Below are 53,469 nucleotides of genomic sequence, written 5' to 3' on the forward strand. Positions count from 1 at the left end.
ATCCGGTGCCGTGGCTCAGCCGCGAGGGACCAATTCAACAGGCAGCCTTCCATCTCATCATTCGGGCCGCACCTCGGCGCCTTGGCATCGGGCAACAGAGTTTTGGACTGGCCGCCTGAAACTCCGGCACCGCCTCGGCGCGAAACGGATCCTCCCGGTTGTAGGGTCGAACTCGCGCTTTGGGCGTAATACGTGCGAAGAAATGCAATTTATGCTATTATCGTGGCAGATATTTTCGAACAGGAGTGCGATTGTGGCCCTGGATCGATTTAAGCAGATTAGAGATTTCGCAAATGCATTCACGCTGTTGACGGCACTCATGGCGACGGCCGTGACGGGCCAGGACATGGATGCTCCGCCAGATTCGGGCATCTCGGAAACGATGATGCGCGTCCAACCGCTGGACAATGCGGCACCCGCGAATTTCATGGGAACCTGGGAGCCGTATCTCGACGGCAACTGGTTGAATTTCGATCTCGATTTCACCAGCGACAGTCAAGCCCTGGAACTGCTCGAAGCGCGCGTGACCTACCGGGATGCGGATGGCGCGGAGGTCGCTGCCGCGACGGTCGGACAGCGCGACCTGTCCTTCGCCGTACTCAGCCGAACGGACTCGGCCGGAGCGGATCTGCCGCCGGCATTTGCCGAGACCGGCGGGCGGCTTGATGATTTCGGCTCGCTGGGAGATCAGTGCATCGCGGATATCGAGATCGACTCGAATGGCGTCCTGCACGCCGGCGGTTCGGGCACCAACTCCACCTTGTTCGTCGATGACGGCGGCGATCCGCTCATCCCGTTTCTGTCGCCCAGCGCGTTGCCGAACGGCTCGCTACTGGCGCGGTATTCCGAGGATGGGGACAATGACGACGCCTTTTCGGGCAACGGGCTCGAAGCGGTGTCGATCGCGAACCCGATCGTTGAAGACGGGACGATCCGCCATGGCATCAATGCCATCGAAGTCGATGCGCTCGGCAATATCTGGGCCGGCGGCGAGGCATGGTTGCTGGACGTTCCGTCCGAGGACGACCTGCTGTCCTGGTGGTCGATCATGCGGATCGACGCGAATGGCATCGTGGATCCGTTTTTCGGCACGCAGATCCTGTTTCCGGAAACGGACAACGGCGCAATAGCGGATATCGCGATCCTGTCCGGCAGCGCCGTCGCCGTGGGCTATGTCGAGGTGGACGACATTCCGCGCGCGACGCTCGGCATCGTCGGTTCAAATGACGCGGAAATCAGCGTCGAGACCTTCCTGCCCGATGACATGGTGTCGACCTATACGGCGGTCGAGCTGGACGACGCCGACCGCATCTACGTCGCGGGATGGTTCGGCCCGCCCCAGGAACTGATCGTCACCGAAGACGACGACCTCGAGGACCGGACCTGGTTCGTCGCGCGGTTCCTGTCGGATGGGACGCTGGACGACGGATTCGGCACCGCCGGACGTGTCGATGTCGCCTTTGCGGGTGTCGATCGGGCGTGGCCTTCTGCGCTGGTGCTCGATGGCGACGGCCGGGTCGTGACCGTGGGCACCGTGGCGCCGGGCGCGGGCATTTCGGCGCAGGCCGCCATCGTCCGAATGCTGCCCTCCGGCGATTTCGACGACACCCTGGCGCCCGCCGAACCCGGCACCGGCATCATGGTGCGGGATTTCGGTTTCGCCGGTCTGGTGAGCGCCAACGATGTCGCGGTCGATGCCGATGGCAGAACCGTCGTATCGGTTTCGACCTCGGATCTGTTCGCGGCGGTCCGGCTTCTTGACAACGGCGCGCTGGACCAGAGTTTCGGTCAGGACGGTGTGGTGGCGTTGGAACACCCGGACACCCCGGACCAGACGGGCACGCGGTCGACTTCGGTCGACATCGCGTCGGGCAACCGGGTCATTCTTGGCGGATGCGCCACAAGTGCCGAAGGTGAAGGCAATTTCGCCCTGGTGCGGTTGCGCGAGGACGGCCTTCTGGATGCGAACGCCACCCAGATACCGCCGAATACCCGTGTCATTCTGGCGTTTCCCGACGAGGCGCTGGCCGACGATGACCGTCTGATGCCGTTTGCGGGCGATCCGCCCGCCAGCGTCGATGTCGCCCTGGACATCCGCGAAGTCGATACCGATGCCGAGTGGACGCTGTCCTTCGACAATATCCCGATACCGACCTTCATGCCGGTCCCCTTCAACGACGATTCGACCTATGTCTTCCCGCATCCACCGCCGGACCTGCTGGTGTCACTGCCCGACGACGCCGCGTGTGCCGCGCTGGACGATGATGACGACGGCGATGACGAGACCGCCCCCGACCCGCCCGTCCTGACCTACCGGATCAATGTCGCGCACGAACTGCGTTTCGGCAGCGTCGAGACCCACCATCGGCATTTCGTGAACAGCCTGAACGTTCCGAGTGCGTCCAACAACCAGCGATACTCCTACGACATCGGCGTGACGGACGAGGACGGAAATCTGTCACGGGTCCGCAACGATGAATGCGAGATCATCGAAGACCGGGAAAACGCCGACAGCTATGTCTGGGGCCAGCCGGTCATCGCCATCGCCGATGGCGACATCGTCGCCCTCGACAACAGTCAGCCGGACAATCCGCGTCCCGGTCCGCGGCTGGCCAGCGTGCCCGCGCCGGGCAACTTTGTCTCGATCCAGCATTCGAACGGAACGGTTTCGAATTACTACCACCTGCAGCAGGGCTCCATTCCGGACAGTTTCGGAGTGATCACGTCATGCGGTGTCGGACAGGTCTGCAGCGTCGAACAGGGTGACGTGATCGGACGGGTCGGCAATTCCGGCAACAGCAGCGGGCCGCATCTGCATTTCCAGCTCATGGATGGGCCGAGCCTGTCCAACGATGACGGGCTGCCGATCGGGTTCAGCAATGTGATGGTCGATGGCATGCTGCAAACCAACGTCATATTCCACAGCCGGCAAGTTCTCGGAGACATCCTGCCACTGCCGGAAACCATCGAACTCAACCCGCCGTCCCCCTCGGGTCTGGTCGGCGAGGTGGAACCCAATGACGGCCTGGCAGAGCACCATGCCGTAACACCGCCGACGACCATCGTCGGAACGGTCTCGGAAACCGAGGCGCCCATGGTCGCGGTGCGCGGCGATCCGATCGAGGATTTCTACCGCTTCGAGACCCAGACACGGGCCCAGGTATTCTTGCGGCTCACGGCTGCCCAGGCATCCGACGATCTGGATGTCTACCTGTTGAACGAAGGACTGCAGATGCTCAACCCCGACCGTCAAGGCTGGGGGCCGGGCGGCGTCGAGGAAATGATCGTCACCATTCCGCCAGGCCTGTTCTATGCCGCGGTCACGGACTTGAACGCCGGTTCGGGCGCGGAATATGAGCTCGAGATCGATATCCGGCCCTTTGCCTGGCAGTATTCGGCAAAGGTCGTGTGCGGCTCGCAGCCGGACCCCGAGGACGGCCGCCTGGTGCCCGGGCGATATGCTACGACCGTCAACATCCACAATCCCGGCGGCAACGAGGCGCTTGTGTTCAAGAAGCTGGCGCTCGCCTATCCCCCGGCCGAGCAACGCCCGGGACGGATCCATGAGATCGGCGAGGATAAGCTGGGCTACGATCAGGCGGTCAAGACCGACTGCGCCGATATTGAGCTGAATGCGCTGGGCGGGGCGCTGCCCGAAGGCAGCAGCTATTACGAGGGGTGGGTCGTCGTGCAGAGCACCGAACGGCTGGACGTCACCACTGTCTATTCGGTCGCGACGTTGGATCCGAATGGTGCAGTGACCGGCGCGAATTCGATCGATGTCGAGCAGATAACCGAACGTGGTCTCGGCGTTGATCTATCCGTCACCAAGTCCGCCGAGCGCTTCGCGCTGGGGTTCGGCGACCGTCTGCTTCATTTCATCCTCTACACGGTCGATGTCGCCAATGCCGGGCCGGCAGTTGCCGGCAATGTCAGGGTCAGCGACGCGATGAGCCTGAACCTGCTGAACGCGGAAGGCGGGGCGACGCTTCTGCCGTTCCCTCTGGACTTGCCCCCGACCGGTTCGCTCGTCTCGATCGAAACCCTTTCGCTCACCGACTCCGTGGCCGAATTCGACATCGGCGACATCGCGCCGGGGTCGTCGCGCCAGATCCGGTTCTGGGGCCTTGCCGTCGCCGTTCCGACCGGGAACCCGGCCTTCGCAGTGGTCGAAAACGCCGCGTCGATCCGCGCGGGTGAGGCGGAACTGCTCGAGGACGACAACAGCGACAGCACCGACACGGTGATCCTGCCATGACCCAGACGACACGCATAGCCACGGCCGGGCTGACGGCCTTTTGGATGTTCACCTTGAATGCCGCCGCGCAGAGCACCGACTCCGCGTCCTTGCAACGGGAGATGCGGCCGGAAGTGCGCGCGTGCCTGCAACTGGCCCAGCGTGAATCGCTTGCGCTCGTGGAGCGGCGGATCGAGCAACTGAACTCGTCCGAAGGCCGCGCGGATTACCGAACTACGGAACTTCCACCGGATTTGCAGGCCATGTTGACCTGCCTGATGGCGCGGACAGACGGCAAGGAGTAAGGCGCAAGTCCCGTGTCGTGCAGCGAAGCCCGAGACCAGTGCCCGGTGTCCAGACCCATCGTCGGAGGCCGGCCGGCGCGCGCCGGGAGAGGCAAGAAACGGGCAATCAGAACAACCTTCTGAGAAACCACAGAGTGTTCCGCTCATGACGCTTCTCGGCCATCGGGAGGCTCCGGGCGGAAACCGTCCGGTCCGGCGACCGTGCGACAGGCTGCTTTGTGCGTTGGCCGGCAAAAGGTGGATGCCCGGGCTTGGACGTTCCGTTTCTGCTAACCCGCCCTGTTCACTCACCTAGCGGGAATGGAACGGCACCTGCGCCGAAACTGCCTCAAACCCGTCGGTGCGCGGTTCCGCGACGCGCGCCCAGGGTGAGCGCCAGCTGCTTTTCCAGTTCGAGCACCACGAACAGCCCGACGCCCAGTCCGACGATGATGAGCCCGTCCCTGACGGATACCGCGGCGGTTCCGAAGACGTTTTGCAGGGCTGGCACATAAGTGACCGCGAATTGCGCGGCGGTGACGGCGATAACGCAGGTCCAGACCATGGCCGTGCCCCGGACCGCCTTCCAGGTCAGCGAGGTACCGTAGATGTTGCGCACGAAGAAGAGGTGAAAGATTTCCAGAACCACAAGCGTGTTCAGCGCCAGGGTCTGCGCGAGGGCAAGCGGATAACCCTGCTTCGTGGCGTAGGTGAAGATGCCAAAAACCCCGGCCAGGAAAAGCCCCGAGACGAGAACGATATGCCAGACCAGCTCACCGCCCAGGATCGGATCATCCCGCGAACGCGGCGGACGGTGCATGGTGTTTTCTTCCGTCGGTTCGAAAGCCAGGGCGATGCCGAGCGTGACGGCCGTGATCAGATTGATCCACAGGATCTGGATCGGCGTGATCGGCAGGGTCAGTCCGAGAAGCAGGGCAACGATGATCACCAGGGCCTCGCCGCCGCTGGTGGGCAGAAGCCAGCTGATCACCTTTTTGATATTGTCGAACACCGTGCGCCCTTCGCGCACCGCCGCGGCGATGGTGGCAAAGTTGTCGTCAGCCAGCACGATGTCGGCAGCTTCCTTGGCCGCTTCGGACCCTTTCTGGCCCATTGCGATACCGACATCCGCGCGTTTCAATGCAGGCGCATCGTTGACGCCGTCTCCGGTCATGGCGACGGACAGGCCATGGGATTGCAGAGCATGCACCAGCCGCAGCTTGTGCGCGGGGCTGGTGCGGGCGAAGATGTCGGTTTCCAGAACCGCGGCCGCCAGGGCCGCGTCATCCATCTGGTCGATCTGGACCCCGGTGATCACCGTGCCAGTCCGGGCCAGACCGATGTCGCGGCCGATTGCGGCCGCCGTCACCGCATGGTCTCCGGTGATCATCTTGACCGCGATTCCCGCGCCCTGGCACTCGGCGACGGCGTCGATCGCCTCGGTGCGCGGCGGATCGATGAGGCCGACGAGCCCAAGGAATGCGAGGCCGTCGGACAGACCTTCTTCGGACAGGCGCGCCTCATCCGCGCGCGCCGGGCGGCAGGCAAAGGCCAAAACGCGGCGACCGGCGGTGGCAAACGCGTTCTCTACGGCTTGCCAGGCATCGATCCGAATTGGTTCCGTGGCTCCGTTGGCGTCCGTCTGCACCCTGCACAGCGACAAGAGTTTCTCCGGAGCCCCTTTGACGAAAACCATGCGCGCGCCCGATTCGCGCTCGTCCAGAGTCGCCATGAACCGCTTCTGCGAGTCGAACGGCAGCACATCGCAACGTTTCCAAGGGGTCCGCGCCGCGCCGAGCGAGCCATGAACCTTGGCCGCCAGGGCCAGCAACGCCCCTTCCATCGGATCGCCGTTCACGTGCCAGAGTCCGGACTCTTCTTCCAGTGCCGCATCGTTGCAGCGCGCGGCGACCGTGGCCAGCTCCAGCAGCGCCGGCGGTGGCGGCCCCGTGATCTCGGCACCCTCGGCGGTTAGCGCGCCCTTCGGTGCATAGCCTTCCGCTTCGACATCATAGAGGACGCCGCCCGCCGCCACGCTGGTGACGGCCATCTCGTTCCGGGTGAGCGTACCGGTCTTGTCGGTGCAGATCACGGAAACCGATCCGACGGTTTCGATGGCCGGCAGGCGCCGCACGATGGCCTGGCGCCGCGCCATGGCCTGCACCCCGATGGCCAGTGTGATGGTGAGCACCGCCGGCAGCCCCTCAGGGATTGCGGCCACCGACAGGCCGACCACGGCCATGAACAGCCCGAAGAAATCGTACCCCGCCACGAAATAGCCGAAAATCAGGAGGATGCCGGCAACGGCGAGGATGAACAGCGTCAGCCAGCGCGCGAATTCGTCCATCTGCCGCACCAGTGGCGTCGTGAGCTTCTCGACTTCCGAGAGCATCCCGCTGATGCGCCCGATTTCGGTCAGACTGCCGGTGGCCGTCGCGACGCCGCGCCCCTGGCCCGCGGTGATCAACGTCCCGCCAAAGGCCATGCAGCGCCGGTCACCCAGGGGAACGTCGGCTGGCACGGACGCAACATCCTTTTCGACGGCAACGGATTCGCCGGTCAGCACCGCTTCTTGCGCCTGCAAACCGTGGGCCTCGATCAGGCGCAGGTCGGCGGGCGGTCTGTCGCCGGCTTCCAGCAGTACGATGTCGCCGGGCACCACCTCGGCTCCGTCGATCGACATCCGCCGCCCGTCGCGCAGCACGGCGGCCCGGGGCGCGAGCATTTGGTGGATCGCTTCCATCGCCTTTTCCGCCCGGCCCTCCTGGGCAAAACCGATCACGGCATTGGCAAGCACGACCGCAAGGATGACCGCGGTATCGACCGGGTGCCCCAGAAGAAACGTCACCGCAGCCGCACCGATGAGCACATAGATCAGCACATGGTTGAAATGCGCCAGAAAGCGGAGGATCACGGGCGGCCGGGCTGTCCTCGGCGGTTCATTGCGCCCATACTGCACGAGCCGGCGCGCTGCCTCGCGGGCCGAGAGCCCACCGTCACTGGTGTCAAGCGCGGCCAGCGCCTCGGCACTGTCCTGCGCATGGGGCGGCACATCCTGCGTCGCGGGCCGCACCGGGGCGTCATCCGGCATGTCTCGCTCCATTTCTTTGCATCTGGCACACGCGCAACCGGCATGTCGAGACCGCGACCCGCGGTGATCGCGCGGCGCCGGACCCGCACAGGAAGACGGACAATGGCATGTTTCAGCCCACCGTTGAGGGACGCATACTGACTTGCGACGACCATAGAGGCGCGTCCCTGCAACGTGTTTGACACGGGTCAAATCGCCTGATCGCCCATGGTGCTAAACAAGGGCTTGGGGATATCTCGCCGGTCTGGGAGAATGCTTTTGGAGACGGCAAGACGCAAGCGGCGATGAGGGTCCGCGCCCGTCGCCGCGCGAAACGGAAGGTTGGCATTGCGTTGCACGTTTGACGCACCAAGTCGGCAGTATGTGCAGAAACGCATCGGCGTTGGACCGTCGTAGCCCGATCGGAGAAGCCAGATGAACCAGTTGACACCGAAGCCGCAAACCGAGAACCGGCCAGCCGACACGACACAGGAGTCGCAACCGGCGCGTCACCCTTATGAAAAACTGGATCGTGCCACGCGGGCGATGATGGCGCGTGCGACGGCGGGCGTGTCGCCCCATTCGATCATGGCCACATGGATGGACTGGGCCCTGCATCTGAGCCGCTCGCCGGGGCGTCAACTCGAACTGGCGGAACGTGCGGCACAGAACACGGCAAAACTCTGGGAACATGCCGGAAAGCTCGCGGCCGGAGCCAAGCCGGAACCGCCGTTCCGCCCACATGCCCGGGACCATCGTTTTGCCGCGCCCGGCTGGGACAAGGCGCCATTCGCGCTGTGGCAACAGGCGTTTCTGGCGACCCAGGACTGGTGGCAGGCGGCAACGGACGAGATGCCCGGAATCGCCCCGCGCGATGCCGAGCGGGCCCAGTTTCAGGTGCGCCAGGCGCTGGACCTGGTCTCTCCGTCCAATTTTCCCTGGTCGAATCCCGAGATCATCGACCGCACGCGGCAAACGGGTGGGCGCAACCTGATCGAAGGCGGCGCGCATTTCGTTGAAGATCTGGTCCATACCGTCACGCAGCGGCATGAACCCGCGCCGGCCGGCTACGAGATCGGCAAGGATCTGGCCGCCACCCCCGGCAAGGTCGTGTTCCGCAACGCGCTGTTCGAGCTGATCCAGTACACGCCCACCACCGACCGCGTTCAGGCCGAGCCGATTCTGTTCGTTCCGGCCTGGATCATGAAATATTACGTACTGGACCTCTCACCGGAAAACTCGATGGTGCGCTACCTGGTCGAGCAGGGCTTCACGGTCTTTATGATCTCGTGGATCAATCCGAGCGCGGATCAGGCCGATCTCAGCCTCGAAGACTATCGAAAGCAAGGCATCATGGCCGCGATCGACGCGGTGAACCGGATCCTGCCCGGCAAGAAGATCCACGCCAACGGCTACTGCCTGGGCGGCACGTTGCTGGCGATCGCCGCGGCGGTGATGAGCCGCGACGGCGACGATCGTCTGGCCAGCGTCACTCTGATGGCGGCGCAGGTCGATTTCGCGGAGGCGGGCGAGCTGCTGTTGTTCATCGACGACAGCCAGGTCGCCTTTGTCGAAGACCTGATGTGGCTGCAGGGCTACCTCGACCGGCCGCAGATGACCCGCACCTTCACGACCATACGCGCCGAAGACCTCATCTATGCCCGCGCGGTGCGCCGGTATTTTCTGGGTGAGGACGACTTGCCGACGGATTTGACCGTCTGGAACAACGACACGACGCGCATGCCGGCGCGGATGCATTCGGAGTATCTGCGTGGCCTGTTTCTGGAAAACCGGCTGAGCGCCGGTCGCTTTGCCGTCGAAGGCCGGGTGGTGGCGCTGAAGGACATCCGTGTTCCGCTGTTCGTGGTGGGGACGGAAACCGACCATATCGCGCCCTGGCGCTCCGTCTACAAGATCCGGCTGTTCACCAACGGCGATCTGACCTTCGTTCTGACCAATGGCGGGCACAATGGCGGCATCCTGAGCGAGCCCGGCCACAAGCGCCGGCACTATCGGCTGGACCATCGTCCGGCGGACGCGCTGTATGTTTCGCCCGACGACTGGCTGGCCAAAAGCAAGGTGAACGAAGGGTCGTGGTGGCCGGCCATGGCCGGTTGGCTCAAGGCCCATTCGACGGGCGAGGTCGCCCCGCCGCACATGGGCGGCGGGCAAAAGAACGCCCGCAACCTGCCGCCGGCGCCCGGCAGCTATGTGCACCAGACCTGAGGCAAGCATCGGACAACGCGCCACGATGCCGGGGCGGTCTCTCGTGGGCAGCATAACGGGAGGAGAGTGGCTGGGGTGGTAGGATTCGAACCTACGGTACGCGGTACCAAAAACCGTTGCCTTACCACTTGGCTACACCCCAACGGTGAGCGGCTATCTACGACTCTTGCGCAGCGGGTTCAAGGCCCCAGATGGCAAAAAAATCCGGTCCCGGCGCGGGAAAAATCCGGCCCCGGTCACGAAGCGGTTCTGACCAGCACGGCACCGGTCCGGTTGCCGGCTTCCACCGCCGCGTGAGCGGCGGCGCAGTCGGCCAGATCGTGGATTTCCTGGATCGGGCATTCGAGCGCCTTCTGGTCGAGCGCGCGGGTCAGTCGTTCGATCGCCTTCGCACGCTGGTCGCCCGGCAGCAGGTAGATCAGCGCCATCTCCAGCGTCACCGCCTTGAACATCAGCGGGTAGAAGGGCAGGGTCGGGGCCATCGCCTTGGCCGAGCCGTAGGCATTGATGCGACCGTTCTCGGCGATGACCTCGGTGTCGGTCGCGGCATTGAGGCCGAATTCCACCTCGACGATGCGGTCCACCGGGCGGCCGCCATTGGCGGCGAGGATCTGCCGGGCCAGATCTGGTGCCGCATAGTCCAGAACCCTATCCGCTCCCGCGTCGCGCACCCGCTCGAAGCTCTCGGGAGAAGCCGTCGCGATCACTGTTGCGCCGCCCCATTTCGCAAGCTGGACGGCGAGAAAGCCGACCGTGCCGGCGCCGCCCTGAACCAGAACCGTCAGGCCCGCCACATCGCCGCCGGAAAACACCGTGTGACAGGCCGTCAGGCCGGGGATTCCCAGCACGGCGCCCGTTTCCAGGGACACCGACTCCGGCAGCCGAACGGCCTGCGCCGCGGGCAGAACGATCTGCTCGGCCGCGGTGCCGAAGGCGCGGCGCCACTGCCCGTTCCAGACCCAGACCCGTTCGCCGATCCGGTCGCGGGCCACGCCCTCGCCCACGCCCGAAATCACGCCCGATCCATCGCTATGCGGCACGATGACCGGGTAGGGCGGCTTGGTGACGCCGGGCCGCGCCCCGGCGCGCGCCTTGACGTCGGACGGATTGACGCCGGAATAGGCAAGATCGACGATCACTTCCCCCGGCCCCGGCTCGGGGCGTTCCAGCTGGGCGAGGGTCAGAACATCCGCCGCCGGTCCGAAGGCGGTGTAGGTGATGGCTTTCATCCTGTGCTCCCGTTCTGCCGCGACGTTTACCCTAGCGATGCGGGCGGTCAATGCTAGGCTGGATGTCCAGGTAAGGGGAGGAATCGCGTGAAGATCCTGCGGACACCGGACGAACGATTCGAAGGCCTCAGGGACTATGCCTTTGCGCCGAATTACCTCGACATCGACGATACCGAAGGGGGTGCGCTGCGCGTGCACTATCTGGACGAGGGACCGGGCGACGCGCCGCCGGTCCTGGCGATGCATGGCGAGCCGACCTGGAGCTATCTTTACCGTCACATGATACCGCGTTTCACGGCGGCGGGGAATCGCGTGGTGGCGCCGGATCTGGTGGGGTTCGGCCGGTCGGACAAGCCGGCGGAACGGGGCGATTACACCTATCAGCGCCACGTGTTCTGGATGGGCGAAGTGCTGCGCAAGCTCGACCTCACGGGGATCACGCTCCTATGCCAGGATTGGGGCGGGCTGATCGGGTTGCGGCTCTGGGCCGAGATGCCCGAGCGTTTTGCCGGCATCGTCGTGGCCAACACCGCCTTGCCGACCGGCGACCAGCCCCTGGGCGACGCCTTTGCATCCTGGCGGGCCTACAGCCAGGACGCGCCCGAATTCCGGGCCGGGCGGATCGTCCATGGCGGGACCGTTTCGAAACTGACCGATGAGGAGGTCGCGGCCTATGACGCGCCGTTCCCCGACGAAAGCTACAAGGCCGGGGCACGGCAGTTTCCGATGCTGGTGCCGGACCGCCCGGATGACCCGGCATCCGCACCGAACCGGCAGGCGTGGCAGGTGATCCGCGGGCTCGACACGCCGGTGCTGACCGCCTTCGGGGCCGAGGACAGGATCATGGCGGGGATCGACAAGGTCTTTCAGAAACTCTGCCCCGGTGCCGCCGGCCAGCCGCACAGGGTTCTGCCCGGCGCCGGTCACTTTCTGCAGGAAGACGTGGGGGCCGAACTGGCCGATCTGACCATCTCGTTCATCGAACGGACGCGCTGACCGCCGACGTTCAGTCGCGAACCTCGTCAGGGTCCACGCCCCAGAGGTTCGCTTTCTGCGCCCAGCCCCGATAGCCGCCGGCCGAGATCCGGCACCAGTCGATCGTGCAGCTGCCGAGGCGGGCAACGACCCCGATTTCAAAATGCGCGTTGACGGGCGAATTCGGATCCGGGCGCGCGTGAACCGGGATCATGTCCTGCTCCACCAGCACCGTGCGCACCCCCGACAGCAAGGCGTAATGCACCCAGCCTCCGGCCCCGTCGCGGTCCCGCACCCTGCGCCAATTGCCGTACTCGGCGGTGATCTGAAGCGGCATGTCCCGGCGCTTGAAGACCCAGTCGATTCGGTGTGTCAGCGACGGACCCCGCCGCACGTTGCCTTCGCTGGCCTTCATCGACACGTATCGCGGCAACGGCAGGTTCGTGACCTGCCCGCGCTTTTCCGCAGCGCCTGCCGCCGGGACACCGGCTGCAAGCACGAGACCCGAAAACAGCGCCAGAATATGGCGTTTCACCGGTACCGATTGCCTCACTGCCTGCCTGCTCTCTTGCCTGTTGATCTGGTTTTGAAAAAAGGCTGCGTCAATTCAGCATGGGGTTCTTGTGCCCCGCCTGATCCTGCGCCACGATGCCATGGCGCGCGCGCGTTTGCAAAGCAGTGGGAGGGCCCAAGTGCCAAGAGAACGTCTGAGTGTTGTCGTAACGCGACGGTTGCCGGAAGCCGTCGAAACCCGGCTGAGTGAGCTCTTCGATGTGCGCCTGCGCGAGGACGACACGCCGATGACCCGGACTGAACTGGTTGCGGCGGTCAAGAGCGCCGATGTGCTGGTCCCGACCGTGACCGACTCCATCGATGCGGGTCTGTTGGGGCAGGCCGGAGACCAACTGCGCCTGATCGCGAATTACGGGGCCGGGGTGGATCACATCGACGTATCGACGGCCCGCCAACGCGGGATTCTGGTGTCCAACACGCCCGGTGTGCTGACCGACGACACCGCCGACATGACCATGGCCCTGATCCTCGCCGTGACCCGGCGCATCCCCGAGGGGCTGGCCGTCATGCAGAAGGGCGACTGGTCGGGCTGGGCGCCGACGGCCCTGCTGGGTGGCCGGATCGGGGGCCGGCGCCTGGGCATCCTCGGAATGGGCCGCATCGGATCGGCCGTCGCGCGGCGCGCACGGGCCTTTGGCATGCAGGTGCACTATCACAACCGCCGCCGCCTGCGGCCCGAAATCGAGGATGAATTGGAGGCGACCTATTGGGACAGCCTGGATCAGATGGTGGCCCGCATGGATGTGATCTCGGTCAACTGCCCGTCCACGCCCTCGACCTTCCACCTGATGAACGCGCGGCGCCTGAAACTCATGAAACCCTCTGCCGTTATCGTGAACACGTCGCGGGGCGAGGTGATCGATGAGAACGCGCTCACGCGCATGATCCGCTCGGGCGAGATCGCGGGGGCGGGTCTGGACGTGTACGAACACGGGGTCAACGTGAACCCGCGGTTGCGGCAAATGCCGAATGTGGTCCTGTTGCCGCATATGGGTTCGGCCACCCTGGAAGGCCGGATCGAGATGGGTGAGAAGGTCATCATCAACATCAAGACTTTCGAGGACGGCCACCGTCCACCGGATCAGGTGGTGCCCTCGATGCTGTAAATTCGATCCGCGCCGGTCGAAGCCGGTTTTCACGAACCGGCGGATGTTCTGGCAAGACGCGGAACCGGCCGAAATGGGAGGATGCGATGCGCGCGACGGTGTTGGCGGGGATACTCGGGATACTGGGTCCGGCTGCGGCGCCGGCCCAGGAAACGGCGGATGCGGTCGCGCCCGAAGCGACGACCGCGGGGCAGGTCGCGGCGCTGACACCCGCGGCGCAGGCGGCGCTTGACGCCAAGGCGGCCGGGAAGCCGGTGGAAGCCGAGAACTGGATGATCGCCGCCGCCAATCCTCTGGCTGTCGAAGCCGGGGCAAAGGTGTTGCGCGCGGGGGGTTCGGCGGCGGATGCGATGGTGGCGGTGCAGGTGGTGCTCGGGCTGGTCGAACCGCAGTCGTCGGGGCTGGGCGGCGGTGCGTTTCTGGTCTGGTACGACGCGGCGACCGGCAGGTTGACCACGCTGGACGGGCGGGAAACCGCGCCGCGCGCCGCAACGCCGACCCTGTTCCAGGACGAGAATGGCGAACCGCTGAAGTTCTTCGACGCGGTCGTGGGCGGGCTGTCGGTCGGGACGCCCGGTACACCGGCATTGCTGGAAGAGGCGCACCGGCGTTGGGGGCGCACGCCCTGGCCGGACCTGTTCGCGGATGGCATCCGCCTGGCGGATGAGGGATTCGCCGTCTCGCCGCGCCTTGCCGCGATGGTTGCGGCCGATGCGGAGCGTCTGGGACGGTTCGAGGCCACGGCCGACTATTTCCTGCCGGGCGGTGTGCCGGTGGCGGAGGGTGCGGTGATGAAGAACCCGGCTTATGCCGAAACGCTCAGAACCCTGGCCCGCGAGGGAGCGGCGGGGTTCTACGGCGGCGACATCGCGGCGGACATCGTCAGAACCGTGCGCACCGCGCCCGGCAATCCCGGCCTGCTGTCCGGCGTCGATCTGGCGCTCTATCAGATCATCGAACGCGAACCGGTCTGCGCCGCCTACCGCATCTATCAGGTCTGTGGCATGGGACCGCCTTCGTCCGGCGCGCTGACGGTCGGACAGATTCTCGGGATGCTCGACGCCTACGATCTGGCCGCGCTGGGCCCGGACGACGCCGAGGCCCGGCGCCTGATCGGCGACGCCTCGCGTCTCGCCTTTGCCGATCGCGGCCGTTACATGGCCGACAGCGACTTCGTGCCAGTCCCGGTCGATGGCTTGGTAGATCCCGGCTACTTGACCGAGCGCGGCACCGTGTTGAACACCGATGCGGCCTTGCCCGAGGTGGCGCCGGGAAATCCTGAATTCGACCATGCGCTCAATTGGGCCGATGACGAGTCGCTCGAATTCCCGTCCACGTCGCACATCTCGATCGTCGATGCGCGGGGCAACGTGCTGTCGATGACCACGACAATCGAGAACGGATTCGGCTCGCGCCTGATGACGAACGGCTTTCTGCTCAACAACGAACTGACCGATTTCTCGTTCCGTTCGCACCGCGACGGGGTGCCGGTCGCGAACCGGGCGGAGCCGGGCAAAAGGCCGCGCTCGTCGATGAGCCCGACCATCGTCTTGCGGGACGGCGCGCCGGTTCTGGCCATCGGCTCGCCCGGCGGCAGCCGCATCATCGGCTATGTCGCGACCGCCATCATCGCCTGGGCCGATTGGGATATGGACGTTCAGCAGGCGGTCGCGATGCCGCATCTGGTCAATCGCTTCGGCACCTATGACCTGGAAGAGGGCACCCGGGCCACCGATCTGGCCGAACCATTGACGGCCATGGGATATGAGGTGAACGCCCGAGACCTGAATTCGGGGCTGCACGCCATCGCGATTGGCGACATATTGCGGGGTGGCGCCGATCCGCGCCGCGAGGGGATTGCGCTGGGCGAATGATCGGCGGTCCGGCACGGTCAAAGCCCCGACCGCCACTTTGGCCGCGGGGAATTCTGGCAGCGGCAAGGCACCGCTACCGTTCAAGGGAGGAGCATCATGGTTCAGGCAACGGCACTGCCGCGCAATGAAACCGGCATCGAGACCGTCATCGGCGTTCTCAAGCAGCAGTTCGGCGACCGGTTTCAGACCGGGGCTTCGATCCGCGAACAGCATGGCCACACCACCACCTGGATCGCGAACCAGTCGCCGGACGCTGTGGTGTTCCCGCATTCCACGCAAGAGGTGTCCGAGATCGTCCGGGTTTGCGCCGAACACCGGGTGCCCGTCATCGCCTTCGGCACGGGCACGTCCCTTGAGGGGCACGTCAACGCCCCCGCCGGAGGGATCTCGGTGGATCTGAGCCAGATGAACCGGATCCTGGCCGTTCATCCCGAGGATCTGGACTGCGTGGTCCAGCCCGGCGTGACGCGCGAGGATCTGAACATCCACCTGCGCGATCAGGGCTTGTTCTTTCCCATCGATCCGGGCGCCAACGCCTCCTTGGGCGGTATGGCGGCGACCCGGGCCTCGGGGACCAACGCGGTGCGCTACGGCACCATGAAAGACAACATACTGAGCCTCGAAGCGGTCATGCCGGACGGTCGGATCATTCGCACCGGGGCGCGGGCCAAGAAATCCTCGGCCGGCTATGACCTGACGCGCCTGCTGATCGGGGCCGAGGGCACGCTGGGCATCATCACCGAGATCACCCTGCGCCTGCACGGCATCCCCGAGGCGATCAGCTCGGCGCGCTGCTCTTTCCCTTCGGTCGATGCCGCGTGCCGCGCGGTGATGATGACGATTCAATACGGTGTGCCGGTCGCGCGGATCGAGTTGCTGGACGAACGCTCGGTCTCGGCGGCCAACGCCTATTCCAAGCTCGACCTGCCGGAAACGCCGCTCTTGCTGCTGGAATTTCACGGTTCCGAGGCAGGTGTGGTCGAACAGGCGGAAACCTTCGGTGCGATTGCCGAGGAATTCGGCGGCACCGATTTCGCCGCCACGACCTCGACCGAGGAACGCAACAAGCTCTGGCAGGCGCGGCACGACATGTACTGGGCCTCGCTGCAGTTGCGCCCCGGTGCCAGCGGAATCTCCACGGATGTCTGCGTTCCGATCTCGCGCCTGGCGGAATGCGTGACCGCGGCGCAGGACAAATCGACCGAACTCGGGCTTCTGGCGCCGATCGTCGGGCATGTGGGGGACGGAAACTTTCACACGCTTCTGCTGATCGACATGGAGAATGAAGCGGAGGTCGCCAAGGCCGAGCACTTCGTCGGCTGGCTGAACGAACTGGCGATCTCGATGGATGGCACCTGCACCGGCGAGCATGGAATCGGGCAGGGCAAGAAGCCCTATCTTGAACGGGAGCTTGGCGCCGCGACGGATTACATGCGGGCGATCAAATCCGCGCTCGACCCGCTGAACATCATGAATCCGGGCAAGATCCTCTGATCCGGCCCTTTGCGGGCTCACAAGACGCGTTCTCGTCAAGGGCCGGTCACATACTTGCCCGAATTCAACAGGATATTTCGAAAAAACGGAATTTTCCTGTTGGAGGCACGATGGGCATTCTTCGATTTGTCGGGTTTGCGCTCATCTGCGCTCTGGTCGTGATGTTTCTGGACTATTACCAGCAAGACAAGAAGACCGAGGGCCAGATGTCGCTCAGCGCCTACCTCGAAACGGTCAACGACCGGTTCGGGCTCTACAAGGTCGAACTGGCCGCGGTGGCGGCCGAGAAAGAGCGCAAGAAACGGTGGCGCGATGGGGCCAAACCCTATCTGCCGGAGACCGTCGAGGGCTGGACGCGCCGCTCGATCCTCGACGCCGATGTGACGGTCAACGCCCGAACCGGGAACCGCCAGGCCCAGGCCAGCGCGGCGGCGCGCGAACTGGCAATCCAGGTGGAAACGCAAGAGGCCGCGCTGCGGGCCAAGGAATTGCACGAACGCGGTTGGGTTTACGAGCGCGACGGAGCCACCGCCTGGCTGCAGGCCAAGCTGGTTTCCAATGCAAGTTCCAAGTCCCTGATCGGCAACATCGCCCAGACAATCGCGGCCATGGATTTCGACGCCGGGAGCAAGCGCCCCTTTGCCGTCATTGGCGGCGTGGCGTTCAGCGCGATGGAACCGTTCCAGGTCTCGCAGAAAGCCCGCAACGACTGGGCTCTGATCACCGCCGCCCCGGCCGAAACCGGCGCGGTGAGCTTCACCGACTATGTCGGGGTGATCGGGATCGGCGAGGAGGTGGTTCTTCAGGTCCGTTCCGACGCGCCGCCGCAGGATGTGCGGGCATTGCTGGCGAGCCTGGACTATGACGGACTCAACGCGCTGTTGAAACGACCCGTGCCCGGCGTGGGCAACGACACGACCGTGCCGCCGGAGAAAGAGGCGGAACTGGCCGCGAAGCTGACTGCGCTCTACACCGAATTCGTCGGTCTGCGCGGCGAGATCGCGCAGATGCGTCTCCAGAACATCGACGGGGCGTCCCTGCTGCTCAATACCGTCGCGGCCGGACACGGCCTGCCCGACGGCGTGTTCGACCTCACGGCGGGCAAGGTGAGCGACCCGGACGAAATGATTCAGGTGGGATACCGCCAGGGCATCGAACACCTGATGTCCACCGAACGGCAAAAGGCCGATGCAGGCGGCGGATCGCTGATCGGGAAGCTCTTTGCCAAATTCGGCGGTGACGGCGCCCAGGAGGCGGAAAACCCGTCACCGGGCATTCTGAGCAGCCTTACCTCGGCCCTGTCCGGTCCCGATCTGGCGGGGGGCATGGCCGGCGACACCGCCCAGGGCAGCGATGTGCGGGTCAACAAGAGCGGTGCCGGAGCCGGGGCTTGTTCCAACTGGGGTGCCACCAAACGCTGTTCCGTCGGCGGCGGCTGACGGAACCGCCTTGCTTGGCGAAAATGCGACCCGTCTGCAAAGGCGGGTCGTTTTTTTCTTATCACTGGTCGGATGAATATCGCGCGGCGCCCGCCAAATGCGCCATATGGTGGCAACTCAATTCAAGGGGAGACGCTTGGTCATGAAAACCCAAGTCAAAGCGCTGGTTGTCGGCGGCGGCGCCGTCGGGACTTCGATTGCCTACCATCTGGCCAAGGCGGGCTGGGACGACGTGATGCTGGTCGAGCGGGATGAGCTGACCTCGGGTTCGACCTGGCACGCTGCGGGTCTCTTGCCCTTGTTCAACATGTCCTACGCGACCACCCATATCCACAAGTATTCCGTCGATTTCTACAAGACGCTGGAGGACGAGACCGGCCTGAACGCGGGGTTCTTTGTCGTCGGCAACCTGCGCATGGCGCAGTCTCGCGAGCGCATGGATGAATACATGCTCTATGCGTCCACCGCCGAAACCTGCGGTGTGCCCTATGAATGGCTGAGCCCGGCGCAGATCAAGGAGCGCTGGCCGCTGGTGCGGACCGAGGATCTGGTCGGCGCGATCTATCATCCGACCGACGGCTACATCAACCCGGCCGACGTGACCATGGCGATGGCCAAGGGCGCCCGCCAGCGCGGCGTGGTGATCGAGCGCAAGTGGCAGGCGGATGCCTTTGAATGGAAGGGCGATCACTGGGACGTGACGCTGACCAGGATGGTCGAGAAGGGCGGCAACCTGGTGCCCTCGGATGAGCAGGTCGTGGTTTCGGCCGAGCACGTGGTGACGGCCTCGGGCAACCATGCGCAGCGCACGGCGCGGATGCTGGGGATCAAGATGCCCGCCATCCCTGTCGAGCATCAGTACATCGTGACCGAGCCGGATCCGGAACTGGTGAAGTTCCGCGAGGCGGGCAACCCCGAACACCCGGTTCTGCGCGATGCCGACGCCAAATGGTATGTCCGCGAAGAGCGTGGCGGCTGGATTCTCGGCCCCTACGAGCGCAACGCGCCCGCACGTTTCGAATACAGCGTTCCGGACAGTTTCCGCGCCGACCTCTTCCCGCTCGATCTCGAGCGGATCGAGGAGGAATACATGAGCATGATCCACCGGATTCCATCCTCGGAAACGGTCGGTCTGAAAGACGACTACAACGGCCCGATCTGCTATACGCCCGACGGCAACCCGCTGGTCGGCCCGGCTCCGGGCCTGCGCAACATGTGGCTGGCCGAAGGCTTCTCGTTCGGCATCACCGCCGCAGGCGGCACCGGCTATTACCTGGCGCAGCTGATGGTCGAAGGCGAGGCCGAGATCGACATGGCCTCGCTGGACCCGAAACGCTATTCCAGCAACTGGATGACCACCGAGTTCGCGGCCCGCAAGAACGAGGAGTGCTACGAACACGTCTACATCCTGCACCACCCGGATGAAGAGCGTGAAGCCTGCCGCCCGCTGCGCACCGCCCCGGCCTATGACCGCCAGAAGGCGCGCGGCGCGCAGTTCGGATGGGTCAACGGGTGGGAGCGCCCCAACTACTACGGCCCGCTGGATGCGCCCGAGAATTTCGACCACGACGCCCGCAGCTTCCGCCGCGGCGGCTGGTGGCAATATGCCGTGGAAGAGGCCAAGGCGATCAGGGGCGGCGTCGGCCTGATCGACGCCACCGCCTTTACCAAGCACATCGTCAAGGGGCCGGGTGCCACCCAGTTCCTCGACTGGTTCACCTGCAACAAGCTGCCCAAGGTCGGCCGCATCAACCTGACCTACGCGCTGACCGATCACGGCACCACCCGCACCGAATACACCATCGTGCGCCTGAAAGAGCACGAGTATTACCTCGTCTCGGCCGGCGCCTGGACCGAGTATGACGCCGACTTCCTGCGCAAGGCGGCCGAGGACAAGATGGACGAGTTCGGCTACATCGAGATCCAGGACGTGACCACGCAATGGGGCGTCTTTGCCATCGCAGGGCCCAAGTCGCGCGACGTGCTGAAGGAGGTCATCAAGGACGCCGAACCGGAAACCGCCCTGTCGAACAAGCGCTTCCCGTGGCTGTCGGCCCGCCGGATCGAACTGGGCATGTGCCCGGTCAACGCCATCCGCGTGGCCTATACCGGCGAATTGGGCTGGGAACTGCACCACCCCGTAGAGATGCAGAACTACCTGTTCGACCTGCTGGAACAGGCCGGCCAGAAGCACGGCATGAAGCTGGTCGGGGCCCGCGCCCAGAACTGGCTGCGGCAGGAGAAATCCTATCGCGCCTTCGGCACCGAACTGGGCCGCGACGCCACCCCGCTGGAAGCCGACCTGCCGCGCTTTGTCGATCTGGACAAGGAGTTCCACGGCAAGGACAAGCTGGTCGAAACCGGCGTGCGGGTGAAATGCTGCACCCTGCTGATCGACGGGCCGGACGATGCCGACCCGTGGGGCCGCGAGGCGCTCTATACGCCCGAAGGCGAGCGTGTGGGTCGTCTGACCTCGGGCGGCTATTCGGTGGCCTTCGAAAAGTCGATCGGCATGGGCTATGTCAAGCCCGAACTGGCTGTGGAAGGCACCAGGCTTAAGGTCAAGATGTTCGACAAGCTGTGGGATGCGGTCGTGACCTGCGACAGCCCCTATGACCCCAAGAACGAGACCATCCGCAAGGACGGCTGATCCCGACCGAGCAAGGCGGCGCCGTTCCGGTGCCGCCCGTCAGGCCCGCCGGCGCGGGCCTTTTTCACGCCGACAGTTCGTCGAAGCACTCCAATGCCTTTGCCGCATACATCATCGACGGGCCGCCGCCCATCTGGATCGACATGGCCAGCACGTCCGCAACCTCTTCACGAGAGGCGCCCGCCCGGACCAGCGCTTCGACATGCAGCGAAATGCAAGGCTCGCAGCGGACGGCGACCGAGATTCCCAGCGCAATGAACTCCTTGGTCTTGAAATCCAGCGTACCGCCTTCCTTGACGGCCTTGCCAAGCGCCCCGAACGCCCGTGCGGTGTCGGGTATCGCACCGTTCAGGTTCCGCAGGCCCGACCGGGTCGCGGACAGTCTGTCTTGCCAGTTCATGATGTACCCCTCGCATATATCGAATTATCCGCATCTGTATGAGGACGAGGGGCGGGCCACCTTGATCTTGATCAGGTAATGGGCTTTCCGGCGACGAGGGCCAGATTGTTGGCGGGCATTTCCACGATCTCGACCATTTCGAGCCCTGCGGACTGCATGAGGTCGATCATGTCGAAATCGTCCTTGTAGCCGATGGCGGGATCCTGGGCGACAAGCGCGGCGTGGAAATTCGCATCGCCCGTGCTGGTCAACTCGCCCGCCCGCATGAAGGGGCCATAGACCACAAATCGGCCGCCCGGTGCGAGCGCCTCGGCGGCTTCGCAGATCACGGTTTTGGTTTCGGGCATGTCGATCAGATGCAGCAGGTTGATCAGCACGATCAGGTCTTGCCCGCCCCATGCGCCGCCCCAGCCGGCTTCGGTCGCGTCGAGATGCGCTGCCGGGGCGACGTTCGGCAGCGACACGGCATAGGCATCGATGCTGGCGCGGCGGTCCGGCAAGATCTCCGTCGGCTGCCATTGAAGATCGGGAAAGCGCTCGGCAAAGGCGGCGACGTGCTGACCGGTTCCGCTGGCCAGTTCCAGCGCACGGCCTGCGCCAGGGGCAACGTGCGCCAGCAAGTCGCACAGGGGGCCGACATTGCGGCTCGCTGCCGGTGCGACGAGCTTTTGCCCCTCGGCCGGCGCCGCGACATTGGCGCTGGGCGGGAGTTTTCGCGGGCTCATCGCCGCAGCCTTTCGGGGCGCAGCGCGGCGACGGTCTCCGGCTCCAGTTCGGATGGCCGTCCGGCGACCAGATCCGCGACCAGGCGCGCCGCTGCGGGCGCGGTCTGAAACCCGTAGCCGCCCTGACCGGCACACCAGACGAAATCCGGCCGTGCCGGGTCGGGGCCGAGAACCAGGGACTTGTCCGGCGCAAAGCTGCGCAAACCGGCCCAGTTGGTTTCCACGCGGGTCACTGGTTCGGTCACCATCCGTTCGTAACGGTCCAGCCCTTCGGCCAGAACCATGTCGTCGGCATAGGCATCGTGCGGTTCGACGGGATCGGCTTCGGCGGGGGAAACCAGCAGTTTGCCTGCGTCAGGTTTGGCGTACCAGGTTTCGCCGACACCCAGCATCATCGGCCAGCCGGACACATCGTGGCCTCCCGGTGCAGGCAACCGCGCCATCGAGCGGCGATGCGGTACGATGCCGATTGGATCGACGCCTGCCAGAGCGGCGATCCGATCCGCCCAGGCGCCTGCCGCGTTGACGATGATCCGTGCCTCGTACAGATCTCCCGCCTCCACCCGCCAATGGCCGGTCTTGCGTATCGATGTCACGGGCTTTTGCGTCAGGACCGCCCCACCGCGCGATCGGATCTGCCGGGCGAAGTCCTGCAGCATCCTGTCGGTGTCGAAATCCTGCGCGTCTTCGTGATAAGCCGCAAATCCTACGGTGTCCCGGTTCAGGATGGGAACCATCCTCCGGGCCTCGTCGAGTTCCATCGGGGCCATGCCAAGCGCGCGCAGATCGGCCTCGAAGTCCGCCCGTTGATCCCGCCCCCCGACCAGCAGCAAGCCGCGCGGGCTCAGATACCCGCCATTCGCGGTCCGGTGAAATTCGGCGCTCGCGCGGCTGAGCGCGATGACCGGCGGCGGGCCGTAATTCTGCTCGAACAGCGCCGCGGACCGGCCCGAGGCATGATAGCCCAGCGCCGTTTCGGCTTCGAGGACCGTCACGGACCCGAGGTCCGACAGACAGGCCCCCGCGCTCAGCCCGGCGATGCCGCCGCCGATCACCAGAAAGTCGATCATGCCTGCTCCTCGGGCCGGATCATCTTGCCCAACAGCCCTTCCGAAGCACCGTCCGTGTAGATGTGCGCGGTATCGAAATGGCGGATGTCCGCGGCACGGCAGGCGTCATACATCGCCCGGCTCTGCGCCGCATCCGCGCGGCCGCCGAATTGCATGGTGCCAAAGGCGAAATCGCCGATGGGAGTTCCGTCGGGGCTGGTCAGGGTGCGAGTCATGCGCGGACCATGGCACGCGGACCGGACGGGAAAAAGAGCCAAAATCAGGCGCACCGGCAGCTTGCAACCCGGTCGGCCCGCGGCCCATAGTGCCAATGACGCGGAAAACGGGGGACAGGACGTGGAAAGCCAGAGCATTCATCCCATGGCGACGGCGCATCTGCCGGGCTACATGCCCGGGCCGGATGGCAGCGATCCATTATTCGTCGGCGTGGCGGTTTTCACCATCGGCTTGATCGTCCTGATCGGTGCGCTCTACTTCACGCTGCACGCGCTGCCGGAGCGCATGGCGCATCACGGCAACCACACGCAGTTTCAGGTGATCGGAATCCTGGCCCTGCTGGCGCTGTTCACGCACAACAACATCTTCTGGATCGCCGCCTTGCTGATCGCGGCCTTCCGGATGCCCGACTTCCTGTCGCCGCTGCAATCCATGGCGTCATCGCTGTCCGGCATCCTCAGCCGCATTCCCGGCGGCGATGTCGCAAAGAGGGAACCTTCGCCGCAACCCGAGGCGCCGGAGGTCCAACGCGATGTTTGAACTGCTGATCTGCTCGCTGGTCACGATCCTGCCGGACTACCTCTACCGCCGGTATCGCCAGGGAAAGCGCTGGGGGCACGAAATCACCTTCTTTTCGATGTGGTACGAGCTGCGTCACGGCATCACGCTCTGTGCGGTCCTGACCATATCCCTGATCACGCTCGTGTTTTTCTACCACCCCTCGGCGACCAGCGTGCGATCCTTCTTTCGCACGGTGACGATCCTGCCCGAAACCGGTGGGCGGGTTACGGAGGTCTTGGTCGAGAACAACCAGCAGGTCGAGGCCGGCGCCTTGCTGTTCCGCCTGGACGATTCGAGCCAGCGCGCGGCCGTAGAGACCGCCGAGCGGCAGGTCGAGGAAGTCGCCGCCTCGCTGGTCGTGGCGCAGGCGGATCTGGCCGCGGCCATCGGCTCGGTGGACCAGGCCGAAGCGTCGCTCGAACAGGCCAGGGACGATCTGGCCCGTCAGAACGAGCTTCTGGCGCGGGGCTCCAGCGCCGTGCGGGTGAGCGAGGTCGAGCGGCTGGAAAACCTTGTGGACAGCCGCGAGGGCCAGTTGGCCGCGGCCCAGGCGCATCAGCAAGCGGTCGAGCAGAACATCAAGGTGCTGATCCCCGCGCAGCAGGCCAGCGCCGAGGCCGCGCTGGAACAGGCCCAGGCGGAATTGGACAAGACGTCCGTCTATGCCGGTGTGTCCGGCACGATCGAACAGTTCGGCCTGCAGGTCGGGGACTATATCAACCCGATCCTGCGGCCGGCGGGCATTCTGGTGCCGCGGGAGTTCACCGATCGCCACCGATATGTCGCGGGGTTCGACCAGATCAGCGCCAGCGTGATCAAGCCGGGCATGTACGCCGAAATGGCCTGTCTGGCCAAACCCTTCACCGTCATTCCGATGGTGGTCGTGGGCATTCAGGACGTGGTGCCGTCGGGCCAGATCCGCCCCTCGGACCAACTGGTCGATCCACAGGACAACACCCGCCCCGGCACGCTGACGGTGTTCATGGAGCCGGTCTATTCCGGACAGGCCGACGGCATTCCGGCCGGGGCCAACTGCATGGCCAATGCCTATACCAACAACCACGACATCCTGCATGACGAGGATCTGAGCACCGGCAGATGGCTGTTCCTGCACGTGGTGGACACGGTGGGTCTGGTGCACGCGATCCTGTTGCGGATCCAGGTTCTGCTGCTGCCGGTCAAGACCCTGGTTCTGAGCGGCGGGCACTGACCGGACTGCTGCGCAAAGAAAAGGGGCCGCCCAGAAAAGGCGGCCCCCAAAAGGCTGCGTATCAATCCGGCTTATTGCGGAATGTCGCCTTCCAGCCCTTCGACATAGAAGTTCATGCCCAACAGCGTGGCGTCATCGGCCACTTCACCCTCGGCCAGCCAGTCGCTGCCGTCCTGCTTCTTCAGTGGACCGGTGAAGGGATGGTATTCGCCTGCGGCCATGGCGGCTTTCAGAGCCAGCGCCTCTTCCTTGACGTCTGCGGGGACAGCGTCGGAAATCTCGCCGATTGCGACCATGCCTTCCTTGATACCATGCCAGGTGTCGCTGGTTTCCCATGTGCCATCCATGACAGCCTGGGTGCGCGCGATGTAGTAGGGTGCCCAGTCATCGATGATTGACGAGACACGCGGGAACGGAGCGTATTCGCTCATGTCCGAGGCCTGACCAAAGGTCACGACGTTGCCCGCCTCCTGCGCGGCGGCCTGCGGCGCGGTCGAGTCGGTGTGCTGCAGGATCACGTCGGCGCCCTGTTCGATCAGCACCGTGGCGGCGTCCGCCTCCTTGGCGGGATCGAACCAGGTGTAGGCCCAGACGATCTTGAACTCGACATCCGGGTTGACCTTCTTGGCATGGATATAGGCCGAGTTGATGCCCCGGATCACTTCGGGGATCGGGTAGGATCCGATATAGCCGATGATGTTCGATTTGGTCATCTTGCCCGCGATGTGCCCCTGCACCGCGCGGCCCTCATAGAAGCGGGCCGAATAGACCGACACGTTCGGCGCGGTCTTGTAGCCGGTCGCGTGCTCGAACTTCACGTTCGGGAATTTCTTGGCCACGTTGATGGTCGGGTCCATGTAGCCGAACGAGGTGGTGAAGATCAGGTCCGCCCCGTCCAGGGCCATCTGGGTCATGACGCGCTCGGCGTCCGGGCCTTCGGGCACGGACTCCACGAACACCGTTTCGACCTTGTCGCCAAAGTGCTCTTCGACGGCCAGGCGGCCCTTGTTGTGCTCATAGGTCCAGCCGCCATCGCCGACCGGGCCGACATAGACAAAACCGACCTTGGTCTTGTCCTGAGCGGCTGCGCCGGTCGCGAGACCGATCGCCACCGCGGCCGAGGCGAGAAGTGAGGTGAATTTCATCAGGTTATACTCCCCAAGTTGGTACAGTTTTTCCTCTCTTAGTGAGAGGCGTGGAAAATACGGCCGAGCGAGGCAGGCGCCCTGCTCTTGTCGGCCGACAGGATCACGAGAACAAGGATCGTGATGATATAGGGCGACATTGCCAGATACTCGACAGGAATGGCAACGCCTGCCGCCTGCAGATTCAGCTGCACGACCGTGACGCCGCCGAACAGATAGGCGCCCAGCAGGGCCCGCCAGGGCTTCCAGCTGGCAAAGACCACCAGCGCCAGGGCGATCCAGCCGACACCGGCCGTCATGCCCTCGGTCCACTGCGGCACGCGGATCAGGCTGATATAGGCTCCGCCCAGACCGGCGCAGGCCCCGCCGAACATGATCGCCAGAATGCGGATCTTGATGACCTTGTAGCCCAGCGCGTGCGCGGCATCGTGGTTTTCGCCCACCGCGCGCAGGACCAGACCGGCACGGGTGTATTTGAGCACGGCCCACACGGCGGCGGTCAACGCGATGCCGAGATAAAGTATCGGGTCGTGCTGGAACAGGATCGGTCCGATCACGGGGACATCGCTCAGCCCCGGAATGTGAATCTCACTCATGTCCGGGGGCTTGATGCCGACATAGTTCTGCCCCAGCAGGGCGCTCAGGCCGAGGCCGAAGAGGGTCAGGGCCAGACCGCTCGCAACCTGGTTGGCCAGCGCCACCTGCGTCAGCAGAACGAACAGCAGCGACAGCAGCGCACCGCCGATCGCCGACGCCAGGAAGCCGAGCCAGGGTGAGCCGCTTTCGACCGAGATGGCGAAGCCGCTGATCGCACCGACGATCATCATGCCTTCGACGCCCAGGTTCAGGACACCGGCCTTTTCCACGACGAGTTCGCCGATCGCGGCCAGCAGGAGCGGGGTTGCGGCAACCATCAGAGAGGCCACCAGCAGGACGGGATTGATTTCGGAAAGGTCCATGGCTCAGGCCACCTCCTTGCTGGCGAAACGGATGCGGTAGTTGGTCAGAAGATCGAAGGCCAGCAGGAAGAACAGCAGCATCCCCTGGAACACCTGGATGGCGGCGGCGGGCAGGCCCAGCTGCGATTGTGCGATTTCGCCGCCGATATAGGTCAGCGCCATCAGCGCGCCCGCCAGCAGGATGCCGACCGGGTGCAGCCGCCCCAGGAATGCCACGATGATCGCGGTAAAGCCGTAGCCGACGTTGAAGTCGATGCTCACGACGCCCGATGGGCCGGACACTTCGAACATGCCCGCAAGCCCGGCCAGGGCGCCCGAAAGGCCCAGGCAGAACAGGATCAGCCGCGCCGGGTTCACGCCGGCGAATTTGGCCGCGCGCGGCGCCTCGCCGGTCAGGCGGATGTGAAAGCCCAGCATGTGCCGGTTCAGCAGGACATAGGCAAAGATGACGGCGACAAAGGCCGCGACCACGCCCCAATGCATGCCGCTGCCGGTGATCAGTTCGGCATTGTGCGCGCTGGCATAGGATTGCAGGTTGCGCGAGCCGGGAAATCCGAACCCTTCCGGGTTCTTCAGCAGGCCCAGCGAAACCGACGCGAGGAACTGTTCGGCCACGTAGACCAGCATCAGCGACACGAGGATTTCGTTGGTTCCGAAGCGCACTTTCAGCAGGGCCGGGATCATCGCCCAGGCCCAACCGCCCAGCGCGCCCGCGATCACCATGATCGGAAAGATGTAGAACGCTTCGAGCGGATAGAAGGCCAGACCGGCCCCCGCGCCGCAGATCGCGCCCATGATGTACTGGCCCTCGGCCCCGATGTTCCAGATGCCGGCGCGAAAGCCCAGCGACAGGCCGATGGCGATCAGCACCAGCGGGGCGCCTTTGACCAGCAGCTGAGGCCGGTAGTAGAACGAGAACTCGCCGAACAGAGGCTCCCAGAAGATCGTTCCGATCGCCTCCACCGGGTTCTTGCCCAGCACCGCGAACAGCAGTCCGCCGAAAACCATGGTGGCCAGCACCGCCACAAGCGGCGTCATCATCGACCACGCCTGTGACGGCTGTGGCCGTTTCTCCAGCACGATCATCCGCTCATCCCCCCGTCATCTTGTTGTTTCTGCAAATGCCTCTGCCCGAGGCACCTGGGTTTCGGCGCGACACGTCAGACATGCGCCACCTCCATTCCGTGGGCACCGCCCATCATCAGGCCGATCTCGTCCACCGTCAGGCCCGCGGTCGGGCGCGGCGCGCTCAGGCGGCCTTCGTTCAAGGCCGCGAAGCTGTCCGAGATTTCCATCAGCTCGTCGAGATCCTGGCTGATGCAGACCACCGCCGCGCCCTTGGCGGCGAGGTCCAGAATGGCCTGCCGGATCGCCGCGGCGGCCGCCGCATCGACGCCCCAGGTCGGCTGGTTGACCACCAGAACCTCCGGGTTCTGCATCACCTCGCGGCCGATGACGAATTTCTGCAGGTTGCCCCCGGACAGCGACCGCGCCGCATTGTCGGGGCCAGGCGTGCGCACATCGAACGCCTTGATGATCTGTTCCGCGAAACTCCGCGTTTCGGCCCATTTCAGGAATCCGTTGTGCTCCAGCCGTTCCCGCACCGAGCCGGTCAGCAGAGCGTTTTCGGTCAGGCTCATGTCCGGGGCCGCGGCATGACCCAGACGCTCTTCCGGCGCGGTGAGCAGACCCAGCCTGCGCCGGGCGGTCGGGCCGAGCCTACCGATCGGTTGACCGGCCATCTTGACCGCGTCGGCGGCGGTCAGGATTTCGCCCGACAGAACGCCAAGCAATTCGTCCTGGCCGTTGCCGGCCACGCCGCCGATGCCCAGAACCTCGCCCTTGCGCACGGTCAGGTGCACGTTCTTGAGGGCCGTCCCGAATTCCGACGGCGACGGCACCGAAAGCCCGCTGATGTCGAGCGCAACCTCACCGAAGTCGCGCCCCGACCGTTCGGGCGTCTGCAGGGTCGAACCGACCATCAGCTCGGCCATCTCGCGCGCCGACGTGTCGCGCGGCACGCATTCGCCCACATTCTTGCCCAGCCGCAGGATCGTGGCGTGATCGCACAAGGTGCGGATTTCTTCGAGCTTGTGGGAGATGTAGAGGATCGAGGTGCCCTCGGACCGCAGTTTCTGCAGCGTTTCGAACAGGATTTCGACCTCCTGCGGGGTCAGAACCGAGGTCGGCTCATCCATGATCAGCAGCTTGGGATCCTGCAGCAGGCAACGGATGATCTCGACCCGCTGGCGTTCGCCCGCGGACAGGTCGCCAACCGTGCGGTACGGGTCCAGCGGCAGGCCGTAGGTTTCCGACACTTCGCGGATGCGCGAAGCCAGATCGCCCATCGCCGGCGGGTTCTCCATGCCCAGCGCGATGTTTTCGGCCACGTTCAGGGCGTCGAACAGCGAGAAATGCTGGAACACCATCGCGATCCCGTCGGCGCGCGCCGCGCGCGGCTCGGGCGGGGCATAGGGCTGGCCGCGCAACAGCATGGTGCCGCTGTCGGGCTTGACCAGACCGTAGATCATCTTGACCAGCGTGGATTTGCCGGCGCCGTTTTCGCCCAGCAGCGCATGAACCTCGCCCTCGCCGATGTCAAAGGACACGTTGTCGTTGGCCACGACGCCGGGATAGGCCTTGGTCAGCCCTTGCAGGCTCAGAAGTGGGGTGGTCACGCGCTCAGATCCTTCTTCTGTTCGGTTTGCCGGGCAGGGCGCAGCAACTGGGCAGCGACGCCGACCGCGATCATTTGCGGATGCTTGCCTAGGGCCGGATCGCCGATCGGGCAGGTGATGCGGCCGATCCGCTCGGGCGCATGCCCCAATGCCCTGAGCCGGGACCGGAACCGCGCCCATTTGGTAGCCGAACCGATGAGCCCCGCAAAGCGGAAATCGTGCAAAAGCAGCCGGTTGCACAGTTCGAGATCCAGATTGTGCGAATAGGTCAGGACCAGATGCTCGGCCTCGACCGGGGCATGCCGCACCAGTTCGGCGGGCTTCGCGGCCGGCACGACCGTCACGCCTGCCGGAACCACGCTCGGGAAGCGTTCGGGGCCGGTATCGATCCAGGTGATCGCGACCTCGGGCAAGGGCGACAGAACATCCACGAGCGCACGGCCCACATGACCGGCCCCCCAGATCCAAAGCGCGCGCGCCGGCTTGTGGACCGGCTCCACCATCCAGCCTTCGACCAGTTGCGGCTCGGGCAGATCGCCCTGGCCGCGCGCCCGCGCCAGGATGCGCTTCACCGACAGCGGCATGTCTCCGCCGGCAACGGGCCGGGCGATGACCGTGTCATCCAGTTCATTGACGGTGTCCCGGTCGTGGACCTCGCTGAACAGAGTCACCGCCCCGCCGCAGCATTGGCCCAGATCGGGGCCAAGCGCATGCTGGCTGAGACGGGCGGGCGCGGTCTGGCATCGCGCAGCCTCGGCCGCCTGATATTCCAGCGTGCCGCCGCCGATGGTGCCCGATTGCCCGTCTTGCCAGACCAGCATGGCGGCACCGACCTCGCGGGGGGACGACCCCTTGATGGACGCGATGACGACGCGCACCACGCGCCCATGCGCCTCGACCGCCGCCTTCAATTCTTCCCGGTCAAACCCCATCGCGGACCCTCCGTATCGCGCGCCAGACCTCTTCGGCCGTGGCCGGAGCGTTCAGCGCGGGATAGGCGTCGCCACAGGCCGCCACCGCGTTCGACAGCGCCAGCCAGGCGGAAATGCCCAGCATGAAGGGCGGTTCGCCCACCGCTTTCGAACGATAGATCGTGTCCTCGCGGTTCTCGCCGCTCCAGAGCGCGACGTTGAACACATCGGGCCGGTCCGAGCAGGCGGGGATCTTGTAGGTCGAAGGCGCATGGGTGGTCAGCCGCCCCTTGCCGTCCCAGACCAGCTCCTCGGTGGTCAGCCAACCCGCGCCCTGAACGTAACCGCCCTCCACCTGACCGATATCCAGCGCCGGGTTCAGCGACGCGCCCGCGTCATGAAGGATGTCGGTGCGCAGGATGCGGTTTTCGCCGGTCAGCGTGTCCACGGCCACTTCGGTGACGGCGGCACCATAGGCGAAGTAGTAGAACGGTCGCCCACGGCCCTTTATCCGGTCCCATTCGATCTTTGGCGTCTTGTAGTATCCGGTCGAGGACAGGCTGACACGGCCCTGATAGGCCAGCGCCGCCGCTTCGGCAAAGCTGTAGCGCGCCTCGCCCACTTCCACGTGACCGTCGGCGAACCGCACCGATCCCGCATCGGCCTGATGCCGCTCGGCCAGGAATTCGGCCATGCGGTCGCGGATCGTGTCGCAGGCGGCCTTGACCGCCATTCCGTTCAGGTCGCTGCCCGACGACGCGGCGGTGGCCGAGGTGTTGGGCACCTTCGCGGTGTCGGTCGCGGTGATCTTGACGACATCCAGCGGGATGCCGAACCGGCTCGCCGCCACCTGCGCGACCTTCTGGAACAGGCCCTGACCCATCTCGGTGCCGCCATGGTTCAGATGCACCGAGCCGTCCTGATAGACATGCACCAGCGCGCCGGCCTGGTTGAGATGGGTGAGTGTGAACGAGATGCCGAATTTCACCGGCGAAAAGGCGATGCCCTTCTTGACGACCCGGTTTTCGGCGTTCCAGCGGTCCACGGCGGCCTTGCGCGCGGCGTAGTCGCAGGAGTCCAGCAGCGCCTGGGTCATTTCGTGCAGTTCGAAATCGGTCACTTCCATGCCGTAGGGCGTGGTGTTGCCGCCTTTGGGGAGGGGGCGGACCTTGGGTGCGGATGCCACCTGTTCCACCCTGCCCAGGCTGGTCAGATCCTCATGCGGATCGACATGGCCCAGCGGGCGCTCGGGCAAGGACGGCGGATCCAGTTGCGGGGCGTGGGCCGCCGCATAGTAATTCCTCTGCCGCAACACGACCGGGTCGAGGCCCAGCACATGCGCGGCGTGGTCCATCACCCGCTCGATGCCGACCATGCCCTGCGGCCCGCCGAACCCGCGATAGGCCGTGGCCGATTGCGTGTTGGTCTTGAGCCGGTGGCTTTCGATCCGGGCATTGGGCAAGAGATAGGCGTTGTCCGAATGCAGCATCGCCCGGTCGGCGACAGGCAAGGACAAGTCCTGCGCCCAGCCGCAGATGGCGTAATGCTTGAACGACACGCCCTGAAGGTGTCCGTCCTTGTCGAAACCGGCGCGATACGCGATGCGAAAGGCGTGACGCTTGCCGGTGATCACCATGTCGTCGTCGCGATCATAGCGCATCTTGCATGTCCGGCCCGTGGCCCGGGCCGCGACGGCGCAGGCCACGGCGAGCGCGTTGCCCTGGCTTTCCTTGCCGCCGAAGGCCCCGCCCATCCGGCGGGTTTCGACCCGCACGGCGTGCATCGGAACGCCCAGGGCGTCCGCGACCTTGTGCTGGATCTCGGTCGGATGCTGGGTCGAGGACTGCACCAGCATGTCGCCGCCTTCCTGCGGCGCCGCCAGCGCGGCCTGACCTTCGAGATAGAAATGCTCCTGCCCGCCGATCTCGAACGTGTCCTCGATCACCACCTCGGACCCGGCGATGGCGGCGTCGGCGTCGCCCTTGGCATAGATGCGCGGACCTTCCTCGAAGCGGCTGTCGGCGGCCAGCGCCTCTTCGACGGTCAGGATCGGAGTTTCCTCGGCATAGTCGATCCGGCCCAGCCGCGCCGCCTTGCGCGCCGCGAGATGGCTGGTCGCGATGACCAGAAACACCGGTTGGCCGACGTAGTTCACGGTTCCGTCCGACAGAAGCGGCTCGTCATGGATCGACGGGGAAACGTCGTTGGCAAAGGGCAGATCGGCGGCGGTCATCACCTTGACGACGCCTTCGGCGGCCTCGACCTCGGACAGGTCCATCGCGGTGATCCGGCCCTTGGCGATCGGGCTGAGGCCAAAGGCCAGGTGCAGCGTTCCCTTGGGCGTGGGAATGTCATCGACATATCGTGCCGCGCCGGAAACGTGCAGCGGGGCGGCATCGTGGGGCAGGGGTCTTGCGATGCTCATGCCGTCACCTCCAAAACGTTGGTGATCTCGCCCTGATCCTCAAGATAATACCGCTCCAGCATCGCCCTGGCGGTCTCCTGCCGGTACGCGGCCGAGGCGCGCATGTCGGTCAGGGGCGTGAAGTCGCCGTCGAATCCGGCAAGGGCCGCGCGGACCGTTTCCAACGTCCAGGGCCTGCCGTTCAGCGCCGCCTCGACCGTCGCGGCCCGTTTTGGTATGCCGGCCATGCCGCCAAAGGCGATCCGCGCCTCGGCTACCGCGCCGTTCTCGACGACGATGTTGAAACAGCCGCAGACGGCGGAAATGTCCTGATCGAACCGCTTGCTCAGCTTGTAGCATTTCAGCCGGTCGGGTTGCCGCGGAAAGCTGACGGCTTCGACGAATTCGCCCGGCGCGCGGTCCTGCTTGCCGTAGTCGAGGAAGAACGCCTCCAGCGGCATCGACCGGCGCATGTCGCCCTTGCGCAGATGCAGCACCGCCCCCAGCGCGATGAGCGCGGGCGGGTTGTCGCCGATGGGCGAACCGTTGGCGATGTTGCCCCCGACGGTCGCGGCGTGGCGGACCTGAACGCTGGCATAGCGGCGGATCATCTCGGCATAGGACGGATGCAGGTCGGCCATGGCCGCGCCCATCCGGTTCATGTCCACCATCGCGCCGATGCGCACCGCGTCATCGGTGATGTCGATGGCTTTCAGGTCGTCGCAACCGTTCAGAAAGATCACCGGGTCCAGATCGCGCAGCTGTTTCGTGACCCAGAGCCCCACATCGGTCGCGCCGGCCACGAGCGTGGCGTCGGGATGCGCCGCATAGACCTCGGCCAACTCGTCCGAGGACCGCGGCAAGAAGGGCGAGGCGGAGTCCACCGGTTCGGGGGCGTCCTTGACCCAGACCGGAACCGGCTGGTCTTCGACGGCCTGGGCCGCGCGGATGATCGGCGCGTAACCGGTGCACCGGCACAGGTTGCCGGCCAGTTGCGTGTCGTGATCGGTCGCGCCATTCGCGTGGCTCGCCACCATCGACATCACGAACCCGGGCGTGCAGAACCCGCATTGCGATCCGTGATGTTCGACCATGGCCTGCTGTACGGGATGCAACTGCCCGTCCGGACCGCCGACCCCTTCCACCGTGCGCACCGCCTTGCCGTGAAGCTGCGGAAGGAACAGGATGCAGGAATTGAGCGCCTTGGCCTCGCCGTCTTCCGTCACCATGACGGTGCAGGCGCCGCAATCGCCTTCGTTGCAGCCTTCCTTGGTGCCGGTCAGCCCCCGCTCGTCGCGAAGCCAGTCCAGCAGCGTTGTGGTCGGCGCGACATCCGCCAGCTCCACAGTCTCTCCGTTCAGAAGAAACGTGATCTCCATTCGTGAAACCAGTCGCCTTACCCCGTTGGGCCCTCAGTGCTCTCCTTCGATGCGACGTAGAAAGAGGAGCGGGCTTTCTTGACGGAAAGGTTAGAAACACAGGGCGCGATCTGGCAAGAAAAACTGCGTCTCGGAGTCAGCTTTGCACCGGTTTCGGTCGGCTGCCACTTGACCCGAATTGCATTAAGGTCATGAATCTTCGGTTTTTTTGCCGCAGAGGGAAAAAGCGCATCCGAAGCACCTTCAAAAAAACGCGAAAAGTGATCGGGCATTGATTTGCGTTTCGGTGCGCCGAATACCGCTTTCGCGCACCCCGCCGCTCGGCTAGCTTTTGGGCATGAGCAGTGCCCCGCGATTCATCCATCTCCGCGTACATACCGAGTATTCCCTGCTGGAAGGCGCCGTGCGGCTCAAGAAGCTGCCGGACCTTTGCGAAAGGATGCAGATGCCGGCCGTCGCCGTGACGGACACCAACAACATGTTCGCCGCGCTCGAGTTCTCGGTGGTGGCCAGCGGCGCCGGCATCCAGCCGATCATCGGCTGCCAGGTCGATCTCGCCTATATGCGCGAAGAGCCCGGCGAAAAGCCCAGGGCGCCCGCGCCCATCGTCCTGTTGGCGCAGAACGAAACCGGCTACGAGAATCTGATGCGGCTCAACACCTGCCTCTATGTGGACAAGGGCGGGCAGGTGCCGCAGGTGACACTGGACGAGCTGGAAACCTTTTCCGAGGGGCTGATCTGCCTGACCGGCGGTCCGGACGGTCCGGTCGGGCGGTTGCTGCGGCAAGGGCAGCGTCCCGCGGCCGAGGCGCTGGTGGATCGGCTGGCGGCGATCTATCCGGAGCGGCTCTATGTCGAATTGCAGCGCCATCCGGGCGAGAACGGCCTGCCCGAAGCGGAACGGCTGACCGAACAGGGCCATGTGGAGATGGCCTATGCCAGGAACCTGCCGCTGGTGGCCACGAACGATGTCTATTTTCCCACCCCGGACATGTACGAGGCGCACGACGCGCTGATCTGCATCTCTGAAGGCGCCTATGTGGACCAGCAGGAGGGCCGCCGCCGTCTGACCGCCCAGCACTATTTCAAGACGCCGCAGGAAATGGCGACGCTGTTCGCCGATCTGCCGGAAGCCATCGAGAACACGGTGGAAATCGCGCAACGCTGTGCCTTCATGGCCTGCAGGCGCGACCCGATCCTGCCGAGATTCGCCGAAGACGAGGTCGAGGAACTGCGCCGGCAGGCCAACGAAGGCCTGCAGCAACGTCTGGCGGTCATCCCCCACGCGGTGACGCCCGAGGAATACCAGAAGCGGCTGGATTTCGAGCTGGACATCATCGAAAGCATGGGATTTCCAGGTTATTTCCTGATCGTCGCGGACTTCATCAAATGGGCCAAGGAACACGACATCCCGGTGGGGCCGGGGCGCGGTTCGGGGGCCGGCAGCCTCGTGGCCTATGCGCTGACCATCACCGATCTTGACCCGCTGCGCTACAGCCTGCTGTTCGAACGCTTCCTGAACCCCGAGCGGGTGTCGATGCCGGATTTCGACATCGACTTCTGCATGGACCGCCGCGAAGAGGTGATCCGCTATGTTCAGGAAAAATACGGTCGCGACAAGGTGGGTCAGATCATCACCTTCGGTGCGCTTCTGTCCAAGGCCGCCGTGCGCGACATCGGCCGCGTGCTGCAGATGCCCTACGGCCAGGTGGACCGCCTGTCCAAGATGATTCCGGTCGAAGGCGTCAAGCCGGTCTCGATCGAAAAGGCCCTGAAGGACGAACCGCGCCTGCGCGAAGCGGCCCGCGAAGAGGAGGTGGTGGACCGTCTGCTCACCTATGGCCAGCAGGTCGAAGGGCTGCTGCGCAACGCCTCGACCCACGCGGCGGGCGTGGTGATCGGCGACCGCCCGCTCGACAGGCTGGTGCCGCTCTATCAGGATCCGCGCTCCGAGATGCCGGCGACCCAGTTCAACATGAAATGGGTCGAACAGGCGGGGCTGGTGAAGTTCGATTTTCTGGGCCTCAAGACGCTGACCGTCATTCAGAACGCGGTCGATCTGATCCGCAGATCGGGCCGCGACCTGCACGTGGCGGCGGATGGCACGCAACTCTACGATCCGCCCGACGGCGCGGAGAACGAGATCAACGCGATCCCGCTGGACGACGAAGCCACCTACAAGCTCTATTCGGCCGCGCAGACCGTGGCGGTGTTCCAGGTGGAAAGCTCGGGCATGATGGACGCGCTCAAGCGCATGAAACCCACCTGCATCGAAGACATCGTGGCGCTGGTGGCGCTCTACCGCCCCGGCCCGATGGAGAACATCCCGACCTATTGCGAGGTCAAGAACGGCCAGCGCGAGCGGCAGTCGGTGCATCCGCTGATCGACCACATCCTTGAAGAGACCCAGGGCATCATCGTGTATCAGGAGCAGGTGATGCAGATCGCGCAGGTCATGGCGGGCTACTCCTTGGGCGGCGCCGACCTGCTGCGCCGCGCCATGGGCAAGAAGATCAAGGAGGCGATGGACGCCGAGCGCCCGAAATTCGAGAAAGGGGCCGCGGAAAACGGCGTTTCGCCGGAAAAGGCGAAAGAGGTCTTCGACCTGCTCGAAAAATTCGCCAATTACGGCTTCAACAAGTCCCACGCGGCGGCCTATGCGGTGGTCAGCTATCAGACCGCGTGGCTCAAGGCGAACCACCCGGTCGAGTTCATGGCAGGCGTCATGAACTGCGACATCCATCTGACCGAAAAGCTGGCGGTCTATTTCGAGGAGGTGCGCAAGGGGCTGGCATTGCCCTATGTGCCGCCTTGCGTGAACCGGTCGCAGGCCACCTTCGACGTGGTCGAAGGCAAACTGGTCTACGCGCTGGGCGCGTTGAAGAACGTGGGCGTCGAGGCGATGAGGCTGGTGGTGGACGCCCGCGGCGACAAGCCGTTCGTCAATCTCTTCGACTTCGCCCGCCGGGTCGATCTGAAACGGGTCGGCAAGCGGCCGCTGGAGATGCTGGCGCGGGCCGGGGCATTTGACGAGCTCGACCAGAACCGCCGCCGCGTGTTCGAAAGCCTTGAGGCGCTGGTGCAGTATTCGGCCGCGGTTCACGAGCAGAAGAACTCGAACCAGGTGTCGTTGTTCGGCGAGGCCGGAGATGACCTGCCCGAACCGCGCCTGGCGCCGACGCCCGACTGGCTGCCTGCGGAACGGTTGAGCGAGGAATTCAAGGCCATCGGATTCTACCTGTCGGGTCATCCTCTGGACGACTACAAGCTGGCGCTGAAACGCAAGCAGGTTCTGACGCTGGAAGACGTGACGGACAAGGCCCGTTCTGGGCCGTTGATCGCCAAGATGGCGGGGGTCGTCGCCGGACGGCAGGAGCGGAAGTCGGCGCGCGGAAACCGGTTCGCCTTTGTGCAACTCTCCGATCCGACCGGGGCCTACGAGGTCACGCTGTTTTCTGAAACGCTGGAAAAAAGCCGCGACTTTCTGGAAACCGGCGCCCAGGTCGTCCTGACCGCCGAAGCGACGATGGAGGCGGATCAGCTCAAGCTGCTCGCGCGGTCGGTCGCTCCGATCGACAGCGCGGTGGCCGAGGTCGGGGCCATCGGCCTGCGCGTGTTCGTCGCGGCGGCCGAGGCGGTGCCGACCGTGGCCAAGGTGCTGCAAGACGCCGCCGACGTCGCGCGCGGTGCGAACAAGGGGCCGATCCAGTTCTGCCTGCTGGACCCGGAACTGCCCGGCGATGTCGAAATGGATCTGGGGCAGGAATTTCCCGTCAACCCGCAGATCAAGGGCGCCATCAAATCTCTGGAAGGGGTGCTGGACGTGGAAGAGATATAGGCAGAAGCGGGAGCTTGTGTTTCAGGTACGTAGGAGGGTGGAAGGATTGAGTCCTATTACTTATTTGGCCAACTCTCAGTCAGCGCTTTGTTATTCGTACTTATTGGCCCAGCAATAACTCAACTGCGGAGAGCGCCAAAAATACAGTTCCCCCAAAGATCAAAAACCAACTCAAAGGCTTGACCAAACGAAGCGCAATCCAACGCACCGTTTTTTTGGGGCTCCCGCTAAGATAATCAACATACTGTCGGTTGGAGTGGTACCAAGGAAACTGCTCTACTGATTGCAATTTTTGGGGATCATTCGTCATGTAGTCTGCCAATACCACCCAGAAGCGAATAAGCAGTCCGAGGCCCACAACTCCAGCGGCTGACAAAGCGGTTTCTCCGACTGAGGGTAAATCTAGCGCTTCCCAAAGCAGAGACATCTGTTGCCCTTTCCACCAAAACCCGCGTGCAAAATATTCTTTGCTGCTGCGAAGTAAGTACACTTCGGCCAGTGCGCCGCAACGAATAATCAAAAATCGTCAGCAAAGTCCCGCACTGCCGACAACTGACCCGAATCCGGCCACGCTCCACCAACGCCGTTTCTTTCCGACGATGCCGGTTCGGCCTCCCAAAAAAGTTGTACAAATCGGACACACCCGCCCTCCGTCCCTGTACAAAACGGAAGAAACGCCGCCCGGCCTCAGTAATGCGGCGGGCGCTCGTCGCCGAATACGATGCCGCCCGAACCTTCCTGTTCCCGTTCCGCCTCGCGCCGCATCAACAGGTCCACACGGCGGGTCAGCCGGTCGATCTCGTCCTGCTGGCGCGCGACGACGGCGCTCATGTCATCGAGCGCTTTCGACAAGTGGGCGATCTGTTCTTCGAGATGTTGCATGGGCCATTCCCCGGGCTGGTTCGGTGCCGGTGATACAGGCGCAACGTCACGCTTGCCAGCCCGATCCGTGCAGACGACGCTGGAGGGCGGGAGGAATCCATGACCGTCTTGATCGAAACGTCCGAAGGACTCACCACCGTCACCATAAACCGCCCCGACGCCCGCAACGCGGTCGATCCGGACACGGCCCGGGCGCTCTATGACGCGTTCTTGGCCTTTGAGGCGGACGATACGCAACAGGTGGCGATCCTGACGGGGGCCGAGGGGTCTTTCTGCGCCGGTTTCGACCTCAAGGCGGCCGGGTCTGGCGGGGCGGACCGCTGGATCGGGTCGCTGGACATTCCCGAGGACTGGACCGATCCCGCCGCCCTCCCCCTGCCGGGTCCGATGGGGCCGTCGCGGCTCATGCTGTCCAAACCGGTGATCGCCGCCATCGAGGGCCATGCGGTGGCGGGCGGCATGGAACTGGCGGCGTGGTGCGACCTGCGCGTGATGGCGCAGGGGGCCGTGACCGGCGTCTTCTGTCGCCGCTGGGGGGTTCCCCTGATCGATGGCGGCACCGTGCGGCTGCCACGCATCCTCGGGCAGGGGCGCGCGCATGACCTGATTCTCACCGGACGCCCGGTCGCGACGGACGAGGCGCTGGCGATGGGGTTTGCGAACCGCACCTGCGCGCAAGGAAAGGCCCTGGAAACCGCGCGGGATCTGGCCCGCGATCTCTTCCGCTTTCCGCAGGCGTGCCTGCGGGCGGACCATCTGTCGGCGCGAATGCCGCCCGCCGATCTGGCCGCCGCGCTGCGCCGCGAGTGGCGGTCTCTGGCCAGCTTTTCCGCCGAGGGCCGCGCCGGAGCCGCGAGGTTTGCGGCAGGCAAGGGCCGGTCGGGCGATTTTTCCGAGATCTGACGCGCGTGGCCCGCATCGCTGCGGCCGCGCATCGCCTTGCCCCGGCCGGGACCATCGGCTAGACCGCGCGCGGAACGGACAAATCCGCAAGGACACCCCAATGGCCAAGCCCAAGAAACAGCCCCGCCCCAAGGCGATCACGCCGAAAGGGTTTCGCGACTATTTCGGCTCGGAAGTCACGCAGCGCGACGAGATGCTGCGGACCATTGCGGGCGTCTACCATCGCTACGGGTTCGACGCGCTGGAATCGAGTGCCGTCGAGACCGTCGAGGCGCTGGGCAAGTTCCTTCCGGATGTGGACCGGCCCAACGAAGGCGTCTTTGCCTGGCAGGAATTCGACGAGGACGGCAAGGGCGACTGGATGGCGCTGCGCTATGACCTGACCGCGCCGCTGGCGCGGGTCTACGCCCAGCACCGCAACGACCTGCCCACGCCCTATCGCCGCTATGCGATGGGTCCGGTCTGGCGCAACGAAAAGCCGGGGCCGGGGCGGTATCGCCAGTTCTATCAATGTGATGCCGACACTGTTGGCACGGCCTCGATGGCCGCCGACGCTGAAATCTGCGCGCTGCTGGCCGATACGCTGGAAGCGGTGGGCATTCCGCGCGGGGATTACGTGGTCCGGGTGAACAATCGCAAGGTTCTGAATGGGGTGCTGGAGACAATGGGCCTTGCCGACGAGGAGCAGCGCGCCGCGGTGCTGCGGACCATCGACAAGTTCGACAAGGTCGGCGAGGCGGGTGTCCGCGAATTGCTGGGAAAAGGACGCCTGGACTCCTCGGGGGCCTATATCGATGGCGTCGGCCTGAGCGGCGGTCAGGCGGAACCGGTGATCGCGTTTCTGACTTCCAGGGCATCGGATGCGGGTAAGACGCTGGCAAATCTCAGAAAGGCGGTTGGTGACAGCAGGATAGGAGCCGACGGCGTCGACGAGTTGGAACGGATCGGAGCGTTGTTGAATGCAGGCGGCTACGGCCCCGACCGCATCGTCATCGACCCCTCCGTTGTCCGCGGTCTCGGCTATTACACCGGTCCGGTCTACGAGGCCGAGCTGACCTTTGAAATCCTCGACGAAAAGGGCCGCAAGAGGCAATTCGGCTCGGTCGCGGGCGGCGGGCGATATGACGATCTGGTCAAGCGGTTCACCGGGCAGGAAGTGCCGGCCACCGGGGTTTCCATCGGGGTGGACCGCCTGTTGGCGGCGCTGCGCGAAAAGGGCCGGATTCAGGCGGTGGAACACGGGCCGGTCGTCGTGACCGTCATGGACCGCGACCGCATGGCCGACTATCAGGCGATGGTGGCCGAGCTGCGCAATGCGGGCATCCGGGCCGAGGTCTATCTGGGCAATCCAAAGAATTTCGGCAACCAGTTGAAATATGCCGACAAGCGCAACTCGCCCGTCGCGGTGATCGAGGGCGGCGACGAAAAGGCCAAGGGCGTCGTGCAGATCAAGGATCTGATCCTGGGCGCCCGGATTGCCGAAAGCGCCACGCTGGAGGAGTGGAAGGAACGCCCCAGCCAGTTCGAGGTGCCGCGCGGCGATCTGGTGGCCAAGGTGCGCGAGATCTTGGACGGGCAGGGCTGATGCAGAACCGTGCGCGTACGCTGGACCTGGCGGCCCGATTGCGCAGGCATTTCGAAGATGCCGGGGCCGAGCCGGTGGAAACGCCGATCCTGCAACCGGCCGAAACCCTGCTGGACCTTTATGGCGAGGACATTCGCGGACGGGCCTATGTCACCTCGGATGCGCTGCGCGGGGAACAGATGCTGCGACCCGACTTCACGGTACCGGTGGTGCAGAAACACATGGCGGATGGCGCGGAACCGGCGCGCTATACCTATGCGGGCGAGGTGTTTCGGCGGCAGGAACACGACCCGGACCGCGCCAACGAGTATATCCAGGTTGGGTATGAGGTGTTCGACCGCAACAATCCCGCCGACGCCGATGCCGAGGTCTTTGCGCTGATCTTTCGGGCGCTTGAGGGATTGGACCTGCGGGCGGCGACGGGCGATATCGGTATCCTCATGGCGGCGGTGCGCGGTCTGCAGACCACCGAACGGCGCAAGGCGGCGCTGATGCGCCACATCTGGCGGCCACGCAGGTTTCGCGCCTTGCTCGACAGGTTTTCCGGCCGCGCCAAGGTGCCGCCGGCCCGCGCGGCGCTGCTGGCAGCGGCAGAACCGCCCGCCACCGAGGCGCCGTTTCTCGGCAAACGCAGCGCCGCGGAAATCGCCGACCGGATCGAGGCCCTGCGCCAAGATGCGGCGGCCGACCCGATCTCGGAGACCGAGATGGCCGGTCTGGACACGCTGCTGTCGGTGCGCGAAACGATGCCCTTTGCCCTGGAGCATCTGCGGGACGTGGCGGTGGACCTGCCGCAGATTACCCAGGCCATCGACCGGCTGGAGGCCCGTGTCGAGGCGCTGAAGGCGCGCGGCATCGACGTGTCGGCGCTTGATTTCGAAGCGTCCTACGGGCGCACGTCGATGGAGTACTATGACGGCTTCGTGTTCGGCTTCTACGCCGAACGCCGTCCCGACCTGCCGCCGATCGCGACGGGCGGGCGCTACGATGCGCTGACCCGGCGTCTGGGCGGGGGAGCGGAGATCCCGGCCGTCGGCGGGGTGCTGCGCCCGGATCTGATGATCGAGATCGGGGAGGCGGCGCGATGAGCCTAAAGCTGGGTGTGCCCTCCAAGGGGCGGTTGATGGAAAAGTCCTTTTCCTGGTTTGCCAAGCGCGGCATCACCCTGTCGCGATCCGGGGCGGATCGCGAATATGCAGGACAGGTGGAGGGCATCGAGAACGTCTCGCTGGTCCTGTTGTCGGCGGGCGAGATTCCGCGCGAACTGGCCGCAGGGCGCATTCATCTGGGCGTCACCGGCACCGATCTTGTTCACGAAAAACTGCCGCGCTGGGAACAGCAGGTCGAAGAAGTCGAAGGTCTGGGCTTTGGTCAGGCGGATCTTGTCATCGCGGTGCCGGCCTGCTGGGTGGATGTCGATACGCTGGACGATCTGGACGCGGTGTCAGCCGTCTTCCGGGTGCGGCATGGGCACAGGCTGCGGATCGCGACCAAGTACCACCGACTGGTGCGCGAATTCCTGACAGGTTCCGGTGTCGCGGATTTCGCCCTGGTGGACAGCCAGGGGGCGACCGAGGGCACCGTCAAGAACGAAACCGCCGAGGCGATCGCCGACATCACCTCGACGGGCGAGACCTTGCGGGCCAATCACCTCAAGATTCTCGGCGACGGGCTGATCCTGCGGTCGCAGGCGACGCTGTGGCGCAGCCGGACGGCGGCCTATTCCAATGCGCAAAGGCAGACGCTGGACGAAGTGATCGCGCGGTTGCGCTAGGGTCCGGTCAGAGCACGCCGATTTCGGCAAGTGCCCGGTTCAGGTCGTCGGGCAGGGCGTCGTCCTGAACCCGCCCCTTGGGCAGGTCGGGCGGCGTGTCCTCGGGCTTGAGGTACCGCCAGCCCTGAAACGGGCGTTTCTGGGCGCGCTGTGTGCGGTGGATCTCGGGGTCCAGCACGATGGCGCACCGGCGGATGCCGTCCTGTCCCGTCACCTCGTCGAGCCGCAGGATCCGCTGGCGGCATTGCACCAGCCCCTTGATCACCCAATAGATCGATCCGCCGCCCAGAATCTCGGCCTCGCGCTTGGGCCACATCCGCGTGACGTGGCGCGGCAGGCCGTCCTCGAACCGCTTGCGGTGGCCGTCCTGCCAGTCCCGCAGGCTGTCCACGCTTTCAGATCCGACGCTCAGCTTGATCAGATTGACGAACTTATCCACAGACTCGGCTCCGTTCTTGGCTTATATTGTAGGCGGAACGCCACCAACTTCAAACTGTTGTGGAATTCGGACGTTTTGGTTAGCCTAGTAAGCCTCTTTCAGCACAGGGAATCACCATGAGCCGCTTTGCCGCCCCCATCGCCGAGCAGATCTGGGACATGAAGTACCGCTTCAAGCAGGCGGATGGCACGCCCATCGACCTGACGGTCGAGGACACGTGGCGGCGGATCGCCCGCGACCTGGCGAAGGTCGAGGAAGACCCGGCACTGTGGGAGCAGAAATTCTACGAGGCTCTGGAGGATTTCAAATACCTGCCCGCCGGGCGCATCACCGCGGGCGCGGGAACCGCGCGGCAGGTGACGCTGTTCAACTGTTTCGTGATGGGCACCATCCCCGACAGCATGGGCGGCATCTTCGACATGCTGAAGGAGGCCGCGCTGACCATGCAGCAGGGTGGGGGGATCGGCTATGATTTCTCGACCATCCGTCCGCGCGGCGCGGATGTGAAGGGCGTGGCGGCCGATGCCTCGGGACCGCTGTCCTTCATGGATGTCTGGGACGCGATGTGCCGCACCATCATGTCCGCCGGCTCGCGCCGGGGCGCGATGATGGCGACCATGCGCTGCGACCACCCGGATATCGAACAGTTCATTTCGGCCAAGTCCGACCCGGCCCGCCTGCGCATGTTCAACATGTCGGTGCTGGTGACGGACGCCTTCATGGAGGCGGTCAAGGCCGATGGTCCATGGGAACTGGTCTTTGACGGCAAGATCTATCACACGGTCCAGGCCCGCGACCTGTGGAACAAGATCATGCAGGCCACCTATGACTATGCCGAGCCGGGCGTGATCTTCATCGACCGGATCAACCAGGCCAACAACCTGAGCTATGCCGAGACCATCTCCGCCACCAACCCCTGCGGCGAACAGCCCCTGCCGCCCTATGGCGCCTGCCTGCTGGGGTCGATCAACCTGGCGCGGCTGGTGACGGCGCCGTTCGAGACCGAGGCCCATCTGGACGAAGAGGCGCTCAAGGGCCTGGTCGCCACCGCGGTGCGGATGATGGACAACGTCGTGGACGTGTCGAAATTCCCGCTGCCGGAACAGGCGGCCGAGGCACAGGCCAAGCGCCGGATCGGCCTTGGCGTCACGGGTCTGGCCGATGCGCTTCTGATGCTGGGCCTGCGCTATGGCTCCGAGGAGGCGGCGCGTCAGACCGAGGACTGGTTGCACGCGATCGCCCGCGCCGCCTACCTGGCGTCGGTGGACTTGGCACGCGAGAAAGGGGCCTTTCCCCTGTTCGACGCCGAGAAATTCCTGGCCAGCGGGACCATGCAGCACATGGACGAGGATGTACGCGCGGCCATCCGCGAACACGGCATCCGCAACGCGCTGCTGACCTCGATCGCGCCGACGGGCACGATCTCGCTCTATGCCGGCAATGTCTCGTCGGGGATCGAGCCGGTCTTTGCTTATACCTATACCCGCAAGGTGCTGCAGAAGGACGGGTCGCGCAGCGAGGAAGAGGTCGTGGACTACGCCGTTCAGATGTGGCGCGACAAGTTCGGAGATGCCGAACTGCCGGACTATTTCGTGAACGCGCAGACATTGACGCCGTCCGAACATGTCCGGATGCAGGCGGCGGCGCAGAAATGGATCGACAGTTCGATCTCCAAGACGATCAACTGCCCCGAGGACATATCGTTCGACGCTTTCAAGGACGTGTACATGCAGGCCTGGGACCAGGGCTGCAAGGGCTGCACGACCTATCGGCCGAACGATGTGACCGGATCGGTGCTGAGTGTTTCAGAGCGCCCCAAGAACCTTCCGCTGGATTTGCCTACGATATCCGCAAGGCTCAACTGGGCGCTAAAAAACTCGAATTTTTCTTCGCCTTCCGAGTTGGCTGACGCCGCGGGCATAGACCGTCCAAACGTCAGTCGCTACCTGAATGGAAAAAGGGATCCGTCCAAGCTCCACGCACCGAAGCTGGCGGCAAAACTTGACGTCCCCACAGGTTGGTTGCTTTTTGGGGAAAGTGACAATGTTCCCGAAGTAATCACTTCTAAAGACGCCGAACCCCAAACACCCCACGGCGATGTCATCTACATGTCCGAACCGCTGGACCGGCCGCCATCGCTGGAAGGATCGACCTACAAGCTGAAATGGCCCGACAGCGAACACGCCATCTATCTGACGATCAACGACATCATCATCGGCGGCCGCCGCCGTCCGTTCGAGGTGTTCATCAACTCCAAGAACATGGAGCATTTCGCCTGGACCGTCGCGCTGACCCGCATGATCTCGGCGGTGTTCCGGCGGGGCGGAGACGTGTCCTTCGTGGTCGAGGAACTCAAGGCCGTGTTCGACCCGCGCGGCGGCGCCTGGGTCAAGGGCAAATACATCCCCTCGATCCTCGCGGCCATCGGCGGCGTGATCGAACAGCACATGGTGTCGATCGGGTTCCTCGAAGGCGAGGGCATGGGCCTGAAATCCGACCCGCAGGCGCAGGTGGTCAACACCGACGCGCCGCGCGGCCGCGCCTGCCCGAGTTGCGGCCAGTACGACATGCAGATGATCGAAGGCTGCCTGACCTGCCGCAGTTGCGGATATTCCAAGTGCGGCTGAACCGGCCGAGGTCAGGTTGGTCGGCTACCTTAGAGCCCTGGCCTGCGCCCTAATGTAGTCCGACGCAGCCTGCCGCGAAGGCAGGCGGTTCTCGGCCAGCAGTCCGATCTGCCAGGCCAGGCGCAGGGCGTCGGGGTCGGACCTGACCGCCTGCAGCCGGGCCTCGAAATCCGACTGACAGGTTTCATGCGCCTCCCGGACCCCGGGCAGCGCGAGCAGCCGGTCCATCGATTCCCGCGTGGCGTCCAGCATGGGCAGGATGCGCGGATTGCGTTCGGTGTTCCAGTTGCGCTCGACCCAGTAATCCAGCCCGATCGGCTTGTGCATGTGGTTGGGCAGCCCGCGTTGCCGCTTGACCAGGAACTCGTCGATCGACCGCAGGGAATAGTGGTTCAGTCCGATCCTGTCCTCGCCGCGGGCAAGGCCATAGAGCCTGATGCCGTTGGCCTGCCGGGCAAACGCCTCGGGCAGGGGCGCGCCGTCCGCACCCAGCCAGATCGGCGCCTCGGACCCTTTGGGGCGCTTCGGGCGGTGAACGCCCAACTTCTCGAAACGCTGCGGCCGGAACAGCGTCTTGAACAGGTGCGCGAGCGGAAAGTGCAGGTCCACAGGCGCCGCGTGCAGGAACCGCTCGGGGGTCAGCCCGGTCTCGCGTTTCGCCGCCCCGCCCGAACCGAACAGGCGCCAGGGCACGGCCAGCGCATCGAACCGGCCCGCGCGCGCCTGGAACCCGTCGATCAGGTGGGCAAGCGTTGGCACGTCCTCGGGCAGCCACAGAAACTCGTCGCAGTCAAAGAACATCACCCAATCGGCCTCGGCGACCCGCGCGTGGCCGGCCGCGAGTTTCAGGGCCTGCCACTGGGCCGAAACCTTTTGCGTGTGCCGAAACGGAACATGCGTGACCAGACCGTTCGAGGCCAGCCTGTCCAGCAGCTCGGGGCTGCTGTCCGTGCAGTCATGGGTGAACACGACGAAATGCCCGAACCCGCAGGCGGCATGATGCGCAATCCACTCCAGAATGTACGACCCGTCGTCCCGCAAACAGGTTGCAGCAACGATGTGGGGAAGAGAGCGGTCGCCGGCCATCACAGGGCCGTGGTAGCAACCTGTTCCCCGTGGTTCAAGCGCACACCGCAGGGCCTCGCAAGACACCGGCGCCGTGATCCTTGCGGACTGTGCGGCCTCGTTCATGGCGCCGCCGACAGGGCGCGTTGGCAAAATTGCCATAATCGCGAGAAATCGGCGGATCATCTTTTTTTGGCGTTAACGACCTGTTAACTTTTGCCCAACAACGAGCGCAGGATGCAGGCAAAACGGGCGGATGAGGGTGCGAGTTCAGGAAACCTTTGTCATTTCATGGTCACAAACCGAGCTGGATGGGCTGGAAGCGGCGCCTTTGACCGCACTGGTCGAAGGGGCTGCATGGTCGTGGCGCGGTCAGACCCAGAAGGTGGGCGGATTGGATTATGCCGGCGTGGCGCGCGCCGCCCGGGCACAGGGACCGCAACCCGTGCCGGATCGCGACACCGCTGGTCATTTCGACGCTCAAGCCTTTGACCCGGACAACGCTTGCTGTTTCACCCTCACGAACGGCGCACGATCCTTTGTCGCCAACGTTGTGCCCATGCCGGGCGAGGGTCTGCCCGTGCTGGTTTTTTCCAGCGCCGTGCCCGACCGGGAGACCGAATTCTGGGTGGCGCACGAAACCCTGTCCGGCCTGCTTCGGGGCGATGCGCTTCCGGTCTTTCCCGAACCCGGGCGGCCGATCGTCGTGCCCGGTCTTTCGCACCTCAACCCGGATCGTCCGGATGCGGCCCGCCTCGACGATCTGGAAGAGTCCGCGACTTCGGGGCTCGGTTCGAACGTACTGGGCTTCCCGCGCCGGGTACGGGCAGGCGGATAATTCTACCGCGCGCAGCGATGCGGCGTCCGATCCTGCCGGCAGCCTTTGACAGGAAATCCTGCAAACGTCTGTTGACTCTGTCCGATCCGCAGATATAAGCGCGGCTTCATTGGTGTTGGTGGCCCCCGCAAGGGGATGCCTGTCATGGGGAAACCCAAGAGGACAACGCCCTTCATAGCGGCCCCGTTGGGCCTCGACAAACGAAGGAGATCAGCCGTGACCAAACGCACGTCTGCCAAGTACAAGATCGACCGCCGGATGGGCGAAAACATCTGGGGTCGTCCGAAATCCCCGGTCAACCGCCGCGAATACGGCCCCGGCCAGCACGGCCAGCGCCGCAAGGGCAAGCTGTCGGACTTCGGTCTGCAGCTGCGCGCCAAGCAGAAGCTCAAGGGCTACTATGGCGACCTGACCGAAAAGCAGTTCCGCCGCATCTACGCCGAAGCCGAGCGTGTACGCGGCGACACCGGTGAAAACCTGATCGGCCTGCTCGAGCGTCGCCTGGACGCCGTCGTCTACCGCGCCAAGTTCGTACCGACCGTGTTTGCCGCACGTCAGTTCGTGAACCACGGCCATGTCAAGGTGAACGGCAAGCGGGTGAACATCCCCAGCTACCGCGTCAAGGAAGGCGACGTGATCGAGGTGCGCGACAAGTCCAAGCAACTGGCCGTGGTCCTGGAAGCGGCCTCGCTGGCCGAGCGCGACGTGCCGGATTACCTCGAAGTGGATCACTCGAAGATGACCGCGACCTTCGTGCGCACGCCGTCGCTGGGCGACGTGCCGTACCCGGTCATGATGGAGCCGAACCTGGTCGTCGAATTCTACGCGAAGAACTGATCTGCGCCAGACAGTTTCTCCAAAGGCAAGGCCGCGCTGATCGCGCGGCCTTTTTCGTGCGTGCTGCGCGACCGGTATCCGCCCATGGCCCGATCGTGTCAGGCCGTTTCTTCCGTCAAGCACCGTTGCAAGTCGGCAATCCCCGACCCGGACAATCGAACGCGCTCGGGCTTCATTCTTTTGCCGAATTCGCGCCGAACAAGCGCCCGAAATGATACGTTAAAGTTGTATTCACCGTGAGCCGCCACTTGCCTCCAGCGCAAATGTCTGTCAGTCAAAGCGGTGTGACTCCAAATGGCTCCCTGGGCTCCGTTGCGGAGAAGGGTGACGGTCTGCACATGTGGAGAGTTTGGAAAATAAAGTAGATAGTCCAATGTTTTGTAACGGGGATCGGGATTGCCATACGTAACGGATTGGACCGCGCTGAGAACGGATCGCGCATTTGGACCCTTGGGGCCGCATGTGCAGGCGCCGGCGGTCGTGACATACAGCTTCTACAACCATAGCAACATACCGTCGGTCGGCAGCCTGCCGGAATATGCCCGCTCGACCCGCCCCCTGACATACCACGAAAAGCAGACTTTCCGCACGGCCATCGAACACTTCGAACGCAGCGCCGGCCTGATCCTGGTCGAAGTGCCCTCGGGCGGCAACGTCAACGTGCACGCGGTCGAAGGATCCATGTGGGGCGGCTGGACCTACCTGCCCTACCGAAATGCGCAGTTCGACCTGGTGCTGCAAAGCATGAACCTCGGCACGATGCTGCACGAGCTCGGCCACGCGATGGGGCTGAAGCACCCGTTCGAAGGCCCGATCCAGCTGGTTCCGAGCCTCGACAACAAGACCAACACCATCATGTCCTATACCGGGTACTCGAACCGTCTGGGGCCGATGGACGTGCAGGCTCTGGTCGATGAGTACGGCGCGGCCTTCGACACATCGACTTGGTTCATCCGGGCCAGAAGCGGCGAACTCGAGATTCGTGCGGACGATGGCGACAACATGATTACCGGAAACGGCCTGCTGCGGAACGTCTATTACGGGTACGGAGGCAACGATGTCCTGATCGGCGAGATCCAAAACGACCTTCTGGTCGGCGGCGCGGGCTCGGATGAACTGTACGGACTCGATGGCGCGGATTCCATTTTCGGCGGCGACGACGCCGACACCGTCTTTGGAGGGTTGCACGACGATCTTCTGGGCGGCGGCGCCGGCGACGACCATCTGGAAGGCGAGGCGGGAAACGACCGTATGTTCGGTTCTTGGGGCAACGACACGATCCTTGGTGGCGAAGGCCACGATCTGCTGGGCGGCTTCCACGGCGATGACCTGGTCATGGGTGGCACCGGCAATGACGAGCTGTGGGGCTCTTACGGCAACGATACCGTGAACGGCGGCGCCGGCTCCGACACGATGGGCGGCTTTTTTGGCGACGATCTGATGATCGGCAATACCGGCGCGGACGAAATCTGGGGCGCGGCGGGCAATGACACGCTGAACGGCGGCGACCACAACGATACGCTGGGCGGGGGGCTCGATGCCGACGAGGTGCTCGGGGAAGCCGGTGACGATCTGATTTGCGGCGGCGACGGCGACGATCGGCTTTTCGGCGGCACGGGGAACGATACTTTGTATGACGGGTCTGGCGACGATACCCTGGCCGGCGGTTCGGGAAACGACACGTTCTTCCTGGCGGCGGGCGCGGATGTCATCGTATTTTCGCCCGGGCTGGATACTGCCTTTGACTTCTCGGCGGCGTTCGACCGGGTCAGCTTCTCGACCTCGGTTTACATCGTCGATCAGGCGGACCTTTGGGCCGACCACCTGTCCGAGCTTTCCGGCGGCGTATTGATCGCGGATCTGTTTGGAAGCACCCTGTTCCTGAGCGGCGTGTCCCTGATCGACCTGACGGCGGATACGTTCATCTTCTGATCCCACCGTCAGAGCGGCAGCGGCCGCCCCTCGGCAATCGCCTCCATGGCGAAATACGAGGTCACGCTGTCCAACTCGACCTTCGAGATCAGCCGCTGATAGACCCGGTCGTAGGATGCCATGTCCTGCGTCACGACCTTGAGCTGATAGTCGTAATCGCCGCCGATGCGGTGGAAATCCACCACTTCGGGAATCGTCAGGACATGGCGCCGGAACGCCTGCAGCCATTCCGCGGAATGGTGCCGGGTGCGCAGCATCACAAAGACCACAAGGCTGAGGCCCAGATTCTCGCGCGCGATCCGCGCCGTGGAACCCTGCAATATGCCGCCCTCGGTCAATGCCTTCAGCCGCCGCCAGCAGGCGTTCTGCGAAAGCCCCACCCGATCCGCAAGGTCACGCTGGGACAACGTGGCGTCCGTTTGGAGCTCCTTCAGGATGCGCGTGTCAATCTGATCGATTTTTCCAGCCATTTCGAAGCATATGACACAAAAAATCGCAAGATGGAACAAAGAAAGGTGAAGTTTTTGCGGTTTCTCTCAATCACATTGGATTGGCAATCAGGAGCCCGCGACATGACCCTTTCCGCTTTTCGTGCAGCACTCGAGACCACCACTCACGGCGACAGCCTGCGCGACGGATTGATCGGTGAGAACGTTCTCATCCCCGGTCTGCACGGGGACGTACCGCTCGTCTATGCGGATTACGTCGCTTCGGGCCGCGCGCTGCGGCAGGTCGAGGACTTCGTGGCCGAACACGTGCTGCCATTCTACGCCAACAGCCACACCGAAGCCTCCTATTGCGGTTCCTACATCACTCGGCTGCGCCGCGAGGCCCGCGCCGAAATCGCCCGTCTCATTGGCGCCGGGGAAGAGGACGCGGTGATCTTCACCGGTTCGGGCGCCACTGCCGGGCTCAACCGGCTGGTCAGTTTGTTGGGAGTTGGGGAGGCTGACCGGCCGGTTGTCTTGATCGGTCCTTACGAGCATCACTCGAACATTCTGCCCTGGCGCGAGAGCAAGGCGGAGGTGATCGAGATTCCCGAAGCCGCCGAAGGCGGCCCGGACCTGGCCGCGCTCGAAACGGCCCTCGCGACCCATGCTGGGGCCGACCTGGTGATCGGATCCTTCTCGGCCGCCTCGAACGTGACCGGGATCGTCACCGACCCTGACCCGGTGACGCGCCTGCTCAAGAAACATGGCGCGCTGGCGGTCTGGGATTATGCCGGTGGCGGACCGTACCTGCCGATGGACATGGGGCCGGCGGATGCGAAAAAGGATGCCATCGTCGTGTCCCCGCACAAATTCCCGGGCGGGCCGGGCGCATCGGGCGTGCTGGCGGTCAACGCGGCCGCCGTGAAACGCCGCTGCCCCAGCTGGCCTGGCGGCGGCACGGTGTCTTTCGTCTCGCCCTGGCGGCACGACTACTCGGCGGATCTGGCCGCGCGGGAAGAGGCGGGCACGCCCAACGTGATCGGAGATATCCGCGCGGCCCTGGCCTTCATCGTCAAGGACGTGGTCGGAACCGAAGAGATCGCGCGGCGCGAAGCCCAGTTCAACCGCATGGCGCTGGAGGGTTGGAAGGACAACCCGCACCTCACTCTTCTGGGTGCGGACAAGCCGCATCGCCTGCCGATCTATTCCTTCCTCGTGCGCGATGCGGCCGGCGCCCCAGTGCATCAGCAGCTTTTCACCCGGATGCTGAGCGACATCTACGGCATCCAGGCGCGCGGCGGCTGCGCTTGCGCCGGCCCATATGCACACCGGCTGCTGGGCATCGACCGCGCCGCGTCCGAGGCGCTGCATACGGCGTTGGAGGCCGGCGAGGAACTGAAGAAGCCGGGCTGGGTGCGTCTGAACTTCTCGTACCTGATGACCGAAGAAACGGTGCAGTACATCATCGACTGCGTGAACGACCTGTCACGCCGGACCGAGGAC

At 64.7% G+C, this 53,469-nt stretch carries 39 protein-coding genes, 1 tRNA gene and 1 pseudogene; 21 read left to right on the forward strand and 20 right to left on the reverse strand.

Translation table 11 applies throughout. The annotated features are described in order from the left end of the window. Positions 1 to 319: 319 nt before the first annotated feature. Positions 320 to 4,258, forward strand: coding sequence for a peptidoglycan DD-metalloendopeptidase family protein (locus AC2FNJ_RS14050; protein ID WP_496765072.1), 3,939 nt, complete (start codon positions 320 to 322; stop codon positions 4,256 to 4,258). Then, positions 4,255 to 4,542 (forward strand): hypothetical protein, encoded by a 288-nt coding sequence (locus AC2FNJ_RS14055; protein WP_496765074.1) that lies wholly within the window; start codon positions 4,255 to 4,257, stop codon positions 4,540 to 4,542. Before AC2FNJ_RS14050 ends, AC2FNJ_RS14055 begins: the two co-directional genes overlap by 4 nt. A 328-nt stretch (positions 4,543 to 4,870) precedes the next feature. Here the strand turns inward: AC2FNJ_RS14055 and AC2FNJ_RS14060 are convergent, their stop codons facing one another. Then, the gene (locus tag AC2FNJ_RS14060; RefSeq protein WP_496765076.1) at positions 4,871 to 7,612 is read right to left on the reverse strand and encodes a cation-transporting P-type ATPase; all 2,742 of its coding nucleotides are present in this window, start codon (positions 7,610 to 7,612) and stop codon (positions 4,871 to 4,873) included. A gap of 414 nt (positions 7,613 to 8,026) precedes the next feature. On the opposite strand from AC2FNJ_RS14060, the gene AC2FNJ_RS14065 reads away from it, so the two are divergent. Continuing rightward, positions 8,027 to 9,817, forward strand: a complete 1,791-nt coding sequence (locus tag AC2FNJ_RS14065) for a PHA/PHB synthase family protein (protein ID WP_496765077.1) — start codon at positions 8,027 to 8,029, stop codon at positions 9,815 to 9,817. A gap of 67 nt (positions 9,818 to 9,884) precedes the next feature. Here AC2FNJ_RS14065 and AC2FNJ_RS14070 read toward each other — a convergent pair. Beyond that, positions 9,885 to 9,959, reverse strand: a tRNA-Gln gene (locus AC2FNJ_RS14070). Positions 9,960 to 10,053: 94 nt separating this feature from the next. Beyond that, positions 10,054 to 11,046, reverse strand: coding sequence for an NADPH:quinone reductase (locus AC2FNJ_RS14075; RefSeq protein ID WP_496765079.1), 993 nt, complete (start codon positions 11,044 to 11,046; stop codon positions 10,054 to 10,056). Between the two features lie 87 nt (positions 11,047 to 11,133). Between AC2FNJ_RS14075 and AC2FNJ_RS14080 the strand changes: the two genes are divergently transcribed. Then, the gene (locus tag AC2FNJ_RS14080) at positions 11,134 to 12,042 is read left to right on the forward strand and encodes a haloalkane dehalogenase (protein WP_496765080.1); all 909 of its coding nucleotides are present in this window, start codon (positions 11,134 to 11,136) and stop codon (positions 12,040 to 12,042) included. Between the two features lie 10 nt (positions 12,043 to 12,052). Here AC2FNJ_RS14080 and AC2FNJ_RS14085 read toward each other — a convergent pair whose 3' ends face one another. Then, positions 12,053 to 12,556, reverse strand: coding sequence for an SH3 domain-containing protein (locus AC2FNJ_RS14085; protein ID WP_496765082.1), 504 nt, complete (start codon positions 12,554 to 12,556; stop codon positions 12,053 to 12,055). 157 nt (positions 12,557 to 12,713) lie between these two features. On the opposite strand from AC2FNJ_RS14085, the gene AC2FNJ_RS14090 reads away from it, so the two are divergent. The 5 genes from AC2FNJ_RS14090 to AC2FNJ_RS14110 all read left to right on the forward strand — a co-directional run bounded on the left by AC2FNJ_RS14090 (position 12,714) and on the right by AC2FNJ_RS14110 (position 21,157). Beyond that, positions 12,714 to 13,700 (forward strand): 2-hydroxyacid dehydrogenase, encoded by a 987-nt coding sequence (locus tag AC2FNJ_RS14090; RefSeq protein WP_496765083.1) that lies wholly within the window; start codon positions 12,714 to 12,716, stop codon positions 13,698 to 13,700. Between the two features lie 86 nt (positions 13,701 to 13,786). Then, positions 13,787 to 15,574: a gamma-glutamyltransferase gene (ggt, locus tag AC2FNJ_RS14095; protein WP_496765085.1), complete on the forward strand. Its 1,788-nt coding sequence runs from the start codon at positions 13,787 to 13,789 to the stop codon at positions 15,572 to 15,574. A 96-nt stretch (positions 15,575 to 15,670) separates the two neighbouring features. Further along, positions 15,671 to 17,068 carry an FAD-binding oxidoreductase gene (locus AC2FNJ_RS14100; RefSeq protein ID WP_496765086.1) on the forward strand — a complete coding sequence of 466 codons (1,398 nt, stop codon included), beginning with the start codon at positions 15,671 to 15,673 and terminating at the stop codon, positions 17,066 to 17,068. 110 nt (positions 17,069 to 17,178) lie between these two features. Next, positions 17,179 to 18,507, forward strand: coding sequence for a hypothetical protein (locus AC2FNJ_RS14105; RefSeq protein WP_496765088.1), 1,329 nt, complete (start codon positions 17,179 to 17,181; stop codon positions 18,505 to 18,507). 142 nt (positions 18,508 to 18,649) lie between these two features. Beyond that, entirely contained in the window at positions 18,650 to 21,157 is a 2,508-nt protein-coding gene (locus AC2FNJ_RS14110; protein ID WP_496765089.1) for a GcvT family protein, read from the forward strand. 64 nt (positions 21,158 to 21,221) lie between these two features. On the opposite strand, the gene AC2FNJ_RS14115 is transcribed toward AC2FNJ_RS14110, so the two are convergent. From AC2FNJ_RS14115 to AC2FNJ_RS14130, 4 genes and pseudogenes are all read right to left on the reverse strand, one after another. After that, the gene (locus tag AC2FNJ_RS14115) at positions 21,222 to 21,557 is read right to left on the reverse strand and encodes a carboxymuconolactone decarboxylase family protein (protein WP_496765091.1); all 336 of its coding nucleotides are present in this window, start codon (positions 21,555 to 21,557) and stop codon (positions 21,222 to 21,224) included. A gap of 71 nt (positions 21,558 to 21,628) precedes the next feature. Further along, positions 21,629 to 22,282 (reverse strand): DUF938 domain-containing protein, encoded by a 654-nt coding sequence (locus tag AC2FNJ_RS14120; RefSeq protein WP_496765092.1) that lies wholly within the window; start codon positions 22,280 to 22,282, stop codon positions 21,629 to 21,631. Next, positions 22,279 to 23,352 carry an NAD(P)/FAD-dependent oxidoreductase gene (locus tag AC2FNJ_RS14125; RefSeq protein ID WP_496765094.1) on the reverse strand — a complete coding sequence of 358 codons (1,074 nt, stop codon included), beginning with the start codon at positions 23,350 to 23,352 and terminating at the stop codon, positions 22,279 to 22,281. Before AC2FNJ_RS14125 ends, AC2FNJ_RS14120 begins: the two co-directional genes overlap by 4 nt. 8 nt (positions 23,353 to 23,360) lie before the next feature. Continuing rightward, positions 23,361 to 23,567 (reverse strand): annotated as a pseudogene (locus AC2FNJ_RS14130) (aldo/keto reductase); the annotation flags it as partial. A gap of 121 nt (positions 23,568 to 23,688) precedes the next feature. Between AC2FNJ_RS14130 and AC2FNJ_RS14135 the strand changes: the two are divergent. Together AC2FNJ_RS14135 and AC2FNJ_RS14140 are read left to right on the forward strand one after the other, a co-directional pair. Continuing rightward, the gene (locus AC2FNJ_RS14135; RefSeq protein WP_496765096.1) at positions 23,689 to 24,108 is read left to right on the forward strand and encodes a hypothetical protein; all 420 of its coding nucleotides are present in this window, start codon (positions 23,689 to 23,691) and stop codon (positions 24,106 to 24,108) included. Next, positions 24,101 to 25,339 (forward strand): HlyD family secretion protein, encoded by a 1,239-nt coding sequence (locus AC2FNJ_RS14140; RefSeq protein WP_496765097.1) that lies wholly within the window; start codon positions 24,101 to 24,103, stop codon positions 25,337 to 25,339. The genes AC2FNJ_RS14135 and AC2FNJ_RS14140 overlap by 8 nt, the downstream gene beginning before the upstream one ends. Positions 25,340 to 25,410: 71 nt before the next feature. Here the strand turns inward: AC2FNJ_RS14140 and AC2FNJ_RS14145 are convergent, their stop codons facing one another. The 7 genes from AC2FNJ_RS14145 to xdhA form a co-directional block, all read right to left on the reverse strand. Then, positions 25,411 to 26,484 (reverse strand): BMP family ABC transporter substrate-binding protein, encoded by a 1,074-nt coding sequence (locus AC2FNJ_RS14145; protein WP_496765099.1) that lies wholly within the window; start codon positions 26,482 to 26,484, stop codon positions 25,411 to 25,413. A 38-nt stretch (positions 26,485 to 26,522) separates the two neighbouring features. Further along, on the reverse strand, positions 26,523 to 27,443 hold the full coding sequence (locus tag AC2FNJ_RS14150; RefSeq protein ID WP_496765101.1) for an ABC transporter permease: 921 nt from the start codon (positions 27,441 to 27,443) through the stop codon (positions 26,523 to 26,525). Between the two features lie 3 nt (positions 27,444 to 27,446). Continuing rightward, positions 27,447 to 28,529 carry an ABC transporter permease gene (locus AC2FNJ_RS14155; protein WP_496765103.1) on the reverse strand — a complete coding sequence of 361 codons (1,083 nt, stop codon included), beginning with the start codon at positions 28,527 to 28,529 and terminating at the stop codon, positions 27,447 to 27,449. A gap of 74 nt (positions 28,530 to 28,603) precedes the next feature. After that, positions 28,604 to 30,121 (reverse strand): ABC transporter ATP-binding protein, encoded by a 1,518-nt coding sequence (locus AC2FNJ_RS14160; RefSeq protein ID WP_496765104.1) that lies wholly within the window; start codon positions 30,119 to 30,121, stop codon positions 28,604 to 28,606. Next, complete coding sequence (gene xdhC, locus AC2FNJ_RS14165) at positions 30,118 to 31,053, reverse strand: xanthine dehydrogenase accessory protein XdhC (protein ID WP_496765106.1); 936 nt, start codon at positions 31,051 to 31,053, stop codon at positions 30,118 to 30,120. The genes AC2FNJ_RS14160 and xdhC overlap by 4 nt, the downstream gene beginning before the upstream one ends. After that, positions 31,043 to 33,457 (reverse strand): xanthine dehydrogenase molybdopterin binding subunit, encoded by a 2,415-nt coding sequence (gene xdhB / locus AC2FNJ_RS14170; protein ID WP_496765107.1) that lies wholly within the window; start codon positions 33,455 to 33,457, stop codon positions 31,043 to 31,045. The genes xdhC and xdhB overlap by 11 nt, the downstream gene beginning before the upstream one ends. Further along, on the reverse strand, positions 33,454 to 34,815 hold the full coding sequence (xdhA, locus tag AC2FNJ_RS14175) for a xanthine dehydrogenase small subunit (RefSeq protein WP_496765109.1): 1,362 nt from the start codon (positions 34,813 to 34,815) through the stop codon (positions 33,454 to 33,456). Before xdhA ends, xdhB begins: the two co-directional genes overlap by 4 nt. Before the next feature lie 337 nt (positions 34,816 to 35,152). On the opposite strand from xdhA, the gene dnaE reads away from it, so the two are divergent. Continuing rightward, a complete protein-coding gene (gene dnaE, locus AC2FNJ_RS14180) occupies positions 35,153 to 38,653 on the forward strand; it encodes a DNA polymerase III subunit alpha (RefSeq protein WP_496765110.1) in 3,501 nt (1,166 codons plus the stop codon). Positions 38,654 to 38,753: 100 nt separating this feature from the next. On the opposite strand, the gene AC2FNJ_RS14185 is transcribed toward dnaE, so the two are convergent. Both AC2FNJ_RS14185 and AC2FNJ_RS14190 read right to left on the reverse strand, forming a co-directional pair. Continuing rightward, positions 38,754 to 39,080, reverse strand: coding sequence for a hypothetical protein (locus tag AC2FNJ_RS14185; protein ID WP_496765111.1), 327 nt, complete (start codon positions 39,078 to 39,080; stop codon positions 38,754 to 38,756). 260 nt (positions 39,081 to 39,340) lie between these two features. Next, positions 39,341 to 39,535: a SlyX family protein gene (locus AC2FNJ_RS14190; RefSeq protein WP_496765112.1), complete on the reverse strand. Its 195-nt coding sequence runs from the start codon at positions 39,533 to 39,535 to the stop codon at positions 39,341 to 39,343. A 99-nt stretch (positions 39,536 to 39,634) separates the two neighbouring features. Between AC2FNJ_RS14190 and AC2FNJ_RS14195 the strand changes: the two genes are divergently transcribed. The 4 genes from AC2FNJ_RS14195 to hisG all read left to right on the forward strand — a co-directional run bounded on the left by AC2FNJ_RS14195 (position 39,635) and on the right by hisG (position 43,797). Next, positions 39,635 to 40,438 carry a crotonase/enoyl-CoA hydratase family protein gene (locus AC2FNJ_RS14195; protein WP_496765113.1) on the forward strand — a complete coding sequence of 268 codons (804 nt, stop codon included), beginning with the start codon at positions 39,635 to 39,637 and terminating at the stop codon, positions 40,436 to 40,438. Positions 40,439 to 40,538: 100 nt separating this feature from the next. Continuing rightward, positions 40,539 to 42,023, forward strand: coding sequence for a histidine--tRNA ligase (hisS, locus tag AC2FNJ_RS14200; RefSeq protein WP_496765114.1), 1,485 nt, complete (start codon positions 40,539 to 40,541; stop codon positions 42,021 to 42,023). Beyond that, the gene (locus AC2FNJ_RS14205; protein WP_496765115.1) at positions 42,023 to 43,111 is read left to right on the forward strand and encodes an ATP phosphoribosyltransferase regulatory subunit; all 1,089 of its coding nucleotides are present in this window, start codon (positions 42,023 to 42,025) and stop codon (positions 43,109 to 43,111) included. Before hisS ends, AC2FNJ_RS14205 begins: the two co-directional genes overlap by 1 nt. After that, positions 43,108 to 43,797 (forward strand): ATP phosphoribosyltransferase, encoded by a 690-nt coding sequence (hisG, locus tag AC2FNJ_RS14210; RefSeq protein WP_496765116.1) that lies wholly within the window; start codon positions 43,108 to 43,110, stop codon positions 43,795 to 43,797. Before AC2FNJ_RS14205 ends, hisG begins: the two co-directional genes overlap by 4 nt. Before the next feature lie 7 nt (positions 43,798 to 43,804). Here hisG and AC2FNJ_RS14215 read toward each other — a convergent pair whose 3' ends face one another. Continuing rightward, positions 43,805 to 44,236 carry a DUF1489 family protein gene (locus tag AC2FNJ_RS14215; protein WP_496765117.1) on the reverse strand — a complete coding sequence of 144 codons (432 nt, stop codon included), beginning with the start codon at positions 44,234 to 44,236 and terminating at the stop codon, positions 43,805 to 43,807. Between the two features lie 116 nt (positions 44,237 to 44,352). Here AC2FNJ_RS14215 and AC2FNJ_RS14220 point away from each other — a divergent pair, with 116 nt between their 5' ends. Then, on the forward strand, positions 44,353 to 46,863 hold the full coding sequence (locus AC2FNJ_RS14220; protein WP_496765118.1) for an adenosylcobalamin-dependent ribonucleoside-diphosphate reductase: 2,511 nt from the start codon (positions 44,353 to 44,355) through the stop codon (positions 46,861 to 46,863). A gap of 24 nt (positions 46,864 to 46,887) precedes the next feature. On the opposite strand, the gene AC2FNJ_RS14225 is transcribed toward AC2FNJ_RS14220, so the two are convergent. Further along, positions 46,888 to 47,949, reverse strand: coding sequence for a glycosyltransferase family 2 protein (locus tag AC2FNJ_RS14225; RefSeq protein WP_496765119.1), 1,062 nt, complete (start codon positions 47,947 to 47,949; stop codon positions 46,888 to 46,890). Between the two features lie 235 nt (positions 47,950 to 48,184). On the opposite strand from AC2FNJ_RS14225, the gene AC2FNJ_RS14230 reads away from it, so the two are divergent. The 3 genes from AC2FNJ_RS14230 to AC2FNJ_RS14240 all read left to right on the forward strand — a co-directional run bounded on the left by AC2FNJ_RS14230 (position 48,185) and on the right by AC2FNJ_RS14240 (position 51,535). Further along, the gene (locus AC2FNJ_RS14230; protein ID WP_496765120.1) at positions 48,185 to 48,766 is read left to right on the forward strand and encodes a hypothetical protein; all 582 of its coding nucleotides are present in this window, start codon (positions 48,185 to 48,187) and stop codon (positions 48,764 to 48,766) included. Between the two features lie 216 nt (positions 48,767 to 48,982). After that, positions 48,983 to 49,603: a 30S ribosomal protein S4 gene (gene rpsD / locus AC2FNJ_RS14235; RefSeq protein WP_496765122.1), complete on the forward strand. Its 621-nt coding sequence runs from the start codon at positions 48,983 to 48,985 to the stop codon at positions 49,601 to 49,603. Between the two features lie 480 nt (positions 49,604 to 50,083). Continuing rightward, positions 50,084 to 51,535, forward strand: coding sequence for a hypothetical protein (locus AC2FNJ_RS14240; RefSeq protein WP_496765123.1), 1,452 nt, complete (start codon positions 50,084 to 50,086; stop codon positions 51,533 to 51,535). Positions 51,536 to 51,543: 8 nt separating this feature from the next. Here AC2FNJ_RS14240 and AC2FNJ_RS14245 read toward each other — a convergent pair whose 3' ends face one another. Further along, a complete protein-coding gene (locus AC2FNJ_RS14245) occupies positions 51,544 to 52,005 on the reverse strand; it encodes an Lrp/AsnC family transcriptional regulator (RefSeq protein ID WP_496765124.1) in 462 nt (153 codons plus the stop codon). A gap of 102 nt (positions 52,006 to 52,107) precedes the next feature. Here AC2FNJ_RS14245 and AC2FNJ_RS14250 point away from each other — a divergent pair. Then, positions 52,108 to 53,469, forward strand: a 1,362-nt coding sequence (locus AC2FNJ_RS14250; protein WP_496765125.1) for an aminotransferase class V-fold PLP-dependent enzyme, incomplete at its 3' end; no start/stop codon positions are given.

This window comes from Ruegeria sp. BHSB196, assembly GCF_059613135.1.

What these genes read in the sequence shown, in the direction of transcription:
- AC2FNJ_RS14245 (WP_496765124.1), bottom strand. Translation starts at nt 52,005, where the DNA reads ATGGCTGGAAAAATCGATCAGATTGACACGCGCATCCTGAAGGAGCTC.
- AC2FNJ_RS14055 (WP_496765074.1), top strand. Translation starts at nt 4,255, where the DNA reads ATGACCCAGACGACACGCATAGCCACGGCCGGGCTGACGGCCTTTTGG.
- ggt (WP_496765085.1), top strand. Translation starts at nt 13,787, where the DNA reads ATGCGCGCGACGGTGTTGGCGGGGATACTCGGGATACTGGGTCCGGCT.
- xdhA (WP_496765109.1), bottom strand. Translation starts at nt 34,815, where the DNA reads ATGGAGATCACGTTTCTTCTGAACGGAGAGACTGTGGAGCTGGCGGAT.
- AC2FNJ_RS14225 (WP_496765119.1), bottom strand. Translation starts at nt 47,949, where the DNA reads ATGGCCGGCGACCGCTCTCTTCCCCACATCGTTGCTGCAACCTGTTTG.
- AC2FNJ_RS14115 (WP_496765091.1), bottom strand. Translation starts at nt 21,557, where the DNA reads ATGAACTGGCAAGACAGACTGTCCGCGACCCGGTCGGGCCTGCGGAAC.
- AC2FNJ_RS14075 (WP_496765079.1), bottom strand. Translation starts at nt 11,046, where the DNA reads ATGAAAGCCATCACCTACACCGCCTTCGGACCGGCGGCGGATGTTCTG.
- AC2FNJ_RS14140 (WP_496765097.1), top strand. Translation starts at nt 24,101, where the DNA reads ATGTTTGAACTGCTGATCTGCTCGCTGGTCACGATCCTGCCGGACTAC.
- AC2FNJ_RS14125 (WP_496765094.1), bottom strand. Translation starts at nt 23,352, where the DNA reads ATGATCGACTTTCTGGTGATCGGCGGCGGCATCGCCGGGCTGAGCGCG.
- AC2FNJ_RS14100 (WP_496765086.1), top strand. Translation starts at nt 15,671, where the DNA reads ATGGTTCAGGCAACGGCACTGCCGCGCAATGAAACCGGCATCGAGACC.
- AC2FNJ_RS14230 (WP_496765120.1), top strand. Translation starts at nt 48,185, where the DNA reads ATGAGGGTGCGAGTTCAGGAAACCTTTGTCATTTCATGGTCACAAACC.
- AC2FNJ_RS14155 (WP_496765103.1), bottom strand. Translation starts at nt 28,529, where the DNA reads ATGATCGTGCTGGAGAAACGGCCACAGCCGTCACAGGCGTGGTCGATG.
- AC2FNJ_RS14105 (WP_496765088.1), top strand. Translation starts at nt 17,179, where the DNA reads ATGGGCATTCTTCGATTTGTCGGGTTTGCGCTCATCTGCGCTCTGGTC.
- AC2FNJ_RS14190 (WP_496765112.1), bottom strand. Translation starts at nt 39,535, where the DNA reads ATGCAACATCTCGAAGAACAGATCGCCCACTTGTCGAAAGCGCTCGAT.
- AC2FNJ_RS14220 (WP_496765118.1), top strand. Translation starts at nt 44,353, where the DNA reads ATGAGCCGCTTTGCCGCCCCCATCGCCGAGCAGATCTGGGACATGAAG.
- AC2FNJ_RS14185 (WP_496765111.1), bottom strand. Translation starts at nt 39,080, where the DNA reads ATGTCTCTGCTTTGGGAAGCGCTAGATTTACCCTCAGTCGGAGAAACC.
- AC2FNJ_RS14060 (WP_496765076.1), bottom strand. Translation starts at nt 7,612, where the DNA reads ATGCCGGATGACGCCCCGGTGCGGCCCGCGACGCAGGATGTGCCGCCC.
- AC2FNJ_RS14110 (WP_496765089.1), top strand. Translation starts at nt 18,650, where the DNA reads ATGAAAACCCAAGTCAAAGCGCTGGTTGTCGGCGGCGGCGCCGTCGGG.
- hisS (WP_496765114.1), top strand. Translation starts at nt 40,539, where the DNA reads ATGGCCAAGCCCAAGAAACAGCCCCGCCCCAAGGCGATCACGCCGAAA.
- AC2FNJ_RS14205 (WP_496765115.1), top strand. Translation starts at nt 42,023, where the DNA reads ATGCAGAACCGTGCGCGTACGCTGGACCTGGCGGCCCGATTGCGCAGG.
- AC2FNJ_RS14065 (WP_496765077.1), top strand. Translation starts at nt 8,027, where the DNA reads ATGAACCAGTTGACACCGAAGCCGCAAACCGAGAACCGGCCAGCCGAC.
- AC2FNJ_RS14120 (WP_496765092.1), bottom strand. Translation starts at nt 22,282, where the DNA reads ATGAGCCCGCGAAAACTCCCGCCCAGCGCCAATGTCGCGGCGCCGGCC.
- xdhC (WP_496765106.1), bottom strand. Translation starts at nt 31,053, where the DNA reads ATGGGGTTTGACCGGGAAGAATTGAAGGCGGCGGTCGAGGCGCATGGG.
- hisG (WP_496765116.1), top strand. Translation starts at nt 43,108, where the DNA reads ATGAGCCTAAAGCTGGGTGTGCCCTCCAAGGGGCGGTTGATGGAAAAG.
- AC2FNJ_RS14150 (WP_496765101.1), bottom strand. Translation starts at nt 27,443, where the DNA reads ATGGACCTTTCCGAAATCAATCCCGTCCTGCTGGTGGCCTCTCTGATG.
- AC2FNJ_RS14050 (WP_496765072.1), top strand. Translation starts at nt 320, where the DNA reads ATGGCGACGGCCGTGACGGGCCAGGACATGGATGCTCCGCCAGATTCG.
- AC2FNJ_RS14195 (WP_496765113.1), top strand. Translation starts at nt 39,635, where the DNA reads ATGACCGTCTTGATCGAAACGTCCGAAGGACTCACCACCGTCACCATA.
- AC2FNJ_RS14145 (WP_496765099.1), bottom strand. Translation starts at nt 26,484, where the DNA reads ATGAAATTCACCTCACTTCTCGCCTCGGCCGCGGTGGCGATCGGTCTC.
- dnaE (WP_496765110.1), top strand. Translation starts at nt 35,153, where the DNA reads ATGAGCAGTGCCCCGCGATTCATCCATCTCCGCGTACATACCGAGTAT.
- xdhB (WP_496765107.1), bottom strand. Translation starts at nt 33,457, where the DNA reads ATGAGCATCGCAAGACCCCTGCCCCACGATGCCGCCCCGCTGCACGTT.